General features: G+C 54.5%; 74 protein-coding genes and 1 pseudogene (2 of these 75 only partly in view). 63 read left to right on the forward strand and 12 right to left on the reverse strand.

Annotated elements, in window-relative coordinates; genetic code table 11:
• The 3 genes from EXY20_RS16660 to EXY20_RS16670 all read left to right on the forward strand — a co-directional run.
• Positions 1-1,177 carry the 3' portion of a sulfatase-like hydrolase/transferase gene (locus tag EXY20_RS16660; RefSeq protein ID WP_135553153.1) on the forward strand. It extends 206 nt beyond the left edge of the window, so only the last 1,177 of its 1,383 coding nucleotides appear in the window; the start codon falls outside the window, past its left edge; the stop codon is at positions 1,175-1,177.
• Between the two features lie 74 nt (positions 1,178-1,251).
• Positions 1,252-4,443: a glycosyl hydrolase family 2 protein gene (locus EXY20_RS40430; RefSeq protein WP_135553155.1), complete on the forward strand. Its 3,192-nt coding sequence runs from the start codon at positions 1,252-1,254 to the stop codon at positions 4,441-4,443.
• Positions 4,440-6,833, forward strand: a complete 2,394-nt coding sequence (locus EXY20_RS16670) for a family 78 glycoside hydrolase catalytic domain (protein ID WP_135553158.1) — start codon at positions 4,440-4,442, stop codon at positions 6,831-6,833. The genes EXY20_RS40430 and EXY20_RS16670 overlap by 4 nt, the downstream gene beginning before the upstream one ends.
• A gap of 943 nt (positions 6,834-7,776) precedes the next feature.
• Here the strand turns inward: EXY20_RS16670 and EXY20_RS16675 are convergent.
• Together EXY20_RS16675 and EXY20_RS16680 are read right to left on the reverse strand one after the other, a co-directional pair.
• Positions 7,777-9,402 (reverse strand): response regulator transcription factor, encoded by a 1,626-nt coding sequence (locus EXY20_RS16675; protein ID WP_135553160.1) that lies wholly within the window; start codon positions 9,400-9,402, stop codon positions 7,777-7,779.
• Positions 9,403-9,652: 250 nt separating this feature from the next.
• A complete protein-coding gene (locus EXY20_RS16680; RefSeq protein WP_135553162.1) occupies positions 9,653-11,473 on the reverse strand; it encodes a sensor histidine kinase in 1,821 nt (606 codons plus the stop codon).
• Between the two features lie 232 nt (positions 11,474-11,705).
• Between EXY20_RS16680 and EXY20_RS16685 the strand changes: the two genes are divergently transcribed.
• From EXY20_RS16685 to EXY20_RS16710, 7 genes are all read left to right on the forward strand, one after another.
• Positions 11,706-13,073, forward strand: a complete 1,368-nt coding sequence (locus EXY20_RS16685; protein ID WP_135553164.1) for an ABC transporter substrate-binding protein — start codon at positions 11,706-11,708, stop codon at positions 13,071-13,073.
• Between the two features lie 65 nt (positions 13,074-13,138).
• Positions 13,139-14,020, forward strand: a complete 882-nt coding sequence (locus EXY20_RS16690; RefSeq protein ID WP_207671287.1) for a carbohydrate ABC transporter permease — start codon at positions 13,139-13,141, stop codon at positions 14,018-14,020.
• A 12-nt stretch (positions 14,021-14,032) separates the two neighbouring features.
• Positions 14,033-14,854 (forward strand): carbohydrate ABC transporter permease, encoded by an 822-nt coding sequence (locus EXY20_RS16695; protein ID WP_135553166.1) that lies wholly within the window; start codon positions 14,033-14,035, stop codon positions 14,852-14,854.
• A 6-nt stretch (positions 14,855-14,860) separates the two neighbouring features.
• Positions 14,861-16,582: a glycoside hydrolase family 66 protein gene (locus tag EXY20_RS16700; protein WP_135553168.1), complete on the forward strand. Its 1,722-nt coding sequence runs from the start codon at positions 14,861-14,863 to the stop codon at positions 16,580-16,582.
• A gap of 128 nt (positions 16,583-16,710) precedes the next feature.
• Positions 16,711-16,866, forward strand: coding sequence for a hypothetical protein (locus EXY20_RS39005; RefSeq protein ID WP_167859300.1), 156 nt, complete (start codon positions 16,711-16,713; stop codon positions 16,864-16,866).
• A gap of 236 nt (positions 16,867-17,102) precedes the next feature.
• A complete protein-coding gene (locus EXY20_RS16705) occupies positions 17,103-17,900 on the forward strand; it encodes a CAP domain-containing protein (RefSeq protein WP_135553170.1) in 798 nt (265 codons plus the stop codon).
• A gap of 40 nt (positions 17,901-17,940) precedes the next feature.
• Positions 17,941-18,582 (forward strand): YhcN/YlaJ family sporulation lipoprotein, encoded by a 642-nt coding sequence (locus tag EXY20_RS16710; protein ID WP_135553172.1) that lies wholly within the window; start codon positions 17,941-17,943, stop codon positions 18,580-18,582.
• A 62-nt stretch (positions 18,583-18,644) separates the two neighbouring features.
• Here the strand turns inward: EXY20_RS16710 and EXY20_RS16715 are convergent, their stop codons facing one another.
• Positions 18,645-19,364 (reverse strand): PsbP-related protein, encoded by a 720-nt coding sequence (locus EXY20_RS16715; RefSeq protein WP_135553174.1) that lies wholly within the window; start codon positions 19,362-19,364, stop codon positions 18,645-18,647.
• Positions 19,365-19,577: 213 nt separating this feature from the next.
• Between EXY20_RS16715 and EXY20_RS16720 the strand changes: the two genes are divergently transcribed.
• Positions 19,578-19,754 (forward strand): helix-turn-helix domain-containing protein, encoded by a 177-nt coding sequence (locus EXY20_RS16720; RefSeq protein ID WP_135553176.1) that lies wholly within the window; start codon positions 19,578-19,580, stop codon positions 19,752-19,754.
• 26 nt (positions 19,755-19,780) lie between these two features.
• Here EXY20_RS16720 and EXY20_RS40650 read toward each other — a convergent pair whose 3' ends face one another.
• From EXY20_RS40650 to EXY20_RS16735, 3 genes are read right to left on the reverse strand one after another with little or no spacing between them, the layout of a single operon-like run.
• Positions 19,781-19,939 carry a helix-turn-helix domain-containing protein gene (locus tag EXY20_RS40650; RefSeq protein WP_135553178.1) on the reverse strand — a complete coding sequence of 53 codons (159 nt, stop codon included), beginning with the start codon at positions 19,937-19,939 and terminating at the stop codon, positions 19,781-19,783.
• A gap of 3 nt (positions 19,940-19,942) precedes the next feature.
• A complete protein-coding gene (locus EXY20_RS16730; protein WP_135553180.1) occupies positions 19,943-20,314 on the reverse strand; it encodes a GIY-YIG nuclease family protein in 372 nt (123 codons plus the stop codon).
• A 6-nt stretch (positions 20,315-20,320) separates the two neighbouring features.
• Complete coding sequence (locus EXY20_RS16735; protein ID WP_328592547.1) at positions 20,321-20,548, reverse strand: helix-turn-helix domain-containing protein; 228 nt, start codon at positions 20,546-20,548, stop codon at positions 20,321-20,323.
• Between the two features lie 139 nt (positions 20,549-20,687).
• Here EXY20_RS16735 and EXY20_RS16740 point away from each other — a divergent pair, with 139 nt between their 5' ends.
• From EXY20_RS16740 to EXY20_RS16755, 5 genes are all read left to right on the forward strand, one after another.
• Positions 20,688-20,897, forward strand: a complete 210-nt coding sequence (locus EXY20_RS16740) for a hypothetical protein (RefSeq protein WP_135553184.1) — start codon at positions 20,688-20,690, stop codon at positions 20,895-20,897.
• 244 nt (positions 20,898-21,141) lie between these two features.
• Positions 21,142-21,306, forward strand: coding sequence for a hypothetical protein (locus EXY20_RS39010; RefSeq protein WP_167859301.1), 165 nt, complete (start codon positions 21,142-21,144; stop codon positions 21,304-21,306).
• 40 nt (positions 21,307-21,346) lie between these two features.
• Positions 21,347-21,655: a hypothetical protein gene (locus tag EXY20_RS16745; protein ID WP_135553188.1), complete on the forward strand. Its 309-nt coding sequence runs from the start codon at positions 21,347-21,349 to the stop codon at positions 21,653-21,655.
• A gap of 165 nt (positions 21,656-21,820) precedes the next feature.
• Positions 21,821-22,669, forward strand: a complete 849-nt coding sequence (locus EXY20_RS16750; protein ID WP_135553190.1) for an ATP-dependent DNA ligase — start codon at positions 21,821-21,823, stop codon at positions 22,667-22,669.
• 412 nt (positions 22,670-23,081) lie between these two features.
• Positions 23,082-23,270, forward strand: coding sequence for a hypothetical protein (locus tag EXY20_RS16755; protein ID WP_135553192.1), 189 nt, complete (start codon positions 23,082-23,084; stop codon positions 23,268-23,270).
• A 106-nt stretch (positions 23,271-23,376) separates the two neighbouring features.
• On the opposite strand, the gene EXY20_RS16760 is transcribed toward EXY20_RS16755, so the two are convergent.
• Positions 23,377-24,207, reverse strand: coding sequence for a hypothetical protein (locus EXY20_RS16760; RefSeq protein ID WP_135553195.1), 831 nt, complete (start codon positions 24,205-24,207; stop codon positions 23,377-23,379).
• A 333-nt stretch (positions 24,208-24,540) separates the two neighbouring features.
• Between EXY20_RS16760 and EXY20_RS16770 the strand changes: the two genes are divergently transcribed.
• The 32 genes from EXY20_RS16770 (at position 24,541) to EXY20_RS16915 (ending at position 45,295) form a co-directional block, all read left to right on the forward strand.
• Positions 24,541-25,227 (forward strand): replication protein, encoded by a 687-nt coding sequence (locus EXY20_RS16770; RefSeq protein WP_235886029.1) that lies wholly within the window; start codon positions 24,541-24,543, stop codon positions 25,225-25,227.
• Between the two features lie 167 nt (positions 25,228-25,394).
• Positions 25,395-25,706 (forward strand): HNH endonuclease, encoded by a 312-nt coding sequence (locus EXY20_RS39845; protein ID WP_135553201.1) that lies wholly within the window; start codon positions 25,395-25,397, stop codon positions 25,704-25,706.
• Positions 25,691-25,951: a hypothetical protein gene (locus EXY20_RS16780; RefSeq protein WP_135553203.1), complete on the forward strand. Its 261-nt coding sequence runs from the start codon at positions 25,691-25,693 to the stop codon at positions 25,949-25,951. Before EXY20_RS39845 ends, EXY20_RS16780 begins: the two co-directional genes overlap by 16 nt.
• 196 nt (positions 25,952-26,147) lie before the next feature.
• Positions 26,148-26,552, forward strand: a complete 405-nt coding sequence (locus EXY20_RS16785) for a hypothetical protein (protein ID WP_135553205.1) — start codon at positions 26,148-26,150, stop codon at positions 26,550-26,552.
• 5 nt (positions 26,553-26,557) lie between these two features.
• Positions 26,558-28,249, forward strand: coding sequence for a terminase large subunit (locus EXY20_RS16790; RefSeq protein WP_135553376.1), 1,692 nt, complete (start codon positions 26,558-26,560; stop codon positions 28,247-28,249).
• A gap of 13 nt (positions 28,250-28,262) precedes the next feature.
• Complete coding sequence (locus EXY20_RS16795; protein WP_135553207.1) at positions 28,263-29,486, forward strand: phage portal protein; 1,224 nt, start codon at positions 28,263-28,265, stop codon at positions 29,484-29,486.
• Positions 29,467-30,117, forward strand: coding sequence for an HK97 family phage prohead protease (locus EXY20_RS16800; protein WP_135553210.1), 651 nt, complete (start codon positions 29,467-29,469; stop codon positions 30,115-30,117). Before EXY20_RS16795 ends, EXY20_RS16800 begins: the two co-directional genes overlap by 20 nt.
• A 61-nt stretch (positions 30,118-30,178) precedes the next feature.
• Complete coding sequence (locus EXY20_RS16805; protein WP_328592551.1) at positions 30,179-31,369, forward strand: phage major capsid protein; 1,191 nt, start codon at positions 30,179-30,181, stop codon at positions 31,367-31,369.
• 50 nt (positions 31,370-31,419) lie between these two features.
• On the forward strand, positions 31,420-32,028 hold the full coding sequence (locus EXY20_RS16810) for a hypothetical protein (protein WP_135553214.1): 609 nt from the start codon (positions 31,420-31,422) through the stop codon (positions 32,026-32,028).
• A gap of 12 nt (positions 32,029-32,040) precedes the next feature.
• Complete coding sequence (locus EXY20_RS16815; RefSeq protein WP_135553216.1) at positions 32,041-32,340, forward strand: phage head-tail connector protein; 300 nt, start codon at positions 32,041-32,043, stop codon at positions 32,338-32,340.
• Positions 32,337-32,645 (forward strand): phage head closure protein, encoded by a 309-nt coding sequence (locus EXY20_RS16820; RefSeq protein ID WP_135553218.1) that lies wholly within the window; start codon positions 32,337-32,339, stop codon positions 32,643-32,645. The genes EXY20_RS16815 and EXY20_RS16820 overlap by 4 nt, the downstream gene beginning before the upstream one ends.
• A 3-nt stretch (positions 32,646-32,648) precedes the next feature.
• The gene (locus EXY20_RS16825; protein ID WP_235886034.1) at positions 32,649-33,095 is read left to right on the forward strand and encodes an HK97 gp10 family phage protein; all 447 of its coding nucleotides are present in this window, start codon (positions 32,649-32,651) and stop codon (positions 33,093-33,095) included.
• 6 nt (positions 33,096-33,101) lie between these two features.
• A complete protein-coding gene (gp17, locus tag EXY20_RS16830; protein WP_135553220.1) occupies positions 33,102-33,482 on the forward strand; it encodes a tail completion protein gp17 in 381 nt (126 codons plus the stop codon).
• A gap of 15 nt (positions 33,483-33,497) precedes the next feature.
• Complete coding sequence (locus tag EXY20_RS16835; protein WP_135553222.1) at positions 33,498-34,208, forward strand: phage tail tube protein; 711 nt, start codon at positions 33,498-33,500, stop codon at positions 34,206-34,208.
• Between the two features lie 54 nt (positions 34,209-34,262).
• Positions 34,263-34,460 carry a hypothetical protein gene (locus EXY20_RS16840; protein WP_135553224.1) on the forward strand — a complete coding sequence of 66 codons (198 nt, stop codon included), beginning with the start codon at positions 34,263-34,265 and terminating at the stop codon, positions 34,458-34,460.
• Positions 34,457-34,846 carry a hypothetical protein gene (locus EXY20_RS16845; protein ID WP_135553226.1) on the forward strand — a complete coding sequence of 130 codons (390 nt, stop codon included), beginning with the start codon at positions 34,457-34,459 and terminating at the stop codon, positions 34,844-34,846. Before EXY20_RS16840 ends, EXY20_RS16845 begins: the two co-directional genes overlap by 4 nt.
• A gap of 44 nt (positions 34,847-34,890) precedes the next feature.
• Positions 34,891-35,133 (forward strand): hypothetical protein, encoded by a 243-nt coding sequence (locus EXY20_RS16850; RefSeq protein WP_135553228.1) that lies wholly within the window; start codon positions 34,891-34,893, stop codon positions 35,131-35,133.
• Positions 35,130-37,688 carry a phage tail protein gene (locus EXY20_RS16855; protein WP_135553230.1) on the forward strand — a complete coding sequence of 853 codons (2,559 nt, stop codon included), beginning with the start codon at positions 35,130-35,132 and terminating at the stop codon, positions 37,686-37,688. Before EXY20_RS16850 ends, EXY20_RS16855 begins: the two co-directional genes overlap by 4 nt.
• Before the next feature lie 11 nt (positions 37,689-37,699).
• Positions 37,700-38,050 (forward strand): DUF6711 family protein, encoded by a 351-nt coding sequence (locus EXY20_RS16860; protein ID WP_235886037.1) that lies wholly within the window; start codon positions 37,700-37,702, stop codon positions 38,048-38,050.
• Positions 38,051-38,061: 11 nt separating this feature from the next.
• The gene (locus tag EXY20_RS16865; RefSeq protein WP_135553232.1) at positions 38,062-39,636 is read left to right on the forward strand and encodes a hypothetical protein; all 1,575 of its coding nucleotides are present in this window, start codon (positions 38,062-38,064) and stop codon (positions 39,634-39,636) included.
• Between the two features lies 1 nt (position 39,637).
• On the forward strand, positions 39,638-40,054 hold the full coding sequence (locus EXY20_RS16870; RefSeq protein WP_135553234.1) for a hypothetical protein: 417 nt from the start codon (positions 39,638-39,640) through the stop codon (positions 40,052-40,054).
• The gene (locus tag EXY20_RS16875; RefSeq protein WP_135553236.1) at positions 40,044-40,274 is read left to right on the forward strand and encodes a hypothetical protein; all 231 of its coding nucleotides are present in this window, start codon (positions 40,044-40,046) and stop codon (positions 40,272-40,274) included. The genes EXY20_RS16870 and EXY20_RS16875 overlap by 11 nt, the downstream gene beginning before the upstream one ends.
• A 3-nt stretch (positions 40,275-40,277) precedes the next feature.
• Positions 40,278-40,715, forward strand: a complete 438-nt coding sequence (locus EXY20_RS16880; RefSeq protein WP_135553238.1) for a hypothetical protein — start codon at positions 40,278-40,280, stop codon at positions 40,713-40,715.
• Positions 40,715-41,347, forward strand: a complete 633-nt coding sequence (locus EXY20_RS16885; RefSeq protein WP_135553240.1) for a hypothetical protein — start codon at positions 40,715-40,717, stop codon at positions 41,345-41,347. The genes EXY20_RS16880 and EXY20_RS16885 overlap by 1 nt, the downstream gene beginning before the upstream one ends.
• Positions 41,348-41,358: 11 nt before the next feature.
• The gene (locus tag EXY20_RS16890) at positions 41,359-41,784 is read left to right on the forward strand and encodes a hypothetical protein (protein ID WP_135553242.1); all 426 of its coding nucleotides are present in this window, start codon (positions 41,359-41,361) and stop codon (positions 41,782-41,784) included.
• Positions 41,784-42,095 (forward strand): hypothetical protein, encoded by a 312-nt coding sequence (locus EXY20_RS16895; RefSeq protein ID WP_135553244.1) that lies wholly within the window; start codon positions 41,784-41,786, stop codon positions 42,093-42,095. Before EXY20_RS16890 ends, EXY20_RS16895 begins: the two co-directional genes overlap by 1 nt.
• A 205-nt stretch (positions 42,096-42,300) precedes the next feature.
• Positions 42,301-43,395: a hypothetical protein gene (locus EXY20_RS40655; protein ID WP_407944920.1), complete on the forward strand. Its 1,095-nt coding sequence runs from the start codon at positions 42,301-42,303 to the stop codon at positions 43,393-43,395.
• Positions 43,396-43,406: 11 nt separating this feature from the next.
• Positions 43,407-43,742 (forward strand): hypothetical protein, encoded by a 336-nt coding sequence (locus EXY20_RS16905; RefSeq protein ID WP_207671288.1) that lies wholly within the window; start codon positions 43,407-43,409, stop codon positions 43,740-43,742.
• Between the two features lie 3 nt (positions 43,743-43,745).
• Positions 43,746-43,853 carry a CD1375 family protein gene (locus EXY20_RS40295; protein WP_268966416.1) on the forward strand — a complete coding sequence of 36 codons (108 nt, stop codon included), beginning with the start codon at positions 43,746-43,748 and terminating at the stop codon, positions 43,851-43,853.
• A 55-nt stretch (positions 43,854-43,908) separates the two neighbouring features.
• Positions 43,909-44,043 (forward strand): CD1375 family protein, encoded by a 135-nt coding sequence (locus tag EXY20_RS40300; protein WP_268966417.1) that lies wholly within the window; start codon positions 43,909-43,911, stop codon positions 44,041-44,043.
• 53 nt (positions 44,044-44,096) lie between these two features.
• Entirely contained in the window at positions 44,097-44,555 is a 459-nt protein-coding gene (locus tag EXY20_RS16910) for a phage holin family protein (protein WP_135553248.1), read from the forward strand.
• Positions 44,552-45,295 (forward strand): DUF1906 domain-containing protein, encoded by a 744-nt coding sequence (locus EXY20_RS16915; protein WP_135553250.1) that lies wholly within the window; start codon positions 44,552-44,554, stop codon positions 45,293-45,295. Before EXY20_RS16910 ends, EXY20_RS16915 begins: the two co-directional genes overlap by 4 nt.
• 19 nt (positions 45,296-45,314) lie before the next feature.
• Here the strand turns inward: EXY20_RS16915 and EXY20_RS16920 are convergent, their stop codons facing one another.
• Entirely contained in the window at positions 45,315-45,947 is a 633-nt protein-coding gene (locus EXY20_RS16920) for a hypothetical protein (protein WP_135553252.1), read from the reverse strand.
• Positions 45,948-46,007: 60 nt separating this feature from the next.
• Positions 46,008-46,181, reverse strand: coding sequence for a hypothetical protein (locus EXY20_RS39015; protein WP_167859302.1), 174 nt, complete (start codon positions 46,179-46,181; stop codon positions 46,008-46,010).
• A gap of 285 nt (positions 46,182-46,466) precedes the next feature.
• Between EXY20_RS39015 and EXY20_RS16925 the strand changes: the two genes are divergently transcribed.
• Both EXY20_RS16925 and EXY20_RS16930 read left to right on the forward strand, forming a co-directional pair.
• The gene (locus tag EXY20_RS16925; RefSeq protein ID WP_135553255.1) at positions 46,467-46,841 is read left to right on the forward strand and encodes a vWA domain-containing protein; all 375 of its coding nucleotides are present in this window, start codon (positions 46,467-46,469) and stop codon (positions 46,839-46,841) included.
• A complete protein-coding gene (locus tag EXY20_RS16930; RefSeq protein WP_135553258.1) occupies positions 46,831-47,091 on the forward strand; it encodes a hypothetical protein in 261 nt (86 codons plus the stop codon). Before EXY20_RS16925 ends, EXY20_RS16930 begins: the two co-directional genes overlap by 11 nt.
• Before the next feature lie 29 nt (positions 47,092-47,120).
• On the opposite strand, the gene EXY20_RS16935 is transcribed toward EXY20_RS16930, so the two are convergent.
• From EXY20_RS16935 to EXY20_RS16945, 3 genes are all read right to left on the reverse strand, one after another.
• Positions 47,121-47,417: a TM2 domain-containing protein gene (locus tag EXY20_RS16935; protein WP_135553379.1), complete on the reverse strand. Its 297-nt coding sequence runs from the start codon at positions 47,415-47,417 to the stop codon at positions 47,121-47,123.
• 115 nt (positions 47,418-47,532) lie between these two features.
• Positions 47,533-47,919: a hypothetical protein gene (locus EXY20_RS16940; protein WP_135553260.1), complete on the reverse strand. Its 387-nt coding sequence runs from the start codon at positions 47,917-47,919 to the stop codon at positions 47,533-47,535.
• 19 nt (positions 47,920-47,938) lie between these two features.
• The gene (locus EXY20_RS16945; RefSeq protein WP_135553262.1) at positions 47,939-48,595 is read right to left on the reverse strand and encodes a LexA family protein; all 657 of its coding nucleotides are present in this window, start codon (positions 48,593-48,595) and stop codon (positions 47,939-47,941) included.
• Positions 48,596-48,711: 116 nt separating this feature from the next.
• On the opposite strand from EXY20_RS16945, the gene EXY20_RS16950 reads away from it, so the two are divergent.
• From EXY20_RS16950 to EXY20_RS17005, 13 genes and pseudogenes are all read left to right on the forward strand, one after another.
• On the forward strand, positions 48,712-48,945 hold the full coding sequence (locus EXY20_RS16950; protein WP_135553264.1) for a helix-turn-helix transcriptional regulator: 234 nt from the start codon (positions 48,712-48,714) through the stop codon (positions 48,943-48,945).
• A 149-nt stretch (positions 48,946-49,094) separates the two neighbouring features.
• Positions 49,095-49,574 (forward strand): hypothetical protein, encoded by a 480-nt coding sequence (locus tag EXY20_RS16955; RefSeq protein ID WP_135553266.1) that lies wholly within the window; start codon positions 49,095-49,097, stop codon positions 49,572-49,574.
• Positions 49,552-49,932: an ORF6N domain-containing protein gene (locus EXY20_RS16960; RefSeq protein WP_135553268.1), complete on the forward strand. Its 381-nt coding sequence runs from the start codon at positions 49,552-49,554 to the stop codon at positions 49,930-49,932. Before EXY20_RS16955 ends, EXY20_RS16960 begins: the two co-directional genes overlap by 23 nt.
• Positions 49,908-50,321, forward strand: a pseudogene (locus tag EXY20_RS16965) (phage antirepressor KilAC domain-containing protein); the annotation flags it as partial. The gene EXY20_RS16960 and the pseudogene EXY20_RS16965, both read left to right, overlap by 25 nt.
• A gap of 231 nt (positions 50,322-50,552) precedes the next feature.
• Positions 50,553-50,714 carry a hypothetical protein gene (locus EXY20_RS39020; RefSeq protein ID WP_167859303.1) on the forward strand — a complete coding sequence of 54 codons (162 nt, stop codon included), beginning with the start codon at positions 50,553-50,555 and terminating at the stop codon, positions 50,712-50,714.
• Position 50,715: 1 nt separating this feature from the next.
• Entirely contained in the window at positions 50,716-51,114 is a 399-nt protein-coding gene (locus EXY20_RS16970; protein WP_135553272.1) for a type II toxin-antitoxin system PemK/MazF family toxin, read from the forward strand.
• Positions 51,101-51,433: a hypothetical protein gene (locus EXY20_RS16975; protein WP_135553274.1), complete on the forward strand. Its 333-nt coding sequence runs from the start codon at positions 51,101-51,103 to the stop codon at positions 51,431-51,433. Before EXY20_RS16970 ends, EXY20_RS16975 begins: the two co-directional genes overlap by 14 nt.
• Entirely contained in the window at positions 51,421-51,714 is a 294-nt protein-coding gene (locus EXY20_RS16980) for a hypothetical protein (protein WP_135553277.1), read from the forward strand. The genes EXY20_RS16975 and EXY20_RS16980 overlap by 13 nt, the downstream gene beginning before the upstream one ends.
• A 17-nt stretch (positions 51,715-51,731) precedes the next feature.
• The gene (locus EXY20_RS16985; RefSeq protein ID WP_135553279.1) at positions 51,732-52,025 is read left to right on the forward strand and encodes a hypothetical protein; all 294 of its coding nucleotides are present in this window, start codon (positions 51,732-51,734) and stop codon (positions 52,023-52,025) included.
• Complete coding sequence (locus EXY20_RS16990; protein ID WP_135553281.1) at positions 52,013-53,614, forward strand: P-loop NTPase family protein; 1,602 nt, start codon at positions 52,013-52,015, stop codon at positions 53,612-53,614. Before EXY20_RS16985 ends, EXY20_RS16990 begins: the two co-directional genes overlap by 13 nt.
• Positions 53,592-53,999: a DUF7448 domain-containing protein gene (locus EXY20_RS16995; protein ID WP_135553283.1), complete on the forward strand. Its 408-nt coding sequence runs from the start codon at positions 53,592-53,594 to the stop codon at positions 53,997-53,999. Before EXY20_RS16990 ends, EXY20_RS16995 begins: the two co-directional genes overlap by 23 nt.
• 35 nt (positions 54,000-54,034) lie before the next feature.
• Positions 54,035-54,343, forward strand: coding sequence for a hypothetical protein (locus EXY20_RS17000; protein WP_135553285.1), 309 nt, complete (start codon positions 54,035-54,037; stop codon positions 54,341-54,343).
• Positions 54,343-54,415 carry the beginning of a hypothetical protein gene (locus EXY20_RS17005; RefSeq protein WP_135553286.1) on the forward strand. The gene runs 338 nt beyond the window's last position, so 73 of the gene's 411 nt are visible here — the first part of the coding sequence; the start codon lies at positions 54,343-54,345; the stop codon falls past the right edge of the window. The genes EXY20_RS17000 and EXY20_RS17005 overlap by 1 nt, the downstream gene beginning before the upstream one ends.

The following is a 54,415-nucleotide window of genomic DNA, read 5'->3' on the forward strand; positions in this document are numbered from 1 at the left end:
GTCGCTCTGGAATTATGATCTTGGCCCGCCGATTCCCCCCCTGGACCCTGACACGTACGCATGGCCCAAGGAGCTGCAGCGGGCCGGATATGAGACGGCCTATCTCGGCAAGTGGCATGTACACCCCGAATACGATCCGACCAGCTATGGCTATGACGAGTACGTTTCCTTGCAGGATTACAAGGCGTACCGTGACGATCGATACGGGGTCACGGAGTATCGCCATGGCTTCTTCGGCGACACCGACCCGGTACCGATCGAGGATTCCCGCACCCACTGGATGGCTCGGCGGACCATCGGCTTGCTGGAGCGGTACGGGCGGAATCGTTCCGTGCCATGGCACGTCCGGCTCGATTTCGACGAGCCGCATCTGCCATGCCGACCGAGCGAACCGTTCGCTTCCCGGTATGATCCGGCCGCCGTACCGCCTTGGGACAATTTCGCCGATTCGTTCGCGAACAAGCCGTATATTCAGCGGCAGCAGCTGCTCAATTGGGGCGTCGAGCGCTACGAATGGTCCGATTGGGCACCGACCGTCGCCCGTTATTACGCGTTGATCAGCCAAATGGACGACGCGATCGGGACGATCCTCGATTATTTGGATCGTTCGGGTATGGGCGCGAACACGCTCGTTATCGTGACCGCCGATCATGGCGACATGTGCGGCGCCCATCGCATGATGGATAAACATTGTGTCATGTACGAGGACGTTGTCCACGTTCCCTTGATCATTCGCGGCAAGGGCGTCGCTCCCGGACAAGTGCGGGAGGAGCCGGTGTACAACCTGCTCGATTTGCCGCCGACGCTTGCGGAACGGCTTGGATTCGCCCCCGGCGACTTCCAGGGCCGCTCGCTTGTGCCGCTGTTTCAGGGCCCGGCCCTGGAATGGCGCGAGGAAATTGTCTCGACTTATAACGGCCAGCAGTTCGGTCTGTTCCTGCAGCGGATGATTGCGAAAGGGCGCTGGAAGCTGGTGTGGAACCCGACGGATGTGGATGAGCTCTATGACTTGCAGCAAGATCCCGCGGAACTGAACAACCGCATCGGCGATGCGGCGGTGCAAGACGTCGTTGCCGCACTTCGCAGCCGTCTGTACGAGATTTTGCTGCAAGAAGGCGACAGGGTGGTGGCGAATCCCTGGATGAAGCGGCAGCTGCTGGGCGGTCACAAATTGTAGAAGCCCGGGTGCGGCTGCCGATCGGATGGCAGCCGGCCATCGCGCAGCGTAGAGAGAACAAGGAGGGCAAGCGGATGCAACCATCGCTGTACGAACGATTCTTGAAACCGGCGAACGCGTTTCGCGGCAAACCGTTATGGTCGTGGAACGGCAAGCTCGATCGGGAGCGTTTGCTGGAGCAAATCCGCGCTTTCCGGGAGATGGGGTTTGGCGGCTTTTACATGCATTCCCGGGTCGGGCTGCAAACCGAGTATTTGGGCGAAGAATGGATGGAACTGACCCGCGCCTGCGCGGAAGAAGCGCAGCGGCTCGGCATGGAGGCGTGGCTGTACGACGAGGATCGATGGCCGAGCGGGACGGCGGGCGGCATGGCGACCCGGGAGCCGCAATATCGGTTGAAGTTTATTCGGGCCGATCTGGAGGCAACGGACGCCTTTTGCTGGACGGAGCAAACGGTGGCGGCCTTTTATTGCCGGCTGGACGGCGTGAACGTATACGACTGCGTGCAATTGCATCGCGATTCCACGCCCCTGCTGCCGCCTTCCGAGGGAGGTGTCGCGCTTGCCTTTCGAACGACCGAAATGGCTTCTACCTCCTTCTACAACGGCTCCACGTATTTGGACACCCTCAACCTTGAGGCAACGGAGCATTTTCTGGCCTTGACGCACGAGAAGTACAGCCAGTCCTGCGGGGATTTGTTCGGGGGGAGCATTCAGGGGATTTTTACGGATGAACCGCACAGAGGATCGTTGCTCGACGGATTCGGCATTGCGAATCCGGACAAGGAGAGGCATGTGCCGTGGACCTACGATCTGTTCGAGCGGTTTCAAGAGGCGTTCGGATACGACTTGCTTCCCCGTTTGCCGGAGCTTTTTTTTCGCCTGAACGGCCAGGTCGTTTCGCAGGTGAAATGGCATTATGTCGAATTGCTGCAGCGGATGTTTCTCGAAAATTTCGCCGAGCCTGTGCAGAGGTGGTGCAAGCGGCACGGTCTTCGTTTGACCGGGCACGTGCTGCATGAGGATTCGCTGACTGCCCAGACGGCGATGTCCGGTTCGGTCATGCGTTACTACGAGTATATGGAGGAACCTGGCATTGACGTGCTGACGGAAGGGAACCGTTGCTACTGGATTGCCAAGCAGCTCGCTTCCGTCGCCCGGCAGTTGAATAAACGATGGCTGTTCTCCGAGCTTTACGGAGCGACCGGCTGGCAGCTGTCGTTCGAAGGACACAAGGCGGTAGGAAATTGGCAGGCGTTGTTCGGGATCAACGCCCGCAGCCACCATCTTGCCTGGTACACCATGGAGGGAGAGTCGAAGCGCGATTTTCCCGGCACCATCGGACCGCAATCCGCCTGGTGGCGGGAATACGAATCGGTTGAAACGTATTTCTCGCGCATCGGGGCGGCGATGTCGGAAGGAACGCCGGTTTGTGACGTATTGGCGCTGAACCCGGTGGAGAGTGTATGGTCCCAGGTATACTGCGGATGGTCCTCCATGCTCGCGACAGCTTCTCCCGAAGTGATCGCGATCGAACGAAGCTACCAGGAGCTGTTTCATTGGCTGACGGGAAGCCAAATCGACTTCGATTACGGGGATGAGCATCTGCTGGCAAAGTACGGCTCCGTCGAGGCCGATGCATCGGGCGTTCCCGTGCTTCGGGTCGGGGCGGCGTCGTACCGCGTCGTGATCGTGGCCGGCATGTTGACGATCCGCTTGTCGACCTTGCGGCTGCTTCACGCTTTCCTGGACGCGGGGGGCCAAGTTGTCGTCGCCGGTTCAATGCCGGCATATGTGGATGCATTGCCCTCGGAGGACGCTGTTCGGCTCCTGGATCGAGCGATGCCTATGGAATGGCGCGAAGCTTCCGTCGCCCAGGCCTGCGCATCATCCTTGCGCATCCGTGCGCAAGCGCACGCGGCGGCAACGGACGAACCGGTCCGCGATTTATTGTGTCACATTCGCCAGGTTGAAGATGGCCATATCGTGATGTTTCTGAACGTAGACCGCGACCGCTGGCAGCATAACGTGCGGCTGCGGGTGAACCTGCGCGGCGCAGTGGAGCAGTGGGATGCGCTAACCGGGCAACGATCGCGCATCGCGGCTGATGCAACAGCGGACGGAATGGAAATGGTGACGGACTTTCCTCCGTCGGGAGAACGGCTGTATTACATTCGCGAGCAAGCTGACGAAGCGGTGCCTCTCCAGCCGATCGGCAAAGAAGCGATGGCGGGGCAATGGAACGGACCGTTCTCGTACCGGCTCAGCGAACCGAATGTATGCGTGCTGGATCGGGCAACTTATCGGATCGACGACGGAGAGTGGCAGGCGGAGAGCGAATTGCTTCGCGTGGACCGGGCTTTGCGCGATCATTACCGGGTGGAGCGGCGCAACAACAAAATGGTGCAGCCGTGGTACGCCCGCACGCACGGCCTGTGGCCGGACCAACCGCTTGGCCGCATCGCGCTGCAATTCCGGTTCCTGATCGAACCGGGCGAGGGCCTCCTGGACGACAACGGAGCATGGTGGCATCTGGCCATGGAGCATCCGGCAAACGTCAAGGTTTTCGTCAATGATGAATTGCTGTCGCGCCATCCGGCGGAGGCCACATGGGTAGATCCTTGCTTTGAGCTGCTGCCTGTGCCTCTTTCCATGCTGCGCGAAGGAGACAACCGGATCGTGCTGGAGACGACGTTCCATGAGCGCACGGACTTGGAGGCCGTTTATTTGCTTGGCGATTTCGGTGTTATGACCGAAGGTGCGGAGAAACGCATCACTTCGCTGCCGGGGAGGCTGGCGATCGGCGACTTGACGCGTCAGGGGCTGCCTTTTTATGGCGGGATGATCGCTTATCACCTGGAGACGGCCGGGCGGCAGGCTACGGACGGCGACATCTCGCCAGACGATGTTCACCTGCTCCGGCTTCCGGCAATCGATGGCGCATGCGCCAAGGTCGTATCGGCGAATGGCCCGGCGCGGACGATGCCATGGACGCCTTACGAGGCGGACATCACGGAAGAGGTGCGTGCGGGCAGCGACCTGGAGCTGCAGCTATTTTTGACGCGGCGCAACACGTTCGGCCCGCTGCACATGGTACCGGCCCGCAGCAATGCGTATTCGCCCGAGCATTTCCATACGTCGGGAGAGCGGTATACCGACGGCTATTCGTTATGGCCTGCCGGCATTCCCGCGCCTCCGCAGCATTTCGTTCGGCGTCATATTCCGGCGGGAACGATTTCCGACCGGGGAGAGGAGCGTAGCCCATGATCCATGTACCGGCATTTTGGCACCCGCGCCCGTCGCGCGAGCAAAACGTATACATCGCGTTCCAGGCCAATCTGCGTCTTTCCGCGTCGCAGCAAATAGCGGTTCATCTGTTCGGATGCGACACGTACCGGTTGTATTGCGATGGGGAGGAAGCTGGCGAGGGTCCCGCGCGATTCGCCGAAGCAAGGCCGGAGTACGATGTTTTTTCGCTGGCGCTTCCGGCGGGCGAACACACGCTGACGATCGTCGTTCACTATTACGGCGTTGCGACGCGGATGAGCGCCAACCAGCTGCCGCCGTTTGTTCAGGTCGAGGTGCTGGACGCAAGCGGCCCGCTTTCACTGATATGGCGGTGTCAGGAACTTGCGGCTTTCCGGCCGATGGGACGCAGAGTCAACGGGCAGCTTGGTTGGGCCGAACTGTGCGATACCCGCTTGCTGCCGGACTGGAGCTTCGACGAGGCAGGGGCTGCATCGTCGGTGCAGGCCGATTGGCATTCTATTGCGGTCGTCCAGCCATGGGAAGGCAGACGACAGCCGGTTTACGGTCGCAACCCGCTTGCCGCATGCCGGAATGATGTCGTTCATTCGGCCATGATCGGCAGCGGCGTGTATACGGACCGGTTCGGCTACGAGATGGACGATCCGCCGGTCCGGTTCCTGCTCAGAGACTTTCAGACGGCGACGACTGCAGACGGCGTCTGGTATCGTTTCGATTTTGGCAAGGTGGGATTGTATCGACCTGCTCTCGATCTGGAGCTTCCGGAAGGAACGAAGGTAGAGGCGGGCTACAGCGAATATTTGACGGATGGCCGCGTCGTGCCGGTTATAACATTTTCCGCCAGTTCTTCCTGTCATCTGGATCGGTGGATTGCCAAGGGCGGCCGGCAAACGTTGTCCACTTTTTCGCCAAGGGGGTTCCGCTTTCTGGAACTGCATATCGCGGCGCCTCTCAAGACTGTCGCCGTTCATGAAGTTGCGGCCCGGCAAAGAACCTATTTCGGTTCCCCGATCGGGTGCTTCACAAGCAGCGATCCGCTGCTGGACCGGATCTGGCGTGCAGGCGTGGAGACGCTGCAAGCGTGCAGCGAGGATGCGCTGACCGATACGCCGACGCGCGAACGGGGGCAATGGTTGGGTGACGCTGTCGCGGTCGGCATGGAGACGCTTGGCGTGGCGTACGGCGATTTGAGTTTGATTCGCAGAAGTTTGGAGCAAGCCGCGCTCAGCAGGCGCGATGACGGCATGATCATGGGCTGCTACCCCGGACAGATTATTCCGGTTTCGTCGTATGCCATGTTATGGGTAACGGGGTGCATGCGGTACTTCCGCCTCACCGGCGACAAGGCCTTCATCCGGTCGCACTTTCAAGCGGCCAACGATGTCGTCGACTTCTACTTGTCCTGTTTATCCGAAGTCGGCATTGCCCGGTTCCCTTACTGGGATTTCGTCGATTGGGGGCATATCGTTGCGAAGGACGAGGTCAACATTGCGCTTAATGTGCTCGTATGGAAGGCGCTTGGCGATGCCGCGGATTGGGCGGACGCACTTGGCGAAGCGGCACTCGGCCGGCAACGGTTTGAGCAGCGCGACCATCTGGAGGCGATCATTCGCGGAAAGCTAATGACAGCCAGGGGATTGCTGCCGACCGCATTGCCGATCGACGGCGTTGGGGCTGGAACGTCTGCCGGGGCCGAGCCGGGTTATCATGCCAACGTGCTGGCACTTGCTTTCGGGCTGTTTTGCGGCGAAGAGCGCCAAACGGCTGCGGAATGGATCAAGCAGCACATGCTGAGCTGCTTTCCCAACCGGCCGGACGCTCCGCGTCTCTCTCATCCTGCCGCCAACCATCCGCAGCTGATCACCCCGTATTTCGGCCACTTTGCGCTGGCTGCTTTGCTGGATGAAGGGGAAGCCGATTTTGTACTGGACCAGTACCGGACCTGCTGGGGGTGGATGCTGGAGCAAGGAGCGACGACCTTGCTGGAAGTGTTCGACCATCGATGGAGCCATTGCCATGCTTGGTCGGGTTGCCCGTCCTGGCAGCTGTCGCGTTATTTTCTTGGACTGCATGCTAGATCGGCAGGGGCAGGAGAAAGGGAATGGGAATGGGAAGGGGAGCCGCCCATGTTCGAGTTCCGTCTGCTTACGGGTTCGTTGACGCATGCGGCAGGGGAAGTGCCCATTGTCGGAACGTCCGACAAGATCAGAATTTCCTGGCGGCGAACGGAGGATGGCATCCGCTACGAATGCGACAGCGACCGGGAGATTGCGATTCGTTTTCCATCCGATTCGCATTACCGCCTTACGTTGCTCGAGCCGCAGACTGACGCGGCGTCTTCCAATCCGTTTATGACTCGCGGCTTCCGGTTCAAGGTTCTTTTGAACTAACTTGATATTTTCTGACGAAAAAACCACAATGCGTTCCTCATCGCTTTGTGGTTTTAATTATGGATCAGTACTGCTATGGACTGACCGCATTGCCCGAATTCGCGGTGTCACCACAGTCGTTTATGGTGTTTATGGGGGCGATGCAGAGTACAATTTTATATACGGGGAGTGGTGATGTAAAGCAGGTTTTTGATCGAAAGGGCAGTGTGATACCTCCCTCTGGGAGCTCAAACAATCCGCAGAGCATGAACTGCGGTGAAGCAATTTCCAAGTGTTGTTCCGCTGACAAGCGTTATAAATAAAAAACGGTTTCACAGCCCGTTTGACCTCATACCTTGTTGATGTCTAGTTTTTCGCTCTTCCCCGGATGCTTCTCGCGATTGAAAAAAATGTGGTTGTATTTTTCAGGTACATTTTTGCCACGGTAAATCATGGAACGCCTCACTCGGTCTGGCCCCCCCTCATAGTTCAACTCCGTTTTTATGCAAAATGGTATGGCTCAAAGTCTCCTCTGACGACGTTCGCCTACGAAAGAACGAGGGCAACCGACGCCACACCGACCAAAACGCTGGAGTTCCGCCTTGTCTCGGTTGCCGGAACAATACGGACGCGCTGGAACCATCTCAAATAGCCAGTGAAAAATGGCTTATTTGCCCGATTTCAGGTGCCACGTAAAAAATAGCCAGTGAAAACATGGCTTATTTCGCCCGAATCGGCCCCCAAAGGGAGTGATTCGGGGAAATAACCAGTGAAATCGCTTGCTATTTGGTGACGGGGGTTCACTTTTAGCCGAATAGCCAATAAAACATGGCTTATTTCGAGCGAAGAGCGTATGGGAGGGGGAACGAGAGCGGCTCCGCTATGCCTGGCGAGGGCGTTCGGCCGTTTGCGCCGCGCCTTGCGATGACTCCGGCAAAAGTCATCCGCTCCGCGCACTCGTCGTTCACGGCTTCGCGTACTTCTCTTGGTATTCGCCCGGCGGCACCTGGTAGTGCTGCTTGAACACGTAAGAGAAGTGCTTCACGCTGACATATCCAACCTTCTCCGCGACGTCGTACACTTTCACCGGCGGCTTCGCCTGCAGCAGCTTGGCCGCTTGCTCCATGCGCACGCGGGTAACGAACTTGATGTACGACTCGCTGACGCTTTTGTTGAACAGGTTGCTCAAATAGCCGGGCGACACGCCGATTTGTTCGGCGACGAGCGCGAGGCTGAGCGGTTCCGCGTAATGGTCGCAGATGTAAGCTTTCGCCAGCGACACGATGTCGTGCTCGTTTGCCGCCTGCGGCGGATCGGCGGCGTCCGCCGCCCCGGCAAGCTGCGCGAGCCGCCGAAACAGCGCGGCGGTTTCCTCCGGGGCAACGGCGTCATCGGGCTCGCGCGGCGCGGCAAACCGCCACAGCGCCTGCATCGCGGCTTCGCCCCGGTCGCCGGCAGCAGCCGGCGCGACGCGCTGCAAGCTTTGCAGCAAGTACACGCCGCAGGCCAGCGTGTCCGTCACATTCGCCGGCGCGGCCAGCTCGGCGTACTGGCGCGCGGCCGCACTGCAGCCGGCAACGCTTTGATCGAGCAGCGCCGACTGGATGGCGGATACCGCCAGGTCGAGCTGCTGCAGCGCCGGCTCCTGCTCGGTCCCGCCGGCGCAGGCGTACAGCGCGCCGCCGCCGTGAAGCAGGCGCCGCTTCAGCATGCGCCGCGCCCGCCGGTACGACACGCCGAGCTGCTGCACGTCGCTTTCGCACGAGCCGACCGCGCCGGTGACGCTCATTCCGGTCAAGCGGCCGATGGCGTCGCGAACGCGCTCGTAGAAGCCGCGGCAGCGCGCCAGCACGTCCGCTTCGTTGTCGCCGGCCAGCAGCGCCGCCGTTGTCTGCTCGCCGTCGACGAACACCGTCGTCGACGGCGAGCCTTCGGCCAACTCGCTTGCCACCTGATGCACGATAAAGCGGTACAACGCGACTTCGCCGGGCGCGACTTTTTTCGCCAACAGCCGGTCGACGTCGAGATCGAGCACGAGGATGGCGCCTTCGGCCTCGATCAGGCTGACCTTCAGCCGGTAGATCAGCGGATATAGGGTCTTGATTTCCACGCTGTTGTCGGACACGATCGCCTGGAGGAAATGGTTGACGACCTGCCGTTTCGTATCGGCGGATACGCTGCGCATCGCCATGTCGGCGAGCGCTTCGGTCCGTTTGGCGTCGAGCTCGCCGGCGACTTTGCCGAGCATGCCGGCCAATTCCTCGCGCACGATCGGCTTGAGCAAATAATCGTTCACGCCGTAGCGGATCGCTTCACGGGCCAGCGCAAACTCGTCGTACCCGGACAAAATGACGATTTTCCGCTGCGGCGACTGTTCAGCGGCTCGGCGAATAAATTCGAGCCCGTCCATGACCGGCATCTTGATGTCGGTGACGATCAGGTCGACGGGCGCGGCGGCCAGCGCCTCGAGCGCTTCGCGGCCGTCGCCCGCTTCGGCGCTCACCTGCCAGTCCGGATGCAGCTGCGGAATGACCGCTTTCAAATACTCCCGCGTTACCGGTTCATCGTCCACTACGAGCACCGTATACATGGATTCACCCCCATTATGGTCAGCGTAAGCGATACCATCAGCATTTGAAACTAGAAATCACCAGGAACTAGACGGCAGTCCGGTAGGCTTAACGGGAAAACCTCCCGTTATTTTTTCATTTTTTGCTGAATAATGAGAAATAACTGGAAAACCTCCCGTTATTTTCGTGCCTTTGTCCACTTTTCGGCTAAATCGCGAAAATTAACGGGAGGTTTTCCTGTTATTCGCCTAAAGTGGCGTCATCTCCAAGCTACTCCTCCGGCGGCAGCGCCACTTCGACCGTCGTGCCGGCACCTTCGGCGCTGACGACCGACAAGCCGTAAGCCGCGCCGTACCTTGCTTTGATCCGCCGGTTGACATTCACCAGCCCGATGCCCGTATGCGGCTCCTGCTTGCCGTCCTTTCGCTCCCGATCGAAGCCGTCGCCGCCTCCTGCGGACACGTCCGCCGCAACCGGCAACGCCGTACCGGCCGCGGCTTCGTCGGCCGACGCCAGCTTTCCTTGCAAGGCGGCGAGCGCCCGGGCATCCATGCCGAGCCCGTCGTCCGCTACGCAAATGAGCAGCCGGTCGGCCATTAGCCGCGAATAGACGCGGATCGCGGTCGGCTCCTTCTTCCGCTCGCAGCCGTGGATGACGGCATTCTCCACAATCGGCTGCAGCAGCAGCGCGGGGATGCGCCTTGCAGCGAGCGCCGGATCGATGTCGAGCGCATAGGTCAGCCTGCCTTCGTACCGGCTGCTCTGGATGCCGAGATACGCGTGCAGCAGATCGATTTCCCGCTGCAGCGGCACTTCCTTGTCCCACGTCGTAAGGCTGCGCAGCATGCTGCTCAGCTTGTTGATGTGGTCGATCGCCTTCTCCTGCTTGCCCGCCTGCATCGTCAAGCTGATCATGTTCAGCGTGTTGAAAATAAAATGCGGCCGAATCTGGTTGAACAGCGTGTTGATTTGCGCTTCTTTCTGCAGCAGCTTCGCTTCGTATACCTCTTTCACAAGCTGCGTGTTGCGCTGCAGCATGTCGTTGATTTTGGCCATAAGCGCGTTGAACGAAGCGCCGAGGTAGCCGATTTCGTCCCGCCGGCTGCCGCCGAACTGCACTTCCAGATTGCCGTGTTCGACTTCCTTCATGAGGCGGACGATTGCCAGCAGCGGGCGCATGAACTGGCGGACGAACAGGAACAGCACTACAATCGCAAGCAACGACGAGGCGACGGCGAACAGGAAGGCGGTGTTGCGCGTATGCATCGCCTGGCGGTTCATTTCCTTGACCGAGTTGACGGCAACGACTTGCCAGCCGACGCGCGACACGGGAATGGAGCTGACGATGTAACCCGCGCGATTGGCGCTGCCGGCAATCGCCTTGTCCTTGTCGCTCGCGGAGTACACGACGTTGTTCTTGTCGTCGAGGATAAGCAGGCCGCCGTCTTCTCCCATGTTCGCCCGCGAGCTGATGTCGACGATGCCGTTGTAGTTGGCGTCGACCTTGATGACGCCGAGCACCTGCTGCGTGCGGGTGCTGACCAGCCGCCGGACGACGGAGATGACGCTGACGCTCTGGTCGCCGCCGATCTGCTGCATGTGCGACGGGACGAATACATAATCCTGGGTATTCATCGCTTCCCGGTACCAATCGCTGTTCTGCGGATTCGTCTCCTGGCTGCCGCCCGAAGGAATGCGCCCGCTCGAATACGTTTCGTCGGTAATGATCGAGACGCGCAAAATATCCTTGCGCGGATAAATCATCATTTCCTCCAAATATGTTTCGACCAGCCTGCGTTTGTTGAGTTCCTCCAGCTCGCTGTCCGGGCCGTCCTGCTCGAGCGCGGCCATTACGCCGGCGTTGCGGTAAGGCGCCAGTGTCAGACGGAACAGGTCGTCCAGGTAGGTATCGATATTCAGCGACACCTGCTCGATGATCTGGTTCACCTTGTCCGTCGACTGGCGTTCAAAATCTTTCGTATACTGCGTGTAGGACAAATACGATTCGACGAAAACGGAGCCGAGAATAAGCAGGGCGGTTATCGTCAACAGCTTGAGCTTGACGCTCCAGTCGCGGTATTTTTTGACCATGGCCGGGTCCTCGCCCCTTTCGCTTCATACCGCTCTATTAATGGTATACGATAGCGCTTGCGATCTGTAAACCGGATGTGCGGAACTGGGGGCGAATTGTGAAAAAAACGTACCATCAGCAGCGATTTCCGGTATTTCGCGGCGAAGAGGGGCCGGTTATGATGAAGGGGCAGATCAGCATTTCGAGGGGTTGGCCGTCAGCGGCCCAAACAATCGTTAAGGAGGAAATCCCGTGGTTCGCAAAAGCATGCTCGTTTCGCTCGGCTTGATCGTTATGGCGGGAAGCGTCGCCGCTTGCGGCGGCGGCGGCGGCAAAGACAAGGCGGCCGCCAGCGCCACGCCGGCGCAATCGGCGAAACCGTCCGCATCCGCTTCCGCATCGCCGTCCGAAGCGCCTAAAGAGAAGGTGAAGCTGAAGTTTTTCACCGGCAAGGTGGAGACGGTCGACCTGATGAACGACCTGATCGCCAAGTTCAACAAAGAGAATCCGAACATCACGGTCGAGCAGGAATACCAGAAGGACGCCAGCAACGTCATCAAGGTGAAGTTTGCCTCCGGCGACGTACCGGACATTACGACTGTCGTTTCCCAGGATTACATCGATCAGGGCAAATACCTCGACTTGTCCGGCGAGTCGTTCTGGTCGCGCGTGGTTCCGGCAATCAAGGACTTGTCCACCGACGTCAAAACCGGCAAACAGTTCAAAGTCGCAACGAACATGACGATGGGCGGCATTTTCTACAACAAAAAAATATTCGCCGAGCTCGGCCTGAAGGAAGCGCTCACCTGGGCGGACTTCAAGCAAAATCTGGCGACGGTGAAGGCGAAAAAGCCCGACGTGACGCCGATGTTCCTCGCCGGCAAAGATTCGTGGACGCTCGGCCATCTGATCGAGTTTATGGCGCACGGCGTGATCAAGCAGCAGTACGGCGTCAATCCGTCGCGGCTGGCGTTCATCAACAACGACGCGAGCAAGCTGTCGTTCGACAAGCCGGGCGGCGCGATCGACGCTTTTGCCGGCCGGCTGCTGGAGCTGAAGAACGACGGCCTGATCAACAAGGACGCGCTGACGGCGACGTACGACAACCAGAAGGAAACGTTCGTCGCGGGCAAAACGGCGGTCATCAGCCAGGGCATGTGGGTGCTCGGCGACTTGCTGACGCTGAAGCCGGCGATCAAGGACGATATCGGATTCAGCCCGTTCCCGGCAATTGTCGACGGCACGAAGCCGGTAGTGTTGTCGGCGGAGGATTCCTCCTATGCCATTACGTCCGGTTCGAAGCATCCGGCGGAAGCGAAGAAGTTTCTCGAGTTTCTGTTCAAGCCGGAAAATCTGAAAGCGTACAGCGAATTTCTCAAATCGCCGCCGGCGTTTACGGACGTCTCCGCGGACTGGGGACCGCTGAAGGACCAGGCGGCTGCCGCGCTCAAGACGGGCGTCAACATCGCTTTCACCGACACGCCTTCCGGCTTCTCCGGCGACGATGCCGGCCGGATGGTGCAGGAGCTGCTGGCGGGCAAATACGCGGCTTCGCTCGATTTTGCCAAGGCGTACAAGGACGCTTGGGACAAAGCCTGGAACGCCACGAACAAAAAATAGGCGCCGTTCGGCGGAGCGCGCCGGACACGCAGAAGTTTGCGATTAACCGTTAGGAGAAACGAGCCATGCGCGCGATGCTGAAACGGAACGCCCAGTTGCACAAGTTCATGGCCGTACCCGCCATTCTGCTGTTTGCCTTCTTCTTCATCTATCCGCTGCTGCGGGGGATCGGCATCAGCCTGACCGATTCGAACGGCGTAACGACGCCGCATTTCGTCGGGCTGGACAATTTTGTCCAATTCTGGCATGACGAGCGGGCGCGCACGGATGTGCGGAATACGGTGTATTTTGCGCTCGGCAGCGCGCCGCTGCTGAACGTGTTCGGGCTGCTGTACGCGCTGCTGCTCGACCGCAAGTTTCCGCTCAAAGGCGCGGTGCGCGCCATCGTCTATTTGCCGGCCGTCATCAGTCCGCTGATTATGGGTTACGTCTGGTATTTCATGCTGCAGCCTGGGCGCGGTTTCCTGTTCCACGCGCTGGAGCAGCTGAAGCTCGGCTTCCTGAGCGGCAATTGGCTCGGCGACAGCAGCACCGCGCTGCTTGTTATCATCGTCGTCAACGTCTGGCAGTTCGTCGGCCTGACGATGGTCATTTATTTGGCGGGGCTGCAGTCGATTCCCGGCGAGCTGTACGAGGCGGCGACTATCGACGGCGCCGGTTACGCCGCCCGGCTGCGGTATGTGACGCTGCCGCTTCTGTATCCGTCGATTCAAATCAACGTCGTGACGAACATTATCGGTTCGCTGTCGGTGTTCGACGTCATCGTCGCGATGACAGACGGCGGACCGGGCTACAGCACGGAGTCGCTGAGCCTTTACATCCTGCGCATGCTGTACGGCAGCTTCACCGGCTACTCCACCGCGGTCGCGCTGATTTTGTTCGTGCTGATCATCGTTCCGGTCGGCCTGTTCCTGCGGCTGACCAAATCCCGCGAGTATGAACTGTAAGAGGTCGACGATATGAAATCATGGGCATCCGTTCTGCGGTTCGCCGCCATCGGCGCGATCGTGCTCGTTTCGCTGGTGCCGTTCTACGCGCTGCTGTATTTGTCGCTGAAAACGCCGACGCGCACGTTTTTCGACGGCGCTCTGCTGGCGCCCGACTTCCATGTCGCCAATTTCGCGGATGCATGGCAGCGCTCGAACATCGGCCTGGCCATGGTCAACTCGCTTGTCATCACTGTCTGCGCCGTTGCGCTTGTCGTCGCGCTGGCCGCATCCGCCGGCTATTCGATCGCACGCTTCAACCATGCGGCGAACCGGGCGATTCATACGATCTTTCTCGTTTGTCTGACCATTCCCGCGATCATCATCACCGTTCCGCTGTATACGCTGATGCGCGCGATTGGCGGCATCAATACGCATTGGGCGATGATTTTGCTGATGGCGTCGGGAGCGATGCCGTTCGCCGTGTTCCTGTATACCGGCTTCGTGCGTACGCTGCCGCGCGAAGTGGAGGAATCGGCGATTATCGACGGGTGTTCGCCATTCGGCGCGTTCTGGCGGGTGACGTTTGCGCTGCTGCGCCCGGCGACGGCCGCCGTCGTCATCCTGCAGGGGCTCGGCATCTGGAACAACTACGGGCAGGCGGTATTTTTCCTGCAAAGCCAGTCGATGCGCACGATCCCGCTGGCCGTGTCGATGTTTTTCCAGCAGTACGGGGCCAAGTGGCATCTGATGGCCGCGGCCGCCATGATCGGGCTCGCGCCGGCGGTGCTGGCGTTTCTGATCTTCCAGCGATTCTTCATCAAAGGCATTACGGCAGGCGCCGTGAAGGGATGATGCAGCATGGAGCGAACCGCTCCTTATATTCGCGATCTGTATCCGGCGAAAGCGCAGTTTCGCAGCGGCGAACCGGCCGTAATGACAGTAGAGTTGTTCAATCCGGGCGACGAGGCGGTTGCGCTCGTCGTTCGGCTGACGATTGCGGCGGCGACGGAAACGGTTGCCGTGCTGACGCGGGAGGCGGTCGTTGCCCCGGACGCTGCGCTTGTCTTCGACATCGAAGCCGGCTGTTTCGAGGCCGATTTGGCCGGCTTCGGCGCCGACGCCGAGCTGCGGGAGCGCGGCGAGCTTATCGATGCGCTCTCCGGCGCTTTCGACGTCGCCAGCGACTGGCGGCGGTCGACGCGGTACGGTTTTCTCAGCGATTTTGCCGCAGCCGAGCTTGGCGACGGCGAAGACGTGCGTAGCATGTGCAAGCTGCACCTGAATCTGGTGCAGTTCTACGACTGGATGTATCGGCACGACGAACTGGTCGCCGCCGAGGACGACTATACCGATCTGATGGGCCGGCAGGTCAGCCTGCCCGTCGTTCGCGAGAAGATTGCGCTCTGCCACGAGCGCGGCATGAAGGCGGTCGCTTACGGCGCGGTGTATGCGGCAAGCCGCGAATTTGCCGAGCGCCATCCGGATTGGGCGCTGTATACGAGCGGCGGCGAGCCGTTCGATTTTATCGGCATCTTCCGGATCATGAACATCGCCCCCGATTCGCCGTGGAGCGAGCATATCGTCTCGCAATATCGCCAGGCGGTGGAACGAGTCGGCTTTGACGGCATTCACATGGACACGTACGGTTTTCCGAAAACGGCGCTGTCTCGCCTCGGCGGTGTGGAGCGGGTCGAGCGGCTGGCGGACCATTTTCCCGTGCTGATCGACCGTACCCGAAAGTCGCTGGAGGAGGCGGCCGACGACGTTTGCCTGATTTTCAACAACGTTGGCAACTGGCCGGTCGACACGGTGGCGCTTGCGGCGCAGGACGCGATTTACGTCGAGGTGTGGAAGCCGTACGAACGGTACCACCATATTCGCGACATCGTGCGCTGGGCGGACCATCTCGGCAATGGCAAAAACGTCATCCTTGCCGCCTACCTGAAGCCGTTCCGCGTGCCCGGCGAAGGCGGCGCTGCCGGGGCGGAGAACGCCGCGCTGCTGCTGACCGCCGTTGTGACGGCACATGGCGCCTACCATCTGCTGCTCGGCGAAAACGGCGGCGTGCTGACGCAAGGCTACTATGTCGACCATTCGCCGATCGGCGCCGCGTTTATGCGGAAGATGCGCGACTACTACGATTATATCGTGCGATACGTTCACATTTGGTATGACAAAAGGTTGCGCGACGTATCGATGACGCACGCGGACGGAGACAACGAGGAGTATATGTTCTCCGGTTTCCCTTACAGTATGTATGGCGAAGCCGGCAAAGTGTGGATCGTCGTCCGCGAGCACGAGCGCCGCAAAGCGATTCATTTCATCAATTTGACCGTCGCGGCCGACGATTGCTGGAACGAGGCAAAAGCGGCGACGCCGGAGGTGGAAGGGAGGATTGTGCGGATCGCGGTTGAAAGCCGAGCCGTGTTGGCGTTCCGTGCCAGTCCGGACGTTGCCAGGGGCAAGCCGGTTTTGCTCGAGCCGGCGTACGAGGTCGGCAAGCGCGGCTTGACGGCGATCTTCGCGCTTCCGGCGCTGAACGTCTGGGATTCGCTGGTGCTGGAGTTTGGTGGCGATTAGCCCGCGATTGTTTGCCGGGCGCTCTTCTTGACGGCAGCGGCGGTTGTGACTTTTATCACTGCCGCGCCGCGGCCTTTTCGTTACACTGAAGCCATCACCTCACATTAACGAAAAGGCGGTCGATCGAGATGAACGCACAACAAACCAATACGAAAGCGCCCCTGGCGGGGCTTGTGACGCTGATCGTGCTGATGGCGCTGCTTCTGTTGTCCCCGGTGTTATACTTCATGATTCAACTGCTGCTCGGCAACGAAAGCTTGTTCGCCATCAACGGGTATAAATGACGCCGGAAAACGGCAGCGCAGCGGCTTCGACGGTTTGCAGCTGAAAAGCCTTGGAATCGGCAACGCGGATTCCGGGGCCTTTTCGCGCGGAAAAATGTATTCGAAATAAATAAGCCATATTTCATTGGCTAGATTGGCACTAAGCTGCTGAATTGCCGCTGCCGTATTGGGCAGCGGTATTTTTTGTCTTTTCGCAGGGGATAGTAAGCGTAATCCCAACAGAAGGAGCAGATGCCATGAATTCCAGTTCCTCCGCCGGCCGACGGAAGCTGCTGCCGCTGGCCGCGCTGCTGCTGTGCCTGGCGCTCGTCACCGTGCCGGCGGCGACGGCGGCCGCCTTCGGACAAGGCGCAAGCGGCAGCGACGTGTACGCCGTGCAAGGCATGTTGAAGTCGCTCGGTTATTTCAACGGCACGATTACCGGCTACTACGGCACCCAGACGGCGGCCGCGGTCAAGAAATTCCAGGCCCGCTACGGCTTGCCCAAAACCGGCGCCGTCGACAACAAAACGCTTGAATCGATCCTGTGGGCTTACGCCAACATGAAGCTTCCGAAGCAGCCCGCACCGAAGCCGACTCCCGTCCCTGCTCCGGCCCCGACGCCGACGCCAGTGCCGGTTCCGGAGCCGTCGGCTCCGCCGCAGAACGGACTGAGCGCCGAAGAACAGCAGATGGTCGATCTCGTCAACGCCGCCCGCGAATCGGCCGGGTTGCCGCTGTTGACCGTCAATGGGGCGCTGGCGAATGTCGCCCGTACGAAAAGCAAGGACATGGCCGACAACGGCTACTTCTCGCACCAGTCGCCGACTTATGGCTCGCCGTTCGACATGATGAAGCAGTTCGGCATCACCTACCGCACCGCGGGCGAAAATATCGCCTGCAACCAGTCGGTTGAAGCTGCCCACCAGGCGCTGATGAATTCCGAAGGGCATCGCGCCAACATTTTGAGCAGCGAATTTACCGAGATCGGCATCGGGATCGTAAACGGCGGCACGTGCGGCAAAATGTTCACGCAGCAGTTCATCGGCCAGTAGTAGGCGAAATTTCGAGTCGAAGAAAGGTGGAGCAAGCGGTATGAAAACATCTTCTACGTCTTTAGCCGCGGCGGCGTTCGTCCTGCTCGTTCTGGCGCTGCCCGTTGCGGGCTGCGGCAAGGAGCGCGCGAACGGCGCGACGGAAATCGGCAGCGATCATGTGCGCCAGATGCGCAACGACATGCCGCCCGGCGGCTACGTGGCGCTTTCGACGCCGAACGGCATTTTGCCGGACAGCGCCTCGCCTTCCACCGCGACGGCGAACCCCATGGGCTCTGTCGTCGGAAGCATTGATAACAACCGCCGTTTGGCGGATGCGATTGTGGCGATGGGCGGCGTTAGCGCGGCCACCGTGCTGACGATGGGCAACAACGCTTACGTCGCGGTCATTCTGACCCATCAGGGGCGGTCCGGCGATGGCGCGATGCAGCCGGCCGAAGCCGGCGACGCGCAAAAAAACGACATCGCCAAAACCATCCGCCAGCACGACCCGTCCATCAAGGACGTATACGTTTCCGCGAATCCGGATGTCGTACGGCGCATCCAGGACGTGTCGACAGCCGTCGGCAGCGGACGTCCGATCGCCGGTTTGATCGAGCAGCTGTCGACTGCCGTCAGCCGCATCGTACCGATGCGCGCCGGAGCGGTCAACCCGCTGCCGCCGGGACAAGCCGTCAAATAAAAAAAGCGCTGCCCGTTCCGGTACTTGAAGCCGGCGGGCAGCGGTTTTTTTTGGACAACGGCTTAATTGATCCGGAACGTATTCGCTATATTGGCGAATTGATCGACGTATTTATGAGGGTCAGCCGTGGTTGCGGTATAGGTTATGGAATAAGCTTTGCCGTTGTTGATGACAATGGCTTGGCGCCAGAACAGACTGCTCTGGCCTTGGACTCCTGTATAGTCCAGCAATCCGGTAACATAATGGCCTTCATCGGTAAGCGTATCTTCGTCCTGCAGCTTGAAATTGGTGATGACTTTGGCCAGATTTTGTTTGGATATGTCCATATACTGCTTCAAATCAATCGCCTGGCCCTTCAAATCCTCGACAACCAAAGTGACGTTCTCTTGAAACGTATCCGTCTTTCCATCGAGCGGCGAAAGGGCCGCCATCGCAACGCCGGGCACGTCGGTGCGCAGGGTCCAATCTTTCGGATACTGCAGGCTGATATTATTTTCGGGATCGCCAAAATTAACATAACCTGGAACAGGGGAAGCGGCGGGCACTTTACCCGAAGAGCTTGCCGAAGCGGAAGGACTCGGGGCAGCGCTAGTCGCAGCTGCGGCTTTGGGACTTGCGCTTGGGGCAGGCGAAGGACTGGGACTCGGACTGACGCTGGCAGAAGCCGAAACGGACGGAGCCGCAGCTTCTTTATTCGATGAACTGCTGCAAGCGCCCAATACAAGAGCCAGGCCCAAAGGGAATATTAGACTTGCGTAACGCCGTTTTAATTTCGTGTTCAATTTTTAACCCCCTTAATCGTATGACAACCAAAATATTCCTACAATCTCATCCGGTTGTCAACTCTTTTTTGGCGCCTGCAAACCGCGGCCAAATCGCAGTTGCCCATTTTTCCCGTCGAAAGCACAAACGGCCTTGGCCCTTCATACTATGAATTTGACTGTATCCCTTTACCTTGTAACTAACATCAATCCCAAGCAAGGAGGGGTGACACTTTGAAGGGCAGCGACCACAAAAGCAAATTTTTGTTGACGCATCGGGAACGCGAAGTATTTGAGCTTCTGGTGCAGGATAAGACAACCAAGGATATCGCGCAGCAACTGTTTATCAGTGAAAAAACGGTGCGCAATCACATATCCAATGTCATATGTTTTGAAACACACAATACATAAACCCAATAAAAACAAAGCTCCGCGGCTCAATGCCCGGAGCTTTTGTTATCTTCGACGTATTCGATTAACTCGCCGATATCTCTCAACTCCAGCGCGGCCATAATCTTGTTCAAGTTCTCCGGCGACCATGCTTTGCTTACGTTATTCTCCATATCCAGTACCGTAGGGTATCGTATGCCCGTCATTTTTTAGAGCTGGTTTGCGCTCATACGCTTATCAAAAAGCAGTTTGTCCAGCTTCAGTCTTATTCCAGTTACCATACCGCTACGCGATCCTTTGCTATTAGTACGTTGGTATTGTTGTGGTTCTTGATGAAAAGCTTCGACGGCTGTACTAAAAGGAACGTCAAACCATTCTCCGACAGCTCTGGAAGAAGCAAACTTTTCATGCAGTGCTTTTTCGGTTTCTTTATAATATTCCCGCTGATCGGAAATGAATCTCTTGGTAGTAACGCTTCCAGATTGAGTTTCAATCATCCGTATTCGATCATCAGGATATATACTCGAACCAATTTTCACGCGGCCGAATTCGTTCTCGATAATGTAGACATAACCAGACAACTAAATTCAGCCCCTTTTTACTTTGGATTGGGTTATGTGTTCCATAATATCATTCGGCTGCACCCCAAAATGTGTGCAAAGTTTATCAATTACCTCGAGTGATACATTTTCCCCCTTTTCAAACTTAGCCAGTGTCGACGGTCCAATTCCGATTGCTTCGCGCAGATCGGTTTTTTTCATATCTCGTTCGAGTAGAAGTCTGAATAGTGGCTTATACGAGAATGGCATGTACATTCTCCTTTCAATATCGTATGTACATATAATAGAAAATAAAATACAGAAAGTCAAATAATTTGTTTGACATTCTGTATCGTAAATGGTATATTAAATACAGGAAGTGAAACATGAGCTTCCGAAAGGGGTGAAAGAGAAGATGGAGAAGTTGGTGATGGCAGCCTTCGACAAGTTGCAAAAACGCGAACACCTCCTGCGAGTGGCCCGCGAACAGATGGCGCTGGGACGGATCACTCGGGAGGAGTTCAAGGGACGTGAAGCGCGAATTCTTGAGGAGTACGCGCTCACGGTGTCCGAACAGCGGGCGTACGACCTGTACCTCCGCATGATCGGCAAACGTCGCAAGTGAATTGCTGGAGGGAGTTAGCCGCTCCCTCCTCCCAATCTTAACATAAATGGAGTGTGACCGCCATGAGCGGATTGAAGGGACTTAGGCACCTGGACTATGCCGTGTATGGGAACCTGATCGTACCGCTGCTCATGTTTGACGCTGGCGTGATGATCGCCGTTTACGAAGATAGTGATGCTGGGAAGTGCACGATGATAAGTGTGCCGAGAAAATGCCGGCGGGCGAACGCTGGGAGGTAATGGGGATGCAAAAAGGCGACAAGGTTCGTATTCATGGTGATTCCGTGATGCACGGAGACAACGGAGAAGTTGTTGAAGTATTAGACGGTTTTATTCGCGTCAGATTCGTCAATTGGTCTGGATCGTTCGTGGTTAAAATTTATGAGGGTTACGTCCGGGCGGATTACTAATCACGGGAGCCTAACGGCTCCCCAAGGAGGGTATAGAGGTATGATGGTGGAACGAAAATGCGAAAAGTGCGGCAAGATCGAGAATGATGACGTGACGATTGAACGGATTACGGTTATGGCGGCGGGGTATCCGATCGGCGAACATGACTTGTGTCATGAGTGCATTGATATTCCGGAAAAGTTCGGAGACGTCACATTCGACGTTCTGGCCGAATGGATCGCGGAAGGAATATACGACGGCCGCCGGTTCAAACTCAAAGCAAACAACGACGGCGCAACGGTGGATGGTGATTTTACGGATGAGGAACGATTGTTCATCGCCACGCAATGGGAAATGCAAACCGCCTGATGATGGCCGGAGGGACACCGGCCGAAACGCCGAGAGGCGTCGCGGATATCCGCTTCGAGGGAACTGCGCACGTTCCCGTTTACATAGATGCTCTTTGAAAACCCAATACTTCCCGCCACTGGATGGCTACCACAGGCGTTATAATCGCCTTAGAGGTGGATTTATATGTTCATTCCCCCAATGCTGCTCCAAACGGCGCCTGAGCCGTTCAGTGACCCTGGATACATCTTCGAGCCCAAGATAGATGGGCATAGGCTTATACTCGCCCATATCAATGGCCAGACGCGGCTATATACGCGGCACCGGACTGACTGCACGCGGCAGTACCCGGAGATCGCGGCGTTTACGCATCCGGCCGATATCATTCTCGACGGCGAGGTCGCTTGTGCGGATCCTGTGACCGGCGCTGTTGATTTTGAGTTGGTAATGGAGCGTTTTTCGGCTCGGAAGGAATTAAAGGTGAAGCAGCTTGCCACGACGCTGCCGGCCAACTTCGTTGCGTTTGACGTCCTTCGGCTCGGCGATCGGGACACGCGAGTTCTCCCGCTGCTCGAGCGTAAACGGATCCTGAATGAGCTGGACCTGTCTGCGTGTCCGGCTATCGGTAAAATCCCAGTCATCGACGGCGCCGGCGAAGCGTTATATGACCAGGTGAGGTCGCTGAAGCTGGAGGGGATGGTCGCCAAGCGGAAGGATAGCGTCTACGTTGGCAACCGGTCGGCTGCGTGGTTGAAGGTTATAAACTGGACGTACGTCGACGTGTTCTTGACCGGGTACCGCAAGAATGAATTCGGCTGGCTCACGTCTCACGAAGGGCGACCGGCGGGCGTGATCGAGTTGGGAGTGACGCCAAAGCAAAAATCCGCGTTTTACGCCGCGGCGAAAGAACTTGTCGTTGCTGAGGATCGGGAGCACGTTTATCTACGGCCGGCGATCCGTGCGAGGGTTAAAATCCGGAACTGGACACAGCGCGGTATGCTGCGGTCACCTTCGTTCGTGGGTTTCATCTCATAATCTGATATAAACGCCGAAATTTTGTCACCAGACAGCACACTATATATGAGAGGCAAAAACAACAAGGAGACGCCGCAAGGGCAACGATGCCCTGACCATTATGCCGCCGCTATGCGCGCAGCCGCGGCAAACCATTTTCGCGGTGATTCGTCTTTGCTGTTCGTCTCCGTGGGACAACTTTTTCACGGTTAGTAGCGTCCGCCGAGCGAGGGAGCGCAGCTATCTCCAAAACCGTGGCATATGTGCAATGCTCAATATGTTGTATGAGGCGGCGATTGAGCGAATCAAGGAGCAGGGGCGAACGAGAGCGCCTTTGCTCCTTTTTATCATGGCGGGTAATTGGATGCTGCGGCACGAAGGGCTACTGGCCCGGGTTCGATTCCCGGCTCCCGCGATAAAGGTGGTGGTATCCTTGTTGAAGGACAAACACTATGACGAGAAGAAAAAAATGCTGCGGCACCAGCATTGGTGCAAAGAGAGCAAAGACAATCGCAAGCTGTGGAACCGGATGCATCGCACGGCCGTCCGAAATGCGATGAGCAACGGCAATTATGAGAATGTGCCTCAATACAAGGCGAGCGGTGGCATCCTGACTTGGTAAAGAAGCCATTCAGCGAACTGTGAATCTCTCAATTGCAGAACCCCCTAAAATTTACCTTAGAAATTGTAAAATATTATGGTGAATTATCATGATCTCTTGAAGAGGCTTAGAAAACATCTGAAACATCAACCAAAGCTTTTATCATACTATCCATTTTGTTGTCAGCTTCGTAAATTACAAACAATAGAACTTTAAACAATATAGTTACGTTCTTTAAAAGTTCAGTATCGAGCTTGCTTTGCAATTTTACGTCACCATCATTAGGATGAATAGCACCATTGCCAATTTTGTTTATTAGCTCAAGGATTTTAGGGTTTAATTCATTCGCCCATTTCGGAGCAGTTCTTGCCATGATGGCATCGTTTAGTGCTTTGATTTTGGGGCCGAGCATTTTTTGTGTGAAATTTTGATTGAATAATATATGCTCAAGAGCGGCCCTGTACATTGCCATCGCAGCACTATTCGCACCTATCAAATGAGCTTTATTTGCTTGGTCTAAATAGTAGTAAACACTTTCGGGAGTATTCGGAGTCGAAAACCCTCCATATGTAGAAGATAGCACAACAAGAGATATCCCAGTAGGACCGTGATAAATCACTGAGTTAAACACACTGTCACATTGATTACAGGTATAATTCCATAAAGAAGGGGTCAATGCGGCAAAAACCTTCTTGGGAAAGATTTCATCGAAGCTATCTGTTATACCTTTGTTAAGCAAATAGAGTCCCATTTGATCTAACGCTTCATTGTTAGTGGAAAGGTAGAGACTTGAAATAATCATCTTTCGAGTATCTCCGCACTTAGGACAATGCATATTGCCAGTTGGATTCTGGATGAGTTTAATCTTGGTCGCATGATAAACGGTTTGATGTGTGAATTGGCCAGATGCTCTGAGGATAGAACTGAAAAATCCATCGATATTATCAATTGTTGTCACGTATAACCATCTCCTTAATTTTATTTCTTTCGACACAAAGTCTTTTTTTACCTTCATTTTTTTATTTGAAATAAGGATCACTATCAACCACCCAAATAACCCTATGGACCTTATGAAACCATTGCATCGATAGCCTTTAGGATTGGTAAGGAAAGAGCCAATATCTCGGTTAGGTTCACTTGAAATAAATCGCTACAAAGGAAGTGGACAAAACAATGCTGAATGATTTCCGCTGTTCCAACTGCGGCAAAATGCTCGGCCGGATATCAGGCCACGCCGAGATCAAATGTCACCGGTGCAAAACTTTAAACGTCTGGAGGGGAGCGTCACCAGATGACCAGTCCCGAGAACTTCACGATGGTGCCCAATCCGCTGCAGGACTGGCTGATGACGGCCGAATTGAACATGACACAGTTCCGGATCGTGCACGCTGTAATCCGTCGGACATACGGGTTTCGTGAGCCGTGGGCCTATTTCACACAGTCGTATCTCGCGAAGATGACAAACTGCAATCAACGCCAAGCTGCACGCGAACTTATCGCGCTTGTTGATAGCGGAGTGTTGCTGGAGCGATACGAATCTGGTCAACGGCTTATCCGCATAAACCCGAAAATTGCTTCAAAAAGCAGCGATGCCTATGACTCATTAGACATACCTAGCTATGACTCGTTAGACATAGGTGCCTATGACTCGTTAGACATACAAATAAATAAAGATATTAAAGAAAGAGATAAAAAAACATATACATCGATTTCGAAGAGTAACGATCCTTATGTGAAAACCTATCTGCGTATATTCGAAATTTTTTTAAATAAGAAACATATGCGCGTTTCAGAAAAACAAAGCGAGTTCATTCACCAGCACATTGAGAAAATACGTGCTTGGGGGATTGATATAAAAGAATGGACGCGTCAGGTTGATGAGCATTTCGCCAAGCTGCCGGCGAGTAACAACGGAAACATTATCGCATTCCTTGAAGCGTCGGATCGATACTTCGAAGTAAGGCGGCATGAATATTGAAGCTGCTCATTATTGGGCGGCTTTTTTATATGCAAAGAAAGGGTGATGCAGATGTGTTGTACAAAACCAACTGCGAGAATCGTTCCACCGCCACGATCAAACAGACCACAACGAGCGGCGCCTAAAACCAGTGCGCGAACGGGGAAGTGGAGTAGGAAAGTACGTACATGAAAAGCTGGGCTCGAGCATTTTACAACTCGAAAGCATGGCTCATCTGCAGAGCGGCATACATCGCCAAGGTATTCGGCCTATGTGAGCGATGTGGCGCACCTGGAAAGATTGTGCATCATACGGTATGGCTTACGCCGCAGAACATCAACGATCCGAGCATATCGCTCAACCATGACCTGCTGGAGTATCTGTGTCAGGATTGTCACAACAAGGAGCACATGGGAAGTCATGAGCCGGTAGTAGCAGAGGGGCTACGGTTTGATGAGTACGGGAATTTAGTGGAGGTGCGAGGATGCAACCAAGGGTAACTGGACCAAACGGGAACCCACCAACTGGTGGTAGTTCAGTGATTAAGCCGCCGCCCAATAAGCTCGAAGTGCAGGTGCATTTAAATGAACTCGACTTATTCAAAGCTCTCGCATCTGCAACAGCATTGATGTTCGAAAGATCGGACGCTGACACCAAAGCAGAAGTTATTGGCATTTTGAAAGATCACGGTGGCGCGATTCTTGTGACAAGACAATATTGCGATGGACCAACTGTACCGGGTTGATTGAAAAAAAATTTCGAAAAATCGAAAAAAAGTGTTGACAGACACGCGCTTTATTCAACTAAAGCGTTTGCCAAAAACAGGGCAGCACCCCCCCTATCGAAAAAGCGAAGAGGGCAAAAGAAAGACCGTGTGGGCCCATTCGTAGAATACACAGGTCGTGCGCGAGGCCCCCCTAACTGAACTGAGGTGAAAAAACATGGCAAAAATGACGGCTGAGGAGCGCGCCAAATCTCGGGCAAAAGCGGCGAAGAAAACGAAGGTAACGAACGAGGAGAAGCGACTTCGCAAAACTTACGAGAAGTTGCCGAAAGATCAGATGGTTATTGCAGACGGGTTGATTCGCCGCGCCGCTTTCATGAGGGTGACGCTTGAGGAGTATGAAGCGGACCTTGACGAAAACGGATATGTCGAACAGTTCACCCAATCCGAGAAGACGGCAGCGTACGAGCGAGAGCGGCCGGTCGCGCGTCTATACAACTCTCTCAACAAAAACTATCAGAGCATCATTAAGCAACTCTCGGATATGCTGCCGAAGGGTGATGGTGGCGGATCGAAGGATGCTGGGGATGATGGATTCGACGAGTTCGTGAATAACCGATGAGCGCGCTGCGCAAAGTTTATCCGGCCGAGCACAACCCGATCATCACGTACTGGAATGAAATTCATGCCGGCCGCGTCGTAGTCGGCGACAAGGTCAGGCGGATTTACAAGAAGCTCGCAGCCGACGTTTACGACACCGAATCAGAATACGAATACGATCCGAAGCGCGCCAACCACGCCATTGAGTTTATCGAGAATTACTGCAAGCACTCGAAAGGCAAATGGGGCGGGCGGCCGATCGATCTCGAACTCTGGCAGCAAGCGTTCATCGCCGCGACATTCGGCTTTGTCCATAAAATTGACAACACCCGCAAATACCGCGAGGTGCTTTTGGTCGTTGCCCGGAAAAACGGGAAGTCGACCATTGCGTCGGGTATCGGTTTGTATCTGCAGATCGCCGACGGCGAGCCTGGCGGAGAAATATACGCCTGCGCAACCAAGAAAGATCAGGCCAAATTGGTCTGGCTCGAAGCGAAACGTATGGTAAAGAAATCTCCATCGCTCCTGAAGCGCATAAAGCCCCTTGTGAGCGAGTTGGTATCGGATTGGAATGATTCCTCGTTCAAGCCGCTCGGCGCCGATTCTGAGACCCTTGACGGGCTCAACGTGCACGGTGCGCTCATGGACGAGATACACGCGTGGAAAGACGGCAATCTCTACGACGTTATCGTCGACGGCACAAGCTCGCGCGAGCAACCGCTGATCGTAATGATAACGACGGCCGGAACCGTCCGCGGCGCAGTTTACGACACGAAGTACGAGGAAGCAGAAAAGCTGCTGAACGGCTTTGAAGATCCGGAAGGCTATCACGACGATAGGTTCCTGCCGATCATCTACGAGCTCGATAACCGGACGGAATGGACAGATCCGGCGATGTGGCCGAAGGCCAATCCAGGGCTGGGAACAATCAAGAAGGTCGACCAGTTGCAGACGAAAGTCAACAAGGCGAAAGCCAACTCGATGCTGGTCAAGAACCTTCTGTGCAAGGACTTCAACGTCCGGGAAACATCGGTCGAAGCGTGGCTAACATTCGAGCAGTTGAACAACGAAGCGACGTTCGAGGTGGAAAAGCTCGGTCTGAAATACGGCATCGGCGGCGCCGACTTATCCGAAACGACGGACCTTACAGCTGCGAAGGTTATCGCGATGCGCCGCGGAGATCCGACAGTCTACGTGCTACAAATGTACTGGCTTCCGGCCGACTTGCTCGAGCAACGGACCGAGGAAGACGGCATTCCGTACGACAAATGGCGTGACCGTGGACTGCTGCGGACGACGCCGGGCAACAGGGTACATCACAAATACGTCACGGAATGGTTTGTCGAGATCCAAGAGCAATACGGCATTTACATCCCATGGGTTGGATATGACCGATACTCGGCCGTGTACTGGGTCGAAGAAATGCAGCAACACTTCGGCGGCAATGCGATGGAAGCGGTGGCCCAAGGCAAACAGACGCTTTCCGCACCGATGAAGTTGCTCGGCGCCGATCTGGGAGCGAAGTTAGTCAATTACAACAACCACCCGGTTGATAAATGGTGCTTATCGAATACAGCGGTCGACCTGGACCTGAAGAACCTGACAATCCAGCCGCACAAAGGCAAGAACCAGCGGCGGCGCATCGACGGTACCGCGGCGCTGCTCAACGCCTACGTCGCGCTCGAGCGGCACCGTGAAGAGTACATGAACCTTATATGAGGGAGGTGATGAGTTGTTCCAAAAAGTGTTCAGTCGGTTTGCTGGCGCGATTCGCAATGTGATGCGGCTGCGATTCTTCAACGGGTACCAGCCGGTGTTTACGCCATTCGGCGATAATACGTATGAGAGCGATGTCGTGCGGTCGACCGTGGACGCGATTGCCCGGAACGCTGCGAAGCTAAAGGCGAGGCACATACGGCGAACTGGCGGGCAAATCAAGCACGTCGACAGCGATGTCGAGTATTTGCTGAGTGTCCGGCCTAACGCGAAGGAAAACGCCTTTATCTTCTGGTACAAAGTGTTTTCGCAGCTGCTACTTCGTTCGAATGCGTTTGTCATAGTCGATCGAGCCGATGCTATGGAGCGGTACCGCATTCGTGGATTTTACATCATGGATTGCGTGTTCGCTGAAATGATCGAAGCTCTCGGTGAAACGTTTGTCAAGTTTCAAACGAAGCAAGGCGTGATTTATACAATTCCTTATGCCGACGTGATTCATCTGCGTCGGTTTTATTATGCCGATTCCGACTTCGGCAGCAGCAATGAAAAGCCGTTGCTCCCGACGCTGGAGCTTATCCATGCGACGAATCAAGGCATTATCAACGCGATTAAGTCGTCGGCATTCGTGCGCGGGATATTGAAGTTCACCCAAAACCTGAACCCGGCCGACCGGAAGAAGCAAACCGAGGACTTTATCAACGATTACCTGAACCCGGAAAACGGCGGAGGTATTGCGGCGACGGACGTGAAGGCTGAATTCGTCCCGATGAATAGTGAACCAAAGATGATCGATGCCAAACAAATGGCGCTGATCGAGCAGAAGGTTTACAAGTTCTTTGGCGTAAACGAGAAGATCGTCACGTCCAGCTACTCGGAAGATGAATGGAATGCATTTTACGAATCCGTTATCGAGCCGCAATTCGCTGTGCAAACCAGCCTTGAAGTCACGGCGAAGGTGTTTTCTGGTAATGAAAAGTCGCACGGTAACGAGTTTGTTTTCGAAGCGAACCGGCTGCAGTATGCCAGTGTGAAAACGAAACTCGACCTGATGCAAATGGTCGACCGCGGAGCTATGACGCCAAACGAATGGCGCGAAGCCATGAATATGCCGCCAATCGAAGGTGGAGACAAACCGATCCGGCGCTTGGATACTGCAGAAGTGAATCCGAGCAACAAAACACCGCCGGTCAAGCCGGTGAAGGAGGGTGATGACGAAGATGAGCCAGACGACAACTGAAACGCCTAACGCTCGCTGGAAGGATCGCGAGTTTCGCGAATTTGAATTTGAAATCCGCGCTTCCAAACTCGGCGAGAATGACGATGATCCCGAAGCGCTATATGTCGAAGGGTACGCCGTTCGCTTCAACGAGGTAACCGTGCTATGGGAATATGGCGACATGCAGTACAAGGAAAAAGTCGCTCCGACAGCTCTTGCTGAAGCCGATATGTCCGACGTAATTTTCAACTACAACCACGGCGGCAAGGTAATGGCTCGCACGCGCAATAAGACGCTCGAAATGAAGGTCGACAACAAAGGTTTGTTCATTCGGGCCCGGCTCGACGGTACCGATGAAGGCCGCAAGCTATATCAGGAAATCAAAGGCGGCTACATCGATCGGATGAGCTATGCCTATACGACGAAAGAAACGTCGTACGATTCCGAGACCCGCACCCGCACCGTGTTGCGCATCAAAAAAGTTTACGACGTGTCCGCGGTGGATATTCCCGCGTATGATACCACTTCCATTTCTGCACGTTCGGCCTTCGAGACGGAGATTGAGAAGGTGAAAGAAATAGCTGCGGCAGCGGCTAAAGCATCGGCAGATGCGGAACTGCGGCGGAAGTTAGCTTTGCAAACGTACTTGTAAATCCAAAATCGAAGGGATGAAATCAATCGTGAACAAAAGAAAATTCGCTTTGAAACTCGACTTGCAAACATTTGCTGAAACACCGGCGGCTGAACGACTCTCCCAAATCGCGGCACGGAAGTTGGAAATCCGCAAGCAGCTTGAAGGTAACGGAGAGGTTGATCTGGACAAGCTGCAAACTGAGCTGCGCGGGTTGGACGACGAAATGAAAGAAATCGAATTGCGCGAAAAACGTGCAGCACTCGCAAAGGGCATCAATGCCGGCGACATCGAAGGCCGCAAAACCAGCGAATTCGTGCCGGGCGGCGAAGTCCCGAATCCTGCGAAGGAAGCTCGCAAGGTTGCGGAAGAACGCGGCAAGGCGCTGAAAGAAAATCGTTCCGTCACGGTCGGCTCGTCCAACGTAATCATGCCGCGCCATGATGCCAGCGATATCCGGCCGACGTTCAACGAAGTATCGAGCCTGATCGATCGGGTAACGCACAAGCCGCTGCAAGGCGGCGAAAGCTTCCGTCAACCGTACGTGACAGGATACGGAACGGGAGATAATACGACCGAGGGCAACGATTACGCAACGGCAGAGCCGACTTTTGGATATGCCAACATCAACAAATCGAAAGTTACGGCCTATGCCGAAGACTCCGAAGAAGTGCTGAAGCTGCCGCCGGCCGATTACGATGCGGAAGTCATGAAGGGCATCACTATCGCCACTCGAAAGAAGATTACCCGTGAAATTCTCGTTGGCGACGGTAATACGAACCACCTTGCGGGGATTTTCTCGGCCGCTGCAACGGCTATCGATTCGGGTACTGACCTCGAAATCGACGTGATCGATGAAACAACGCTCGACGAAATCATGTACAGCTTCGGCGGTGATGAAGACGTCGAGGATGCCGCGGTCCTGATTCTTAACAAAAAGGACCTGAAAGCTTTCGCCACTCTTTACGACGATACTGGCAGCAAGAAGATTTACGATGTCAAGTCGAACGGCAATACTGGCACGATTAACGGCGTTCCGTTCATCATCAACAGCGCATGTATTGCCGTTACCGACCCCGAGAGCGAAACGGGCGATTATGCAATGGCCTATGGACCTCTCAGCAACTATATGCTGACGATCTTCAGCGATGTCGACGTTCAGCGCTCGACCGATTACAAGTTCAAGCAAGGCATGATCGCTCACCGTTCGAGCATCTTTGTTGGTGGTAACGTTGTGTCGAAGAACGGATTTATCCGCATCAAGAAAAAATAATCCAGAAGGGGCGCTTGTCGCCCCTATCTTCATGGAGGTGATCGCGACCGATGAACAGAGTCGCGCGAGCGTTTAAAAACGGGAAAATCAAAACTGATGCAGGCCGGTTTACTGTAGATCGCGCCTTCAATGCTCATATTGTCATCGCGGCCGCCGACGCAGTGCTCGGCACCTCCGCCGCCTGCCATGCCGCCGTGACTGACACCGGTGTTCAGCAAGTCATTACAACAGGAATCACGAACCCGACATATCCGCGCAACGTGACTGCTACATCTGGCGGTACCGCGGGCGACATCAAGGCGGTACAGATCATCGTCGAAGGTACGAACTTCGCAGATGAACCGATTACGGAGACATTGCCGGCATTTACGGCCGATTCGGCAACAACGGTATCTGGCAACAAGGCATTCAAGACTATCACGAAGTACACGCAGCCGCCGATGGACGGTACCGGCGCAACAGTTTCGCTCGGATACGGCACGAAACTGGGGATCCCGTACAAGCTGGCCCATAACACCGTGCATCAAGCTTTCCGTAACCAGACCAAAGAGGGTACGCTGCCGACCGTCACCGTCGACGCCGCTGCGCTCGAGAACAACACCATGGCGCTGAGCAGCGCGCTCAACGGCACGCAGGTCGACGTTTATCTGCTCGTATAAGGCGGTGGCGGCATGCTGGAAGCATTGAAACCCATCCTGCGCATCAGCCTGAGCAACACGGCCTTCGACGACGAAATCAACGACCTGATCGACGCCGCTCGCGGAGATCTTCGCCTTTCCGGCGTGCTCGCTGCCAAAACACAAGACGACACCGACTCGCTTATCCGGCGGGCGGTGTCTCTTTACGTCAAGGCCAACTTCGGCTGGGATAATCCGGACGCATCGAAGTGGGGAACGTCCTATGAATCACTCAAGGCTCACCTCACGTTGTCGCAGGAATACACGGTCGAGCCGGAGGATGATGAGCCATGATGTGGCGGGACACGGTTGAGTTGGTGACGGTGACGCAGGTTCGTGACGAATTCAACGAACTCGTTGACGGACCGGAGACGGTTCGTTCTGTTTTTGCGAACAAGAAATCGGCGCGGCTATCGGAATTTTACCAAGCCCACGCCGTTGGATTAAAACCGGACACCGTCTTTGAGATTCGAGAGATTGAGTACAGGGACGAAAGGAAAGTCAAGTACGGCGGCGTCGAATATCACATCATCCGAACCTATTCGAAAAACGGCGAGGTGCTGGAGTTGGTTTGCTCACGCTATCCGATGGAGGGATGATGCGTGGCGAAATACAAGATTGATGGCATGCCAGAATTGGAGCGAACTTTCAAACGACTGGGAAATGTGCCGCAGACTGTAGCGACAAAAGCGGCGAGAGCCGGTGCCGCGATTGGATTTAAGGCTGCGAAAGCTGGAGCGCCTGTCAGGAAAGGGACTCTAAAGAAGGGCATCATCATGAAAGGTGAACGCAGGACGACGCCGGGGAAAAAGGTTTATGACGTGCTTATGAACCCGGAAATGAACGAAGATTTCGTTCGGGTCTCAAAAGCGGGGAAGCGCGCTTACTATCCAGCTTCGCAGGAATCACGGTTCAAAAAAGCGGACGGCGGATATGTCGAGGGTTACCACTACCTACAGAATTCGCTGGTGAAGAACAAAACTGCAATTGAAAGCAAGATGGTTGAAGTTGCCGCAAAAGCCATAGACCAGGTCTTGAAAAAGAGGTGATGATCGATGCTGTTTGAAACTGCGATGACTGCTGAATTGACTGCGATAACAGGCTTGACGGACAAGGTACACCACCTCAAGGCACCTGAGTCGGCGAGAGTGCCGTACGTTGAATACGAGTCGAGCGAAGGGCTCGCCACAAAGACGATGGGCGGATACCAGGCCGGTAAATCGGTAGAGGTGGAACTTAACGTTGTGGCTGGAACGTACGGCAGTCTGAAGCAAGTCACAGCAGCGGTCGTCGCCAAACTCGCCAGTTTTGAAGGTCGTTTGATCGGAACGAGCGGACCGTTCATTCAAGAAATAACGCTTCGTGCATCCCGAGAGTTTTACGACAAGGAAACGAAGCTCATGAAATCCGCTTTGTCATTTGAAGTTTATTTTTGAAGGAGGTAGACCGAATTGCCTGAACGTTCCGTGGGTACGAAATTGAAAATCGGTTTGAGTTACGTGGCCGGGCTCACATCTATTGATCCGCCCGAATTGACGCAGGACACAACGGAAACGACCACACTCGACAATGCTGGACGGCGCAAGACTTTTATCGGAACCTGGCTGGACGATGGAGAAATCGGTGGATCGGGATACTTCGAATCCGGCGATGCTGGTCAATCGGCGCTCTTGGCAGCTCGTAATTCGGGTGAAGCAGTACCTTTTGAAATCATCTATCCTCCGTCCGTTGGGGCCAGTTGGATCGGCGAAGCTATCGTTACAAGCTACAAGGCCGGTTCGGCAGAATTGGAAGAACTGCTTGGTTTTGAATTCACGTTGAAAGTGTCGGGAGAGGCGGAATTCACCACAACCGCAAGCGCCGGCCTATCCGGACTTTCTCTTACCGGAACCGGAGGAACACTGGCCCCAACCTTCTCGAATTCTAAGACCTATTACACCTACGATAGCGTGTCGGCGACCAACGTCACAGTAACGGCGACGGCGGCAGATCATGAGATCAAGTTGTACATCGACGGCGTCTTCTCGCAAGACCTGACGACGGCGGTTGCATCGGCATCGATCCCGCTGACGATTAGTGTCGCAAAGAAACTGACAATCATCGCCAAAGAGTCGGGGAAAACGCCAGTCATTTACGAAGTTGTCGTACTCAAAACCAGCTAAAAAACAGACAACGGGCAGGGCTGCGGCTCTGCCTTGTTGCATTGGAGGGATCATATGAAGGTCAAGATCGAATCGCCTCGACATGGACAAGGAAAGGTGTTCATCGACGGCGAGGAAGTGAAAGAAGTCGTATCTGTAAACGTATTTGTCGGCGTGAACAACCTCACGACTGTATCGCTTGAGTTGGTTGCGGATGAGGTTGAAATAGATTTGCAACAAGCTGTTTCCGAACAGAAAGGACGGACGCTATGAACAAGAACAAAAACGACGTTGTCATCATCGAACTCGACAGGCCACGCGAACTGCGTTTCGGACATAAAGCCTTGAAGAGGATGTCGGCATTGTCCGGCAAGAGCATGGAGGACATGGAAAGCGGCGACCTAAACTTCGAAGAGTTGGAGCAGATTTTCTATTATGGATTGACTCGTGATGCTCAGGAGAACGGCGAAACGCTGACACTCGACATGATGGAGGACATTCTCGATTACGCTCCATCTTACGATTACCTGATGGAAAAATTGCAGGAGGCCATGAAAAACGCGACAGGCGGCATTGAGGGAAACCAGCAAGCGCCGGCGAAACAACCGGCGCAGAATCGCCAGCAACGAAGAGCGAATGGGACTGGGAGGAGTCGCTAAAGGCAGCGATTCGAATCGGTATACCGCTGAGCGAATACAACGACATGACTCCGCATGAGTTGGCTTTGTATGCTGAAGCGTTTGGGGAGAAGGTCAAGCGGGAAAACGACAACGAGATAACTGCTGCATATTTGACAGCGTTGTGGCAACGGGTGAAAAAAATGCCTGACTTGAAAAAGCTTCTGGAACAGGAGGACAAACCCAAGAAGAGAGCAAAGCAGACGCCCGAGCAGATGTATCAGAATCTTATCGCGTCAGTTGGTGGCGTTAAGAAGAAAGGAGGGTGATTATCATCGCAGTCGTCAAAAATTTGATGACGAGGGCCGGTTTCGATGCATCGGGCATGCGTAGAGGTGTGAGGCAAGCTCAACAGGAATTGAACAATTTTAAAGCCGGCGTATCCCGAACATTGAAAGGTATCGTTGCCGCAACAGCAGCGATTGGCATCGGCGCGGCTATAAAGGATTCCGTCAAATCTGCAATGGACGTTGAAGCGGCCATGGGGCAAATCGAACGGACGCTGGGTGCCAATGCAAAATCATTCAAGGATTGGGCGAATGAGAGTGCAATTGCGTTCAATATGAGCCGGTCTGATGCGCTCAAATTCGGCGCAGTATACTCCAATTTGGTTAGTGGGTTTGCGAAAGACACGGCTACCACCGCCAAATATACGACGGATTTGCTCAAGGCTTCAGCTGTCGTCGCCAGCGCGACGGGCCGGACGATGGAGGACACGATGGAGCGGATCCGGTCCGGTCTCCTCGGCAACACGGAGGCCATCGAGGACCTCGGGATCAACGTCAACGTATCGATGATCGAATCGACGAACGCCTTCAAGAAGTTTGCGAATGGAAAGTCGTGGCAGCAACTCGATTTTCAAACGCAGCAGCAAATACGTTTATTCGGGATTCTGGAACAAGCGACGACGAAATACGGCGACGCCGTGGCGAACAATACGAATTCAAAGCAACAGCAATTTGTCGCACAACTCAAGAATGCGCAACTCGCACTAGGGCAGGCGTTCCTCCCCATTTACAACATCATTTTGCCTGCACTTACGAAGATGGCCAGTGCTTTAGCGACTGCAATGAATGCTGTAGCTCAGTTCACGCAGGCGCTTTTCGGAAGCAACAAGGCCCAGAAACAAACAGCAGCAATCACAAGTCAAGCGTCAGCAGTAAATGACTTGGGCGATGCATATAACGCTGCCGGAAAGGCCGCAGAGGGATCAGTCGCAGGGTTTGATGAGGTGAATAACCTTAACGATTCATCTGATGGTGGCTCAGGTGGCGTTGCTTCGATGGCCACAGATCCGACCGCCGATAAATCTGCATTGTCCGACATCGGCAATGAAACCGAAAACGTATCTGCAAAAGTGCAAGCGATGGCGGCAAAAGTGAAAGAAGCATACGGCGAAATATCTGCATTTATCAAGGAGCATAGCGATATTATTATCGCCGCTCTTGGTGGTGTTGCGATTGCACTGGGTGCGGTTTTTGCAGTAAACAATTTCGGGACTATTCTTGGTGGGTTAAAAGGAATCGCTGCAGCGGTTGGTGCAATACTCTCGCCCATAGGACTTGTTGTCGTTGCGATCGCCGCGCTTTCAGCGGCATTTATTTATTTTTACCGGACAAACGAAACATTCCGCGAAACGGTCAACAGCATATTGCAAAAAATAGGCGAGGTTGCGACCTGGCTATGGCAGAATGTCATGGTGCCATTTGGAAAATGGTTAGCTGAAGTTATGCCGATTGCGTGGAAGGCGGTAACGACAGCTGCGGAATGGCTTTGGAAAAACGTCCTTTCTCCTTTCGGTTCATGGCTTGCGAGCGCCTTTGTTGCATCGTGGGACGTAGCGAGTTCAGCTGCGCAGTGGCTCTGGAAGAACGTTCTGGTGCCCCTCGGTAACTTTTTGCTCTGGTTCTGGCAAAACGTCACCGTGCCACTTGCGACAGTCCTGGGTGAAGTCCTCGGCGTCGCATTCCAGTTCGTTGCCGACATTGCAGTGGCATTCTGGGAAAACGTTCTTGTCCCGCTTGGCGCGTTTATCGCAGAAGTGTTTGGCCCAGCAGTCGAAGCCTTATCGGCTGTTTTTTCATTTTTGTGGGAATACGTGCTTGCGCCACTCGCTGCGTTTATTGGCGACGTGTTGAAGGTTGTATTCGAAGCTTTGACAAAAACAATCGTGTTCTTGTGGAATAACGTCCTGGAACCGCTTGTGAAGTTTGTTGGCGGGGCCCTCTTGACCACGTTCACGCAGGTTTTCGAGATCATTGGCGGAGTCATTGACGGCCTGAAAACAACGCTGATCGGAATTATGACATTTATCACCGGCGTGTTCACTGGCGACTGGCAGAAAGCTTGGGATGGCGTAAAGGATATTTTCCGCGGCGTGTTTGACAGCCTGTACGCGATCGTTAAAACGCCATTGAACTTGATCATCGATTCGATCAACGCGGTGATAAGCGGATTGAACCAGATTCATTTCGATATACCCGATTGGGTACCTGGACTCGGCGGAAAAGGGTTCGGGATTAGCATCCCTTCCATTCCGCGACTCGCTCAGGGTGGCATCACAACCGGCCCCATGGTGGCTATGATCGGCGACAATCCCGGCGGCGAAGAAGTGGTGTCGCCGCTCGATGGACTGCTTGATATGATCCAGTCGGCAGTCGGTACCGCGATCATGGCAGCTTCAGATTTGATGAATTCAAACCAGACTTCACAGCAAGGTGACATCGTAATTCAGGTTGACGGCACCACGCTCGCTCGAGTGCTGAATCCGTTCACGACGAAGGAAAATGGCCGTATCGGCAGCGCAATGATAACGACGACGTAGGAGGGATCGGGGTGGCGGTTTTGATAATCAACGGGGTTGATATGCCTACCCCATCTGCAATGACGCCCGGCGAAGAGGACATCGGAAAATGGGATCGTAATGCCCGAGGGACCATGATAGGGGAGATTGTCGCAACAAAAGCCAAGTTTGAACTTTCGTGGTCCTTTCTCACTGCAGAACAACTTTCCCAGCTTCTGAATGCAATAAAACCAACATTTTTTAATGTGACATATACCGACCCTGTTGACAATCTTTTACGAACAGCACTTTTTTACAAAGGCGGCAGGAGCATGCCGGTCATGGATTATCGCAATGGAGCCCCCCGGTATAAAGACGTAAAATTCAACATTATCGAAAGGTAAGGTGACGGCGCATGTATCCCGTTTCTCCAGCGTTTCAAGCTGCGGTATACGCGCCGTCGCGGCGCGTCGCCGGTAAAGTCACCTTCGACATTTCAGACGTCACAGCCGCCGGCGACGTATCCAACATCACCGTGACCACGCAGGCGACGGCGATCAGCGACAAAGCGCAGCTCATCGACAAGGATCGCAACGCCACATACAACCTGGCGACGCTGGAGACGGACCGCTTCCGGCTTGACGGATCCTTCAGCTTTGCCGACGATGCGGCGCCAGCCAATAACGCCGAACGCGGATACGTCAGCGACGCGCTTTGTGACTCCGATGGCGAATTTGCGTCGCATCCGACGATCACGATCACATTCGGCTCCACACATAGCAGCGTCGGCCTTACGATCACGTTTGACGCATTCAATGGCGAGTACGCGACTGACTTCATCGTTACGGCTTACGACGCATCAAACGTTGTGATCGACACCGTGACCGTCACAGGCAACACAAGCACACAACCCAAGCCGCTCGGCCAACTACTCAACTACAAAAAGATCGTCGTCGAGATCGTCAAATGGAGTGTCGGCGACCGGCGCGCGCGGGTGCTGGAGATCGACTTCGGCATCGTCGAGGTATATACCGACGACAACCTCATCAGCATGGGACTCATCGAAGAAATGGACATGTCCGGGAGCAAGCTGCCGTCGCCGGAGTTTGATTTTACGGTCGACAACAGCGACCGGGCATTTAACATACTTAACCCGACCGGATTTTACAAATACCTTCAGCAGCGGCAGCAGGTCATCGCGGAGTTGGGCGTGGATATCGGCGGCGGGCTGATCGAGTACGTGCCACTGGGCAATTACCTGCTTTGGGAGTGGACCAGTGACGAGGGTAGCCTTACGGCATCTTTCACCGCGCGGACCAATCTCGACTTGATGGCCAACTTCGACTACGAAAACGGCACGCCCGATTCGCAGTCTCTCGCCGACCTGGCCGAGAGCCTTTTTGCTTTGTGCGGCATACCCAATTACAGCATCGACCCGGCGCTGGCCGGCATCACGACCAACTCGCTCGCCAAAAAGACGACGTGCAAAAACGCGCTGCAGATGGTCGCCCTCGCCGGCTGCGCGAATATCTTCGTGACGCGCGACAATACGATCACGCTGCGCTGCTTGTCGCTTGGTGACCCGGATGACGTGGTGACGCTCGACAACATGTACGCCGAAGCGCAGATCGAGCTCGAGAAGATCGTCAAGCAGGTAGCGGTAACGTACTGGACCGACCTTGATACTTCCTCGGTATCGACGGTAACGGCCGCAGGCGTCGACGTGGGCGACGTGCTTAAGCTGGAGGGCAATACGTTTATCAACTCTTCCGGCCGCGCTACAGCGGTCGCCAACTGGCTGCTGGCGCAAAAGGCGTACCGGGCCAAATACGCAATTAACTGGCGCGGCAATCCCGCGCAGGAACTGGTCGACGTGATCTTGATCGAAAACACATACGGCAGCAGCATGAGCGCCTTTATCACGAAGACGGACCTGACGTATAAAGGCTATTTGCGGGCCAAGACAGAAGCGCACGGGGTGGTGAACTGATATGGCGTGGCTGACTCCGAAGTTGGACTGGCTGCCGACCGACAGCATCAATGCCGCAGATTTTAACCGGATCGAGAACAACACTGCCGAGGTGGCGGCGTACCTCAACAGCATTTCATACAGCATCCCGTCGCTGACTACGAACACCGGCCGGACCAAGACGAGCATCGACTTTCTGGCTGATATTAACCGGATTGAGCAAAACCTTGAGACAGTACGGGCGCATTTTCTGACGCCGCCGGGTTATCAAGGTGCTGAGACATGGACACAGGGGAAGGGCTTCGACAACGCGGACGCGATCCGGCTGGAGCAAAATGTTAAGCTGCTGATGGAGTATGGGCTGCTTGTGTATCAAAGCTTTTTGTATTGTGGAGCGACAATATGCGGAGACACAGGGGTGATCTACGTTGGCATATAACGAAACAACATGGGTTGATCGGGCGGTACAGTTTCCAAACCGTTACTCTAAATCGGGCGAATCCGTCGGGCAGGTGACGCTTGTTGCGGATCCTGGAACAGTTACAGAAGCAGGCACGCCGATAAACGCCGCGCGACTCAACAATATCGAGGACGGCGTCCTCAAGGCTGCAATCTTCGGCACGATATATGCATACCGAAATCTCGGAGGTGGTCTGTAACCCATGGCAGCAAATACAATTCCTATTTTTCCACTCACACCGAAAGTCAGCTGGGGCAACGTCGCAACGGCTAATACGGCCAAGGACGGCACTGGCACTGTCGTCACCGTCTTTACAGCCGGGACCAACGGAAGCAAGATCGATCAGATCAAGGTGCGTGCGCTCGGCACTAACGTTGCGACGGTGCTCCGGATTTTTATCAACAACGGTAGTACGAATGCGACCGCATCTAATAACAGTCTGATCCACGAGGTAACGATCGCATCGACGACGCTGTCGGAAGTTGCGGCGCTCGTTGACAACGACGTCACGATTACCAAAAATACAACGGAGACTGTCGTCCCAATACCATACCTCCCAGCTGGTTACAAGATCAATATCACGATCGGGACGACGGTCGCTGCCGGTCTGCAGGTCACAGTACACGGGGCTGATTACTAATGGCGCGATCGAGCTTTGAGGGGTTCATCAAGCCGCGACCGGATAAAAATGGGACGAATACGGGGGATGCTAATGCGATAGCTGCCCATCTCTTGGATGGGGAATCCGCCTACGTCAAAGGAAAAAAAGTCGTTGGTACGATGGCAAATCAATCATCAGTCACCGTACCCGTAAGTACCGTTGCCAGTAGCACGATAGATTTATTTGCACGCATCCCATTCGGTGCTTATCTAACCGCTGATTCAAGCGGGTATCCGGTCATAAAGCTTTCTGATTCAAATTTCGATCCGTCTAACATACCGAATGGTATGTTATTGTTCGGTATGACAGGCAATGGCGGCAACGTGAAGCGATACGCTCAGGGTACAGCAACGTCCGATGGATCAGGAGACGTTACGGTAAGCGGCCTATCCTTCAAGCCCTCATTTGTTTACGTCAGCTATACGAGTTCATCGAACCAGTGGAAAAGTGTAGGTGTTGATTCTTCGGTATGGACATCCAACCGAAACGCCGGGTTCTATCTTGATTCGTCAAATAATTCAATTTCCACCACACCAGTTTATAGTTCCAATGGATTCACCATTCGATTCGTTTTTAACAATGCACCTGTTTATTGGATTGCATTTGAATAAGGGGGCCAAACATGCAAATCGGACGCAAATTGTATTATGACCTCGCCACTGGCAATATCATCGTCAATACCGGTGAGCGATTGGGCAGCGTCATCGAAACGACGCAGGAACAGGATTTTGCCGCGTATGCCGCGCTGGCTGAACGAGTGCCGGAGACTGTAGGCATGCTGCAACTCGACTACGGCGAATACGCGCAGGATTTCCTGGAATGCAATGGCTATAAGATCGACGTGACGGGCGACACTCCATCGCTCGTTTTTTCATATCCAGATCCCGATGACCCGGAAGAGCCGCTGGTATATCGTAAGCCGCTGTCGGTTGAAGTGGCGGAGCTGAGAGCCGAGAACGCATCCCTGCGCGCCGACGGTATCGACATGATGCTGGCGCTGACGGAAGTCTACGAGCAGCTTCTCGCGATGCAGGGCGGTGGTAGCTGATGCAAGCGACGGCTCCATTCAAACGTGGTGACAGTTTCCTGATCACAGCCGATTTTACCAATAACGAAGGGCTGACAGTCAGCAAGGATCAGCTCCGCTCGCAGGTGCGGACCCGGTACGACAAGCTTATCGCTGAGTTGGTGATCACGGAGAAGTCGGCGAACGTCTTTGACTTGACCTGTGACGATACGACAAAATGGCCGACCGGCAACCTGTACATGGACTTGCAATACACTGATGATGGCGAGATCGTGTCGACGGAGACGATCCTGGTTCCAGTCGAAAAGGACGTGACCCACGATGAGCCTTAACGTAACGTTGACCAGCGGCTCGCCGGTGATCGAGGTTAATCTCAGCATGGGAGGCACCGGCCCGCAAGGACCTCCCGGACCCACTGGCCCACAAGGCCCACAAGGCCCACAAGGCCCACAAGGCCCAGCAGGACCGACCGGGGCCACAGGAGCAACCGGTGCGACTGGACCGGCAGGACCTACGGGTGAGACGGGTCCGCAGGGTATGCAAGGAGAGCAGGGGCCGAAGGGCGACAAGGGGGACACTGGCGCAACTGGCGCAACTGGCGCAACTGGCTCGACAGGAGCAAAAGGCGATCCCGGCGACGGCATATTTGCTCTTGCTCCGATCAACGCCAATTTTGAAGTGAGTCAGCGCCTCGGCCCGCTCGGCAGCCGCACGATAGCGACCGGCACGTCCGCCTATGTCGTCGACCGCTGGCTTGCCATCAACGCCGGCAGCGGTGCCAACGCAACGGCCGCGCATGTCGCCGTATCTGACCTTGATTGGGCTGGATACGGCTTTCGATTGGTCCACGCAGCTGCCCCGTCGAGTGGCGGCAAGCTGAGCGTCGTTTATACGTACGAGGCCCGCGACGCGTACAAGATGGCTGGGCAGGCGATTGTGTTTGCGATCAAGGTCAAAGCGGTCAGCGGCATGGATCGCGCAGCGATCAACGTGCGCTACAAGACCAGCGAGTCCGCCATATCTGGCTCCAGCACACTCGTCGGTTCGAGCAACGCGCAGGTGATCAACAGCAGTGGATGGGCGACGATTTACGTCGTGGTGACGCTCCCGGTACGGGCGACACTGACAACGACCGGCGTGATCGGCTTTGAGATCGTCGCTAGTAAGACAATCGCCGAATCGAGCGGCGACGGCATTATCATGGCTCAGGTGGAAGTTGTGCGAGACGGGCAAGCGCTCGGGTTCAAGCCGCGGGCATTTGACGTCGAATTGGTTCGCTGCCTGCGCTATTACGAAAAAAGCTACAAGCACGACACGGTACCCGGCACCGTAAGCGGCGAAAACTCGATTGCTTTACTCGTGCCGTCCAACACGGTAACGACCGGCCAGTTTTATCCGTCGGTGTCGTATCTCGTTTCCAAGAGGACAAACCCAAACCTTACGATTTATGGGCAAAACGGCAGCGCTGGGCAAGTTTCGGACCAATTCGGGTCGGACAAAGGCGCCAACACGGGTGCGGTGCTTGCCACTGTATCACACAGCCGCAGCTTCGTGCCCTACAACAACGGCAGTCAATTTACGACTGGACTTAATATTGTCCAGTTGCACTTTGCGGCCGACGCCGAACTATAGGAGGGATCGCCATGTACGAGCATTATATCCGTATCAACGCGGACGGCATCGTGATCGATCGTTTGAGCAGCGCGGAGGAACGTACGCAGCCCGGCGATATCCTGTACGCGTCCGGCGACGATGTGCCGAGGCAGTTTACGCTGCTGATCACCAACATGCGGGGCCAATTTATCTACCGATGGGACGGCGCGCTCATCGAACGCAGTCAGCAGGAGCTCGACGACGAATGGGCAGCGCGGCCGCCTAACCCGCCGACGCCAGATCAGCGGATTGCGCAGTTGGAGCAGGACACCATCAATACTATGTTGGCCGTTACTGAGGTTTATGAAATCTTGATAGGGGGTTGACCGATGGCAACCATTTACTACCGGCTGATTAAGCTCGGGGTCAAAACGATCGACGATGTGCCGGCGAAAGATCGCGCGGCCGTGCAGGCGCTGCTCGATGCGGGTGCTTAACTGGCTCCGGCGGGCGGCGCTTTTGCTTATCCTCGGGAGAGGAGGTGATTCCATCGTGGCGACGATCTATGTGACGCTTATCGTGCGCGGCTACAAGACGTTTTGCGACGTGCCGCAAGTGTTGCGGACAGAAGTAGCCGCTCAGTTGGCCGTTCTCGAGTTGCCGGAACTGGCTGTCTGCAACAAGTAAGTTTCGCGGCTCCGCTCCGGCGGGGCCTTTATCATGCATAAGGGGGCGCGACGATGTCCATCAAAGCAATCGGATCTACACTATTTACGGCAGCAATCGGCACAAGTGGCAAGGAAACATTTATCGGCGGAATGATCGCGGCGGCGGGTACAGCGGTCAGCGCTTGGCTGGGCGGTTGGGACACGGCGATCAAGCTGCTGCTGACGCTTATGGTAGCAGACTATGTGAGCGGCGTGCTGGGGGCTTGGAAAACAAAATCCGTTAACAGCGAGGTCATGTTTTGGGGCGGGATACGTAAGGGCGTTGTAATGGCCGTAATCCTGCTCGCCGTGCAGCTCGACCAGTTGGTCGGCAATAGCGCGCCGATCTTCCGCACGATTGCGCTCTATTTTTATATTGGCCGCGAAGGGCTAAGCGTCGTTGAAAACTTTGGCGTACTGGGCGTAAAGCTGCCAGCCGCGGTGACCAAGCGGCTGGAACAGTTGCAACAGAAGGGAGATGAGGGGCAATGACCGCAGGCTTTGATTGTTCGACACCCCTTACCGCGCAGACAACTGCGGCGTTTAAAAAGGACGGCATGGAGTTTGCCTGCCGCTATCTCGTGCCGGCGACATCCGGATGGAAGGCACTAACCCGTGCCGAAGCCGAGATCATCAGCGCTGCTGGGCTCAAGATCGTGAGCGTGTTCGAGACAACGGCCGACCGGGCGCTCGGCGGACGTGCCGCGGGGCTTGCGGATGCTGCCACGGCTCTCCAGGTTGCCGCACAGGTGGGGCAGCCGGAGGGCAGCTGCATTTACTTCGCTGTTGATTTTGACGCTACAGCGGCGCAGATGCCGACCGTGATCGAGTACATCAAGGCGGCCGCTGAGGCAACTCCAGCGTACACGACCGGCGTATATGGCTCCAAGGCGGTATGTGAAGCCGTGATCGCAGCAGGCGCTTGCAGCCGGGTGTGGCAAACCTATGCGTGGAGCAAGGGGCAACGGTACTGGAACGCGCAAATCTACCAATACCAGAACGGCGTCACGCGCAACGGCATCCAGGTCGACCTCAACGAGTCCTACGGCAGCGAAGGATGGTGGAGCTTGGCCGTGGAGCCGCCGAAGCCTGCGCTGGCGCCGGAGGATGCGAATAAAGTAATCGAACTGCTTGGAGCTGTCCATGAGTTTGTCGCCGGCCAAGAGGCCAAGGACGAGATCCATCGGCTAGCAAACGCGCTGCGAAAGGCGAGCGGGCAGGCGGAAGAATAAAACAAACCCCGCTGGCCTGTTACGGCTGGCGGGGTTTCGATCTCTTATCTTTCAACACCTTCATGTAGTACTGGTGCTGATAATCTTTTGTATCTGCAGCTATGATCCCGTGCGAACTTAATTTAACGCTTTTTCCTGAAATGCCGCGCTTGCTACCTTGCTTTTCGGTGTGGCCGCAAGACGTGACATTTCCGTCCCGTAAACCTTGACTCCAGACCTCGATCGACTCTCCACAACTACATTTGCAGAGCCAAGCGATTTGCCCGTGGTATCTACCGGCTTGCTCGATAACAGTCAAATCGCCAAACGTTTTGCCGACGAGGTCAATGGTGTGCAGGGACGAAATGACTTCACTTTTTAAGCAACCGCATGATTGTGTGTTACCGCTGCGCAGGCTGAGCATTTTTACAGGCAATTCATTACCACACTCACAGCGGCACAGGAAGCGACGCTCTTTACCTGCCTTCGGTAGCTCGCTTATGATGGTCAAGCGACCGTACCGATCGCCGGGAAGAACTTCAATTCTTCGAGGACTCACAAGCTCACCCGCGTTCGTTTCGGTAATCTTCAATTTGTTGCCGTGTCCAGATGGGGCCAGATGCAAGACGCTGAATCGGTTCAGGGAAAACGCCGCGTGATACGTAGGTGGCAACCTTCTGCTTCACCCAGCCGAGGATTTCAGCGGCCTCGGCCACGCCTACGAGCGGCGGTATCAGTTTCCCGAGTAGTCAAGGCGAAAGTCGTTGTAGTCGAGGTCGTCCCAACCTTGTTCAGCGAGAAATTCCGCTTCGTCGAAGCCGATCAACTCAAGTGCTTGGTTGACAGTCAAGGATTGATTTGTAACAACCGTGCCTACAACTACGTCACCGTACATTACTTTTGCCATATCGAATCACCCTTTCAGCCCGCCGCCCTTCGTCGGCTGTCGGCTCGTCCGTTGTTCTTGCTGTTGACTTTATAATACACCGATTGTATTACAAAGTCAACAATGAAAAATTGCGGTTTACACCATCTTACATTAATGTTATAGTCAAGTTGTCCGAAAGCATCGGCACGAAGAGCCCCGGCGGAAGCACCGCTTGAGGGCTCTTTTTATTTTGCCATCTTGATTAATTACCGCGCCTGTTTGATAATATAAGAACAATTGTTCTCATTATGGAGGCGAACAACGATGGAGACAAAGGACTTGATCCGCGAATGCATCATGTTGCCCGGCGCGATCGACATCGTGAATCAAGGCTTCGAGCAATTGCGCGAGGGCAGCAACTTCTTGAAGACGCTATATGGGCACGCGGCCAAGGTATTGCATACTCAGATGATGCACGATTACCGTGAGCTGTCTCGCGAGCTGCGCAGCCGCGGTTATACGATCGTGGCAGGCGACAAAGGGCCGACCGGGCAAACGTATATCGTAAGGATCCGCGGCAGCTCGGATCGCACCATGACCGTGCCAGCTGATGTGGCCAAGAGGGAGACGGATGCCATCCTTGAACGGTATGTGAAGCAGTTGGAGCATGATTTGGAGAATAGGCGATATGCACAGTGAGCGCCAACTGACGGACACGGAGCGCAAGGTCGTGCGTGTGTTGATGGCTGTCTATAAAAACAAGCCAGAGACTATCGACCTGGACAAGATCAGCCGCTTAACTCAGCGTAAGCAGGCTGACGTGCTCAAGGCGATTAAGTCACTGGCGGAGCTCGGCAGGGTGACCTGGGACCCAAAGACGCGAGTCGTGCAGGTGCATTGGGCCGAGGTGCTGACGCTTCCGTTTGACCCCCGTAGATGGATGACATGAAAAAAGCCCCAGTCAGGGCTTTTTTCAAACTACATCGCTTTAACTCGATTGATAATAGATAACTCCATTTTCTCTGTTTTTTCACGAAGCCGCCCGCCAATAAAGAAAACATCGATCAACGCCCAAATTCCTAAACCTCCGAGCGTTAACGTCATTGCAATTCCACGCCCTACGTCTCCTAAATAGTACCGATGCCCACCGATCCCGCCAGTGAAAAACCAAAGAAGATACAGCGCGCCTTTACTTTTACGGTTCTTCTCGACCTCTCCTTGAACGATTGCAACTTGCTGTGGTGTCAAACTCGATTTTAAGAGCAGGTTATCCAAAATGATCACCGCATCAAAATCCCCATCGGCTGGAGTATTTGCTCGAATTATGTCAAAAGTAGTATATCAAATTGCCTAAAGGTTTCCAATAAAAAAATGAGCCGCTGCTAGCGACTCACTCCCGCCAATCGTACATGCCTTCCAGATCCATCTGCATGATTTCTTCGATATCACTCATTTGTATAATAAACTGCTCTATGTCCGATCTGTCAAAAGGCATCATGTCGCCGCGGGTCTGGTTGAGTCGGTTCTTTACAGTCGGCAAGTGAATCCCGAAGTGATTCGGTCGATCATAGAGCAAGATAAGATCATCTATTGAAATTGCAAGGCTCAACACTTCGTCTGAAAAATCTTCCGCAAGTTTTCGCTTGAATGGAGCAGCCAGCGATATTATGGCCTTTTCTTTGCTCCAGTCAATGACCCCGCGGCCGTAATAGACGGCCATCTTTTGCGGTACGAGTTTATCTTCGTAGTAGTCGTAAAAGACGGAAATTTTAGCCATAGTCGCACCTCGATCGATGTTATACGTCCCAGATGACTTGCTTTACTTGGCCTTGGATATAGACTTCGCTTAATGGGAGTGTACGTGGTTCAATATTCTTATTTGCAGCTTTAAGAATAACAGAATCATTTTCGTAGTATACGCGCTTCAAAGTACCTTCGTCTCCATTCACCAAAACGACTCCTATTTTTCCATGCTTACAGGTCGGCTGTGATTTAACAAGGACCTTCATTCCTGGAAAAATTCCTTCTTCAATCATTGAATCGCCTTTGACGATCAGATAAAAATACTCCCCATCACGTACAGAATCCCTTGATACAACTTCGTAACCGATAATGTCTGATTCTGCAAGCGAGTTATAACCAGCTCGGATTTCCCCGTAAATAGGAATTTCCACTAGTTCGGCATGCTGCGGTGGCATGTAGGAAATTTTATTTTCAGACGGAAAAGGGTCATCTGTTTTACCGAGAAGGTAATCGGTTGTAGTGTGAAAGAGGTTTGCCAAAATAACCAAAATGTCGCCAGGCGGAACTACTCTTCCGTGTTCATACTTGGAGATATTCGCGCGCTTAACACCGAGCTTATCAGCCAATTCATCCTGCATCATCCCCGATTTATCACGTAATTCGCGGATTCGTTGTCCAACGATATTGTCATTCTCCAAATCGCGATTCACGTTTCAACAACTCCAATTAAAAAATATGTTGACGTTCCTAAAAAGACCATGCTATTCTAAGTATGTTCCTATTAAGACCGCAATAGATAAAAAAATAATTTGAAAGGAGGCCCCTAATGGCAAGGCGTAAAGCAGAGCCTCGCAAAATCAGGAAGCGTACTCGTTTCACTGAACTTCGGCATCACCAAGGCAAGACTCAAAGAACCCTTGCACTTGACTTCGGTGTTACCGAGAACTTCATCCGCAGCATTGAGAGCGGAAGGCAAAACCCTGAAATCGGATTTGCTTTTAAACTTGCCCGATACTTTGAAACAACAGTAGATGATTTGTTTCAAGACCTGGCAGAATGACGCTGTGTAACAATTTCTCACAAAATGGATTATACACCGTCAATTAAAAGGACGCAATAGGAAATTAATTCAAGAACGCCACTTTATTTAAAATGGTGCTATTTACCTATGCCAAATGTGGCAAAACGACGAAAGTGAGTTGAAAACAAATGACAGTAGTTAGTTTTATTGAGTCCGTGAAGCAACAATTGCACGCGGAAGTGAAGGCTGAGTTGTTAGCGGAACTTAAAGCCGAAGCGCGCTATAGCGTATCAGTAGAAATGGATTCCGCATCTTGCAACTCTGGAATCGACAAGGAGAGATTGAAGGCAGAGTTGGTTTCTGAAATAACGGCAGAAATAAGGAGCAAAATTGCAACTGAATTCAAACCTAATCTTAATGCTTATACAACCATCAAAGAATTGGTAAATCAACGGTTCACTCGAACTGATTTGCGACACGCGCATAATCCCAACGCAGTTTCTATGTTTTCTCAAATGATCAGAGATGCATTAAAAGTTGATAGGATGTCACTTTTGGACTCGGATCAAGCTGAAAGGGCAATCTCGATGACAAAAGAAATTCTTGCCGTTTGCGATAAGTATACGGTGAAAAACGAGGTGCGAAATGAGTCTGTTAACTCCGATTGAATTCAACGACCATCGCGTCTTGACGACGGTGCAATTAGCGGAGATCTACGGAACAGAAGTTCAAATCCTCACAAATAATTTCAACCGTAATAAAAACCGGTATGACGAAGGAAAGCACTACATCGCCCTCCAGGGTGAGGAAAAGCGTAACTTTCTAAACCTGCATCAAAATGATTTAGGTTCGAAAAATGCATCTATTCTATACCTCTGGACGGAAAAAGGCGCATGGATGCACGCCAAATCGCTTAATACCGACGCTGCTTGGTCGGCATACGAAATGCTTGTTGATGACTACTACCGTGTTAAAGCAGTATCAGTTCCGCGAATCCAGAGGCTCTTCGACTCGCTGCCGACTTAGCCGAGCAGAAAGAGTTGCTGATGCTCCAGAATGCTCAGAAGGACCAGATTATCAACGAATTGCAGCCGAAGGCAACCTACTACGACCTTGTGCTTCAAAACAAGTCGGTGCTCTCGATGAGTCAGATCGCAAAGGATTTCGGCATGTCAGCGAAGGCAATGAATGCACTATTACATGAGTTGCACGTTCAGTTCAAGCAGGGCGATTGCTGGCTTCTGTATCAGACGCATGCGGACAAGGGATACACGCAGAGCAAGACGCACATTATCGACAGCGAGAAGAGCAGCATGCATACGTACTGGACACAGAAAGGCCGGCTGTTCATCTACGAGCTGCTTAAGAGTAAAAAGGGCCTGTTGCCCATCATTGAACGAGAGGTAGGGACCTGATTTATGCCGATCCCCGACGCCGTACTCGACCATCTGGCCGAACGCTACTACTGGGATTGCATCGATCCGCAACGTTATCCATTTCACTCTTGGGCTGCCCGCCAAGCGGAATTGCTGGGATACAGCATATGACCGATGATATGACCCTTCCAGAACTGGCCCGCATCTGGTTCGAGCGTCCGTCACAGCACCAAATCATCGTCAAAAACATCTTGAGGAAGGAGAATCGCCATGCCCAAACTGACCAAAGCACAACAAGCTGACCGCGACCGCTACACCAGCCTGCGCAATACGCTTCAATCCGGCGGCGTACCGAAAGCCAAGCTCTCCGAGCTGGAAGCCGAGATGCAGCGCATCGAGCAAAAATACGGCATATGCGACTGGGGCTGCTGACATGCCATCACAAATAAAGCGCGGTAGCATCTGGCTCGCGAACCTGGGTGAAAACGAAGGTTCTGAGCAACGGGGAGTGCGGCCGGTATTGATTCTACAAAACGATGTCGGCAACCACTTTAGCCCGACGGTCATCGTCGCATCCATCACCGATGCAAAGAAGCGTCCGATGCCGACCCACCACAATATCGAGGTTGTGGATCTGCTTACCAAGCCGTCTACGGTAATGCTCGAACAAATCCGCACGATCGATAAAAGCAAGTTGATCAAGTGGATTGCCGATCTATCCGATGCGACAATGCGCGAGATCGACGCCAAGCTAAAAATAAGCTTCGGACTTGTGCCGGTCCAGATACCGTCGTCGATGGATGCGGGAGGGAAGCTGAATGTCCGACCTTGACCGTTTTGGCTGGAGAAACGCCGACGAGTGGCAGCCGCGTCCATGGCCCAAGCAACAAGCCGAGGATGAGTTGACGTACCACAAGAACCGTGCGGTGGAGCGGAAATTCGAAAACGTGGGCTGGACGAACCTGTACGACCAATTTGTAAAAAGCGTCAGCCAAACGTTAAGCAGCATACCACCTGCATATCGGGCCGAACTATACATCGTCTACATGCAGTACATTCTGGAATTCATCCCGGAACCGGACAAGCTGCGGTATATCCGAGTGCTACACCGGCTCTATGAGGAAAGCGAGGTTAGGGGATGCAAAGCGTAGGCGCCAAGATTCAGACAATCAGATCGGTCACGATCGTTTCGAATCCTTGCTTTATCTTTGCATTGGGTGCCGAACACAATGGCAGGATTGTGGCTGAAATCATTGATTGTGGATGTGAATGGGAAAGTGGGCTCGACTTCATTTACAAGGTATTTGACGCACAAGGCGACCTGATTGTCGCGGTCGAGAACTGCCCTGTTATCGTCGAATACGATGCACCATTAAACGAAACAGACTACGATGTGACTCCCGATTACGACGAAGAAAAATTGCCATTTTAAGAAAGCGAGGGGAAACAGTGAAAATCATCGCCATTACAAGTGAACGTGGTGACGGCAAATATTTGGTCGAAGTGTCTGGCCAAGAATTGTGCAAGATTACTTGCTACAGCCAAACGAGATTCGACATCGGCACAACAATTGACATCTCGCCCATCTATGATGCCAGCGCCAAGGTTATAGCCAACGAAAAGACCGTCATTGATGCAGTCAAGAAGCTCCGTGCCATGGCTGACTTGATCGAAAGCATCGAGCCAACGATCACGACCGCAATTTATCCACCCGAAAGCGAGGCACAACGATGTCCCGAGTAATTCGATTCATCCAGCTCGTGTTATTGAACTTCGCCGGCGTCCGGTCCGTCACGGTGGACTATACCGATTTGCTTACCGCATTGACCGGCAAGAACGGCGAAGGCAAGTCGACGATCGGCGGCGCGCCATCTTGGATCTTCTATGGTACCGACCTGTTCGGCGGAAAGTACAATCCCACGCCGACAACGTACGAATTCGACCGCGTATATGCCTCGCTGCTCTTTACCGTCGATGGCACCCAATACCTGTTGGCCCGCGGCATTGAAGGCGGCGACAACAAATTCTGGATCAACGATGTGCCGGCCAAGGCCAAGGAATATGAAACCTTCGTCGCCGGCCTATTCGACCGCAAGATGTTCCTTTCCCTTTACAACCCGGCGTTCTTCTTCTCCCAGCACTGGACCGATCAGCGCGCCATGCTTATGCAGCACATGTCGGCGCCGCTGCAAAAAACGGTCCTCGCAGAAATGTCGCGGACGTCACCTGAGCAGAAGCCGGCCGACATCGTGCTCAACCCTTACGCTGCGGCGCTCACAGAATCGCTGAAAAAGCACTCGATCGACGACTTGCAGAAAATCCATGGCGGCACCGGCGGCCAAAAGTCGAAACTTGAAAAGCAGCACATTGCGGACAAGAGCCGGACGCAGACGCTCCGCGATCAACTGGCGAAGATGCCGGTTCCAGAGTTCACCAAAGAAGTGGCAGAGGCTGAGGTTGTCGGCATTGACAGCATTCTTCAGAACCTTGCTACACAGCGAACAATCGCAGTCAAGATCGACACGGAACGCCGTGAACTGGAACGGCAGAAGGCGGCGGCAGATGCTGATTACGCGGCACGTGTAACTGGCTGGAAGGCTCTCGAGGCCGAAGAAGTCGCCGACAGTTGCAAAACCTGTGAACGCCCATTTGATGAAGAATCTCGTACGGCAGCAGCAGCGGACAAGGAACGTCGCATGAAAGAGTACATGGCCGGGAATAAACCTGTTGTCGAACGGCGTAAGGAATTGCTTGCCAAGCTCGCCGACTTTGAGATCGTCAGCATTGCCGACATCGACGAGCAGATCGCCGAGCATCAGGAGCAGCGCCGGCGTATGGTTGCCATCACCGAAGACGGCGAACGTCGGGCCGCACTCGCGAAGCAGATCGACGAAGCTGCTGCGAAGGAAGCGGCGACACTGGCGAGCCTGAAAGAATCAACGCTTATCCTGGACGCGATCAAGGCGTATAAGGCCAAGGAGGCCGAGTTGCAGGCCGCAGATGTTCAGGCGCTATTCACCCGATTATCGGTCCGGCTGTTCAAGTATGTGGCATCTCGCGACGAATACGATCCAGATTTCAGCATCCAAATGGACGGCAAGGACTACATCGCCCTTTCCACCGGCGAGCGCATCGCGGCCGGGCTCGAATTGACCGACGTGCTGTACAAGCTGTCCGACCTCATCCCCCCGACCTTTATCGACGGCATCGGCGAATACACCGGCGACATCGCGGTATATGGCCAGTCGATCACGGCGCGGGCAGTTAAGGGGAAGGCGCTCGGGATCAATGAAACGGAGGTGGATGTTCTTGGAAACAATATTGAGAATTGAGCAAATCAATGAATCCGGAAGGTTTACAGGCATGTCAGGGTATGCCGTTGCGACAGACAAACAAACCATAAAAATGCTAATTGATAACGGCCAAAGTTGTTGCGAGAACTGGGGATATTTCATGTCCGAAGATAATTTGGACAATTTCATAGGAGCCAAATTATTGGACATCGGCATCACCGATACTGCCCTCAATTCTCAAATGATGGTTAGCGAGAATCTGAGCGGCGAGCCTCCATATGTATACGAGGGCGGCGTGATGTTTGTCAATCTCACCACAGATCACGGGGTGCTCCAGTTTGTGGCTTACAACGAGCACAACGGATATTACGGGCACGACGCAAAGCTTATATCTGAGCAATTGACGCATGAAGAATGTTTGTGAGTCTGCAACCAAAACCGAAACGGAGGAATCACTCAATGAAACAACCACGCATCGAACCCAAGAAAGAATCCATCTTCACCCGCATGTGGCGCCGCATTGTGCCGAGCAAGAAGCAGGCAGCACCGGCAGCCCGCAAACTCCCGAAAGGCCGTTTCGGCCGTCAAGTCCTCCGCAACCAGGTACGCCGTCAAAAGGCGTACAAGCCCGGAACGATCGGTTTGTCGCAGGTAGCGGAAGCGATCAAGCGCGATTATTTCGGCAGAATTCACAGCCGTTCGCTGCGCAAGCACATCGCGAAAATGGCGCAGAAGCCGCGCAAAATCTATCTGGCAGGTGAGCGATGATGATTCGGACGATCGAGTTCAAGGACTCCCGCGGGGTGATCAGCGAGGGATTCAACGATTGCCTTGTTTTGA

This window comes from Paenibacillus cymbidii (assembly GCF_004764705.1).
Taxonomy (GTDB): Bacteria; Bacillota; Bacilli; order Paenibacillales; family NBRC-103111; genus Paenibacillus_AN; species Paenibacillus_AN cymbidii.

Coding starts and splice junctions, on each gene's coding strand:
- EXY20_RS40430 (WP_135553155.1), top strand. CDS start 1,252: ATGCAACCATCGCTGTACGAACGATTCTTGAAACCGGCGAACGCGTTT.
- EXY20_RS16670 (WP_135553158.1), top strand. CDS start 4,440: ATGATCCATGTACCGGCATTTTGGCACCCGCGCCCGTCGCGCGAGCAA.
- EXY20_RS16675 (WP_135553160.1), bottom strand. CDS start 9,402: ATGTATACGGTGCTCGTAGTGGACGATGAACCGGTAACGCGGGAGTAT.
- EXY20_RS16680 (WP_135553162.1), bottom strand. CDS start 11,473: ATGGTCAAAAAATACCGCGACTGGAGCGTCAAGCTCAAGCTGTTGACG.
- EXY20_RS16690 (WP_207671287.1), top strand. CDS start 13,139: ATGCGCGCGATGCTGAAACGGAACGCCCAGTTGCACAAGTTCATGGCC.
- EXY20_RS16695 (WP_135553166.1), top strand. CDS start 14,033: ATGAAATCATGGGCATCCGTTCTGCGGTTCGCCGCCATCGGCGCGATC.
- EXY20_RS16700 (WP_135553168.1), top strand. CDS start 14,861: ATGGAGCGAACCGCTCCTTATATTCGCGATCTGTATCCGGCGAAAGCG.
- EXY20_RS39005 (WP_167859300.1), top strand. CDS start 16,711: ATGAACGCACAACAAACCAATACGAAAGCGCCCCTGGCGGGGCTTGTG.
- EXY20_RS16705 (WP_135553170.1), top strand. CDS start 17,103: ATGAATTCCAGTTCCTCCGCCGGCCGACGGAAGCTGCTGCCGCTGGCC.
- EXY20_RS16710 (WP_135553172.1), top strand. CDS start 17,941: ATGAAAACATCTTCTACGTCTTTAGCCGCGGCGGCGTTCGTCCTGCTC.
- EXY20_RS40650 (WP_135553178.1), bottom strand. CDS start 19,939: ATGACGGGCATACGATACCCTACGGTACTGGATATGGAGAATAACGTA.
- EXY20_RS16735 (WP_328592547.1), bottom strand. CDS start 20,548: ATGTACATGCCATTCTCGTATAAGCCACTATTCAGACTTCTACTCGAA.
- EXY20_RS16740 (WP_135553184.1), top strand. CDS start 20,688: ATGGAGAAGTTGGTGATGGCAGCCTTCGACAAGTTGCAAAAACGCGAA.
- EXY20_RS39010 (WP_167859301.1), top strand. CDS start 21,142: ATGCAAAAAGGCGACAAGGTTCGTATTCATGGTGATTCCGTGATGCAC.
- EXY20_RS16745 (WP_135553188.1), top strand. CDS start 21,347: ATGATGGTGGAACGAAAATGCGAAAAGTGCGGCAAGATCGAGAATGAT.
- EXY20_RS16750 (WP_135553190.1), top strand. CDS start 21,821: ATGTTCATTCCCCCAATGCTGCTCCAAACGGCGCCTGAGCCGTTCAGT.
- EXY20_RS16770 (WP_235886029.1), top strand. CDS start 24,541: ATGACCAGTCCCGAGAACTTCACGATGGTGCCCAATCCGCTGCAGGAC.
- EXY20_RS39845 (WP_135553201.1), top strand. CDS start 25,395: ATGAAAAGCTGGGCTCGAGCATTTTACAACTCGAAAGCATGGCTCATC.
- EXY20_RS16780 (WP_135553203.1), top strand. CDS start 25,691: ATGCAACCAAGGGTAACTGGACCAAACGGGAACCCACCAACTGGTGGT.
- EXY20_RS16785 (WP_135553205.1), top strand. CDS start 26,148: ATGGCAAAAATGACGGCTGAGGAGCGCGCCAAATCTCGGGCAAAAGCG.
- EXY20_RS16800 (WP_135553210.1), top strand. CDS start 29,467: ATGAGCCAGACGACAACTGAAACGCCTAACGCTCGCTGGAAGGATCGC.
- EXY20_RS16810 (WP_135553214.1), top strand. CDS start 31,420: ATGAACAGAGTCGCGCGAGCGTTTAAAAACGGGAAAATCAAAACTGAT.
- EXY20_RS16815 (WP_135553216.1), top strand. CDS start 32,041: ATGCTGGAAGCATTGAAACCCATCCTGCGCATCAGCCTGAGCAACACG.
- EXY20_RS16820 (WP_135553218.1), top strand. CDS start 32,337: ATGATGTGGCGGGACACGGTTGAGTTGGTGACGGTGACGCAGGTTCGT.
- gp17 (WP_135553220.1), top strand. CDS start 33,102: ATGCTGTTTGAAACTGCGATGACTGCTGAATTGACTGCGATAACAGGC.
- EXY20_RS16840 (WP_135553224.1), top strand. CDS start 34,263: ATGAAGGTCAAGATCGAATCGCCTCGACATGGACAAGGAAAGGTGTTC.
- EXY20_RS16845 (WP_135553226.1), top strand. CDS start 34,457: ATGAACAAGAACAAAAACGACGTTGTCATCATCGAACTCGACAGGCCA.
- EXY20_RS16850 (WP_135553228.1), top strand. CDS start 34,891: ATGACTCCGCATGAGTTGGCTTTGTATGCTGAAGCGTTTGGGGAGAAG.
- EXY20_RS16865 (WP_135553232.1), top strand. CDS start 38,062: ATGTATCCCGTTTCTCCAGCGTTTCAAGCTGCGGTATACGCGCCGTCG.
- EXY20_RS16870 (WP_135553234.1), top strand. CDS start 39,638: ATGGCGTGGCTGACTCCGAAGTTGGACTGGCTGCCGACCGACAGCATC.
- EXY20_RS16880 (WP_135553238.1), top strand. CDS start 40,278: ATGGCAGCAAATACAATTCCTATTTTTCCACTCACACCGAAAGTCAGC.
- EXY20_RS16885 (WP_135553240.1), top strand. CDS start 40,715: ATGGCGCGATCGAGCTTTGAGGGGTTCATCAAGCCGCGACCGGATAAA.
- EXY20_RS16890 (WP_135553242.1), top strand. CDS start 41,359: ATGCAAATCGGACGCAAATTGTATTATGACCTCGCCACTGGCAATATC.
- EXY20_RS16895 (WP_135553244.1), top strand. CDS start 41,784: ATGCAAGCGACGGCTCCATTCAAACGTGGTGACAGTTTCCTGATCACA.
- EXY20_RS40655 (WP_407944920.1), top strand. CDS start 42,301: ATGCAAGGAGAGCAGGGGCCGAAGGGCGACAAGGGGGACACTGGCGCA.
- EXY20_RS16905 (WP_207671288.1), top strand. CDS start 43,407: ATGTACGAGCATTATATCCGTATCAACGCGGACGGCATCGTGATCGAT.
- EXY20_RS40295 (WP_268966416.1), top strand. CDS start 43,746: ATGGCAACCATTTACTACCGGCTGATTAAGCTCGGGGTCAAAACGATC.
- EXY20_RS16910 (WP_135553248.1), top strand. CDS start 44,097: ATGTCCATCAAAGCAATCGGATCTACACTATTTACGGCAGCAATCGGC.
- EXY20_RS16915 (WP_135553250.1), top strand. CDS start 44,552: ATGACCGCAGGCTTTGATTGTTCGACACCCCTTACCGCGCAGACAACT.
- EXY20_RS39015 (WP_167859302.1), bottom strand. CDS start 46,181: ATGGCAAAAGTAATGTACGGTGACGTAGTTGTAGGCACGGTTGTTACA.
- EXY20_RS16925 (WP_135553255.1), top strand. CDS start 46,467: ATGGAGACAAAGGACTTGATCCGCGAATGCATCATGTTGCCCGGCGCG.
- EXY20_RS16930 (WP_135553258.1), top strand. CDS start 46,831: ATGCACAGTGAGCGCCAACTGACGGACACGGAGCGCAAGGTCGTGCGT.
- EXY20_RS16940 (WP_135553260.1), bottom strand. CDS start 47,919: ATGGCTAAAATTTCCGTCTTTTACGACTACTACGAAGATAAACTCGTA.
- EXY20_RS16950 (WP_135553264.1), top strand. CDS start 48,712: ATGGCAAGGCGTAAAGCAGAGCCTCGCAAAATCAGGAAGCGTACTCGT.
- EXY20_RS16955 (WP_135553266.1), top strand. CDS start 49,095: ATGACAGTAGTTAGTTTTATTGAGTCCGTGAAGCAACAATTGCACGCG.
- EXY20_RS16960 (WP_135553268.1), top strand. CDS start 49,552: ATGAGTCTGTTAACTCCGATTGAATTCAACGACCATCGCGTCTTGACG.
- EXY20_RS39020 (WP_167859303.1), top strand. CDS start 50,553: ATGCCCAAACTGACCAAAGCACAACAAGCTGACCGCGACCGCTACACC.
- EXY20_RS16970 (WP_135553272.1), top strand. CDS start 50,716: ATGCCATCACAAATAAAGCGCGGTAGCATCTGGCTCGCGAACCTGGGT.
- EXY20_RS16975 (WP_135553274.1), top strand. CDS start 51,101: ATGTCCGACCTTGACCGTTTTGGCTGGAGAAACGCCGACGAGTGGCAG.
- EXY20_RS16980 (WP_135553277.1), top strand. CDS start 51,421: ATGCAAAGCGTAGGCGCCAAGATTCAGACAATCAGATCGGTCACGATC.
- EXY20_RS16990 (WP_135553281.1), top strand. CDS start 52,013: ATGTCCCGAGTAATTCGATTCATCCAGCTCGTGTTATTGAACTTCGCC.
- EXY20_RS17000 (WP_135553285.1), top strand. CDS start 54,035: ATGAAACAACCACGCATCGAACCCAAGAAAGAATCCATCTTCACCCGC.